A 57671-nucleotide genomic window follows, 5' to 3' on the forward strand; every position below is an offset into this window, starting at 1 on the left:
TCCTGGAACCACACTCACGGCCCCCGTCCCGAGGGATCGACGATCGACTCCGGAACATCCCCTGCGCCGGGCGGAATTTCGGCGTCGGGCACCCCCATCGCCGCCCAGTAAGCGCGCCACGTGGCGTGCCCGGCGGGCGGAGGTTCCGGCACGTATCCCAGTGCCTCGGCCCAGAAGGCCACCATTTTCTGCGGGTCGGAGCAGTCGATCGTCAGCTGAAGCGTCATGTCCATGCCCGGAGCATTCCAGGCAGGTCTGACAAAAAAGGAGCTTCCGCGCCCGCCCCGGCCGCACCGCCGAGGACCGCAATTTTCGAGAAGCCCCCCGGCCCCGGCGGACGCTACGGTCGAGCACAGGGAGCGGGCGAACGACGTCCGCCGGATACAAGGAGTGAGCTGTGATCAAGGGCCTGTCCATCGCCAATGTCTGGGTCCTCGACCATGACCGCGCCAAGGAGTTCTACACGGAAAAGCTGGGCCTGGAAGTCCGCACAGACCTCACGATGGGCGACGGCGGGATGCGCTGGCTGACTGTCGGGGCCAAGGACCAGCCGGATCTCGAGATCACGCTGATGGTCCCGGGCGCGCCCGCACTCGACCCGGAGTCCGCTGAGGCGCTGAAGAAGCTCGTCGCCAAGGGGGTGCTGGGAGCCGGGGTCTTCGCGACCGACGATATTCACGCCGATTACCAGGCGTTGAGGGCGCGCGGGGTGGAGTTCGTGCAGGAACCGCAGGAGCGGCCTTACGGCACCGAGGCCATTTTCCGCGACGATTCCGGGAACTGGTTCTCCTTCACCCAGCGGCGGGAGAACCTCGACCTGGACAAAGACTGGAGTTGCTGATGGCCAGGACGGCGGGACAGGCGGCGGTTCGCCGCCAGGTCGGCACGAGGGCTAAGCAGCGCGGGCCGGAGGATCTCGGCTGAGCCGCGACGATCCCGGCCAGGCAACAGGGAAGCCGAACAGGCCAGAGCGGAAAGAGGCCAGCAGGACCGAGTTCAACGGCGAGCGGGCGGTCGCAGCGATACTGCCGAGGAACGGCCCGAGGACATGCCCGCCGCCGGGTTCGCCCTGCCAGCCGAACTGCAGGACATCGACCCAGCGGCAAGGAGAACACCCACCGGCCGCCTGACAGAACTCGCCGCCGGGCTCATCCCCAGCGGAACTGCATGACACCTGCCCGGCGGCAAAGAGACCAACTTTCCGAAGCCGGTCGCCCAGCAAACTGCCCGCCCGGTTCGCCCCGCCAGCAGAGCTGCACGACACCGGGCCGGGTGGCGGCGAGACCGGCTCCCCGACACCGGCCGCCTGACAGAACTCGCCGCCGGAGGTCAGCGCGCGGCCGGTGGAGGCCTCCTACGACGGGACCGTCCGGCAAAGCGGTCCAGCCCACCACAGAACGTCCACAGTGGACGGCCAAGGCCCGAAACCGGCTCTTCTCAGCAGAGCAATCACAAAGACCGAGCACAACCCACGACATCAGGAGGGCACGCGCTGCGCCCCCACCCGCTCGAACCGCAGCACCCCGTCGTCCATGCGGCTCAGGTGCAGATCCGCTGCGTCCAGCAGGTAGTTCTGCCGCATCAGCCACGGGCGGCGGTCGCCTTGACGGGGCAGGACTGACGCCGCGCGGGTGAGGTAGCCCGACGTCAGGTTCATGATCGGCCGCCGACGCGTGGACGGGATCGCGGGCGGGCGAGGCACACAGGTGTCGAAACCGTTGCGCGACAGGTGGTTCAGCAACCTGCACACATACCGGGAGACGAGATCCGAGCGCAGTGTCCAGGAGGCGTTCACATAACCGATGCACCACGCCAGGTTCGGCACCCCGCCGAGCATCATTCCCTTGTACACCAGCTGTTCCGACGGTTCGATCACCTCGCCGTCCACGCTCAGTTCGATGCCGCCGAACGCGATCACGCGCAGGCCGGTCGCGGTGACGACCACGTCCGCGGGCAGGTGTGCGCCGGATTCCAGCGTGATGCCGTCGGGGGTGAAGCGGTCGATCCGGTCGGTGACGATGTCCGCTCGGCCGCTGCGGAGTGCGCGGAAGAAATCCGCTCCGGGCGTCAGGCAGAGTCGTTGGTCCCAGGGCCGGTACCGGGGCGAGAAATGGGGGTCGACCGGGATCGAGGCGGGCAACTGTTTCGCGGCCGCGTCGCGCAAGAAGGCCGCCGCGCGGTCGGGCTGTCGGCGCGAGAACTGGTACAGCAACGTTGTCACCAGGACGTTCTTCGCGCGCACCACGTGGTACGCGAGCCGCGCGGGCAGGAATCGGCGCAGGCGGCGGGCGAGCGAATCCGTCCACGGGCGCGACAGGACGTAGCTCGGCGAGCGTTGCAGCATCGTCACTGACTCCGCCGTGGAAGCCAGTTCCGGCACCAAGGTCACCGCGGTGGCGCCGCTGCCGATGACGACCACTCGTTTGCCCGTGAAGTCCGACCCCTCCGGCCAGAACTGGGGGTGCACGATCTCGCCGCGGAACGAGTCGCGGCCGGGGAAGTCGACGACGTGGCCGTTCTCGTAGCTGTAGTAGCCGCTGCACAAGTACAGGAAAGAGCAGGTGTGCGTGACGACCTCGCCATTGTGCGAGGCCGCTACGGTCCAGCGGGCCGACGCGGACGACCAGGACGCGCGGACCACCCGGTGCCCGAACCGGATGTGCCGGGAGACCTCGTGCTCGGCGGCGGTCTCGCGGATGTACTCGAGGATCTCGGCGCCGGACGCGATCGCCTGTTCCTTGCGCCACGGCCGGAACGGGTAGCCGAGCGTGAACATGTCCGAGTCGGAGCGGACGCCCGGGTACCGGAAGAGGTCCCACGTTCCGCCGATCGTGTCGCGCGCTTCGAGAATCGCGTACGTCCGGTCCGGGGCTTGCTGCTGCAACCGGCAGGCCGCGCCGATGCCGGAAAGCCCGGCTCCGACCACCAGGACATCGAAATGCGCCACGATTCCTCCCCGCGAGAAGCGACTCCGCCCACTTTACGGCCGGGGGCCGGATCAAGTGGGGCCCCGCCGGGCCAGGCCGGGAACCACCGGCCCGGCGGGGAAAACCGGGTTCACCGCAGGGAAACCACCTTGGTGGCGCCGAAGGTGTCCTTGAGCGGAACTTCCACCGTGCGCCGCCGCACCGTCACACGGACGCTGTCCTGCAGCTGCGTCGGGTCGGAAACAGCGATGCTGTTCCGGCCGAGCGCTACCGAAGCCGGTCCTGAAACGGATACTTCGTCTACCGTACCCGCACTGTAGAAGTTTGCGAGCAGTGTGTTATCCCACAGCCGCAAAGCCTGGACAGCGGGCGTATTGGCCCGCACGCGCCACGCGAGCACCGAAGCGACCGTCCCGACCACCGACGCGCCCGGCAGAACCGCGTATGCGTACTTCGCGGCCACCGGCTTCGCGCCGTGCTCGATCACCAGCTTCTGGTACCGCCGCGTGTTCGGTGTCGTGGTGCCCTTCGTGTTGGCACCGGCGTCGACGTCGCGCCACGCGCCGGTCCGGTCTTCGCGCAGGGCGGTGACCTCGGCGTTGTCGAGCAGGACGTACCCGCCGACCTGGTCGAGGTGCAGCCAGCGCGGCCGGTGCAGCGTGCTCGAATCGCCGACCGCGCGCCCGTCGGCCAGCAGCGTGCCGCGTCCGTTTTCGCCGAGGTTGCGGTTTTCGATCGTCGTCCGGACCGCCTGCCCGGACGTGTCGGTGATCCCCGCGCCGAGGCAGACGACGCCCGCCGGAGTGAAGAACCACGACTTCTTCGCGGTCAGCGAACCGTCCTCGGAGACGAAATCCATCGCGTACGCGCCGTGCCGGGCGTCCCAGCGCACGCCGCCGACGTGCGCTTTCGTCGTCAACGGCGTCGCTGCCAGCGGCCCCGGCGGCCCGGCCTTCGCCGTCGTGCCGGGCAGCAGGGCCGGATCGACGGTCGGCCAATAGGCGTCCGAGTAGTGGCCTTTCGCGTGGGGAAGGAACAGATACAGCACCCCGTCGCCGACGTGCCAGCCGTGCAGGTTCATCCCGTTGATCGACTCGTAGCGCGAGATCCGCGTGGAGCCGACGCCGAGGGACGCGGACCAGCCCTCGGTCACGTGCACCATCCGGTCCTGCTGCCCGAAGATCCGGTGCGTCGCGACGATCGGCGCGGGCCGCACGCGTCCGGCGAGCATCTCCTGGGCGAACTCGATGCCCGGCGTCGCGACGAGGTCCGGGCCGGGCGCGAACCGTTCGGGATCGGGGATTTCCAGGAACGGCGCGTACGTGCCTTCCTTGATCCATTTGGCGGCGAGCCCGGACAGTTCGGACTGTACGGAGCCGGTCGCCGACCGCGCGAGGACCAGAGTCGCGACGGTCAGCTGGTGTCCGATGTCGTGCGCGGTCTCGCCCTGCCGCGACAGCATCCGCCCGCGCACCGGCTCCATCAGCGCGCCCGCGTACACGAACGGCGCGAACGTGTCGCCGACCAGCGCGTACACCTGCTGCTTCAGCTCGTCCGGCAGCGCGTAGTCGGTGCCTTCGGTGACGTGTATCGTCCCGGCGAGCGCGGTCAGCAGGACGATGCCGTAGTGGCCGGGGTACGGGATGGTGTCGTGCTGGATGAACGAGCCGTCGGCGTGGAAACCGTCGCCCGCCGCACGGTCCAGCTTCGCCAGGACGCTGGCCGCTCCCCCGCCGGCGACGTCGGTGATCGCGTCGATGCCGGTGCGGATCCACGCGGTGTCGCCGGTCAGCGCGCCGGAGACGATCGAAATCAGCGCCTTGTCCGCCCGGTTCGCACCGGTTTCGACGATCCTCGGGTTGTTCGCGCGCAGATTCGGGTTCCCGACGAACCGCTTGACCGGGCTGACATACCGCGCCAGCTCGTCGGCGGTCAGCTGGTCGGCGACCGTGACGAGGGTGTGCAGCAGGTAGTACGGCACGCCGATCTCGTAGGTGTACCAGTTGCCGATCTCGCCGACCTGCGGGTTGTACTGGCTGGCGTAGATCAGTTCCAGCGCCTTCTTGATCCCGTCGAGCACCTTCGGATCGCCGGACAGCGTGCTGCCCGGCGTCCCCCAGTCGACGGCGATCGCGCGCAGCCGGGCGTACATCGACGTCGTGTAGTCGCTGCCGGGACCGAGCGGCAGGTCCGTCCACAGTGGACCGTTTCCGGACACCGACATGCCGTCGTAGTACGACTTCGCGACCCGGCCGAGGTTCTTGAGCGCGGCCGTGCGTTCCGGCGACGGGCGGTTGATGCCCGTCTGCAGCTCGCGGTAGCCGGCCACGATCTTCTTCAGCGGATCCGCGGCAGGTGCGGCGAAAGCCGGGCGCGCAGTGGCGACGAGCGCAGCCGACGCGGCGGCGATGGCACCGCCACGCAGTGCGGTTCTGCGGTTCACGGGCATGACGGTGCCTCCCAGTGGGGTTGGTTGCGCGGGGTGATCCCGGCTGGAACCGGGATCGCCGCGCACGAGGGGGTCTGCTCAGCGCGCTCCGTCGACACGGCGCGGCAGCTGCCACGGGTTCGCTTCCTGAAGGGCTTCCGGCAGCAGCGCGTCCGGGAAGCTCTGCCAGGCCACGGGGCGCAGGAAGCGTTCGATCGCGGCGGTGCCGACCGACGTCGTGGTCGGCGCGGTCGTCGCCGGGTACGGGCCGCCGTGCTGCTGGGCCCAGCTGACCGTGACGCCGGTCGGCCAGTCGTTCCACAACAGCCGTCCGGCCAGCCGGGTCAGGGACGGCAGCAGTGGACGCACGAAGTCGGCGTCGCCGTCCTCGCCCTGGACCGTCGCGGTGAGGCCGGGTTCGAGGCTGTCGAGGACCTCGATCAGTTCGGCCTGGTCGGAGTAGGTGACGATCAGCGACGCCGGGCCGAAGTGCTCCTCGCGGACCGCCTCGCCACCCGCCAGGAACTCCTTCGCCGTGGTGGCCAGCAGCGACGGGGTGAACGCGTCGCCCTCCTGCGCGCCTTCCACGACCGACTCGACGCCGGACACCGCACGCAGGTCCGCCAGCTTCTGCGCGAACCCGGCCGCGATGCGGTCGTTCAGCATTTCCTGCTGGGCCACCGCGCTGACCGCCTCGCGGAGAGAGCCGTCCAATCCGTGGCCCTCGGGCAGGAAGAGCAGGCCAGGCTTGGTGCAGAACTGTCCCGCGCCGAGGCTGAACGACCCGGCGTAGCCCTTCGCCACCGCTTCGCCGCGCGCGGCGACCGCACCCGGCGTGACGACGACCGGGTTGACGCTGCCCAGCTCGCCGTAGAACGGAATCGGCGTCGGCCGCGAGACCGCGATGTCGAACAGCGCGCGCCCGCCCGGCACGGAACCGGTGAACGCGGCGGCGGAAATCCGCGGGTCCTTGAGCGCCGTGACGCCCTGTTCGACCCCGTGGATCACCGCGAACGCACCCTCCGGCGCACCGGCGGCGGTCAACGCCTGGGCGACGATCTCGCCGGTCCGCGTCGAGAGTTCTTCGTGGCCCGGGTGCGCTTTGAGCACGACCGGACACCCCGCGGCCAGCGCCGACGCGGTGTCGCCGCCCGCGACGCTGAACGCGAACGGGAAGTTGCTCGCGGCGAACACCAGCACCGGACCGATCGGCACGAGCACCCGGCGCAGGTCCGGCCGGGCGCCCATCGGCCAGGCCGGGTCGGCGTGGTCGACGGTCGCGCCCAGGAATTCGCCGTCCCGCAGCACTTCGCCGAACAGCCGCAGCTGGAACGTGGTGCGCGCGAGCTCGCCCTTCAACCGCGGCGCGGCCGGCAAGCGGGTCTCCTGGTGCGCCAGCGGAATCAGCTCTTCGGCGGCAGCGTCGAGCGCGCCCGCGACGGCGGCCAGCCACTTGGCCCGATCGGCCGGGGTGCTCTCGGCGAACGGCCGGGCGGCAGCGGCCGCGGCGGCCAGCACGCTTTCCAGTTCCGGGGCGGAAGTTTCGCGGCTCAATGGATCTCCTCGTCAAACAGGTTCAGGACGTCAGGCGCGCTGCGGCTCGATCGGCCGGGGCACGATCGCTGAACCGCCGGGCTTCGGCGGCCAACGCGGGTTCCCGCGCCGGGGCGGAAGCTTTGCGGTTCAACGGACCTCCTCGTCAAACAGGTTCAGGACGGCGAGCACAGCCAGGACGTCTTCCAACGCCAAGGCGACTCAACGCATCTCCTCATCAAACAAACCGTCAAGACACCGAGTGCGCAGCACCAGTAGCGGCATGCAGATCCGGCCACCGCGCCGGACCGGCAAGACCCAAGTGGTACAGGTGCAATTCCGCAGCCCCCGCCTTAGCCAACTCGCCCACGTACGCAGCGATGTCCGGCACCGCACTAGCCGCGACCGCCGTGATGTAGCTGCCGATCGCGACTCGGTCCGGCAGCGCTCGCCGTGCGGCCGCGACCGCGTCGACGCTCGCTTGACCCGGTGCCCAGTTCTGCAGCACGACCGTCTCGGCGTCGTCGGCGGCCGTCGGGGTCAGGCCGGGCAGGGCACCGGTGACCCACGGGTCGAGCGCGCCGTGCAGCACGATCCGCGTACCCGGCTCCAGCACCGCCAAGACCGCAGCGCGCAACGCATCGGTCGCCTGCTGCCGACCGGAAAGCAGCTTTTCCTTCAACTCACCCGCAAGTCTATCCTCGACCACCGACAAATCCGCCGTAGCGATCAGCCGCTGCACCTCGGCCCGCAGAGTCTCGCGGACGTCGGACGGGTCGAGGCCGGTCCAGCCCTCCGCACAAGCGTCGCAGCAGCAGACCGACAACAGCCGCGCGGTAGCCGGAGCCCACACGCCGTCGGTCTTCTCGTGCTGATGCTGGTGCACGCCGCCGAGCGGACCACACGCTTCCAGCAGCACCGACGAAAGCTTCAGTCCCGCAACGGATTCCGCAGTCAGCGTCGCGGCGTACTCGCGTACCGCGGGCTGCGCGGGACACAGCGCCCACGGGTACGTCTCGCCGAAGCAGTTGCGCACGGCGTACTGCGGAAACTCCGTGCCCAGCTGCGAGTTGTGCGTGAGCACGATCCACGCGGCGGCCGGGATTCCGGCGTCGTTGAGCCGCCGGACCGCGTCGCCGCCGCTGTCCTCCGACGAGACCCAGTCCGGCGCGGCGGGGACGAGATCCCGGCCCGACCAGGCTTCCGCGCGCACCGGGCGGTAGAGCGCGGCGGTGCGCGCGACCACCGAGGTGCGCTCGCTCGACCACGGCGTCGCGGCGCGCGCGCTGTGGTAGGCCAGGGCCACCGCGACCTCGTCCACGCCGAGGTCCTGCACCCGCTCGGCGAACGCGGTGTCGCCGAGCACGTCCCACGGATACGCGTATCCGGTCACCTTCACCGGTTCACCACCTCGCCGTGTTCGGCTCGAAACCGGGCGTGTACTTGCGCATGTACGTCACATCGTCCCGTTTGGTCAGTCCACATCGGACATAGTCCTCGTGCGCCCTGGCGAGCGCATCCTGGTCCAGCGTGATCCCGAGCCCGGGCCGGTCCGGCACCGCCACCGCTCCGTCGACAAAATTCAGCACGCCCGGTTCGATCACGTCGGCAGTCTTCCACGGCCAGTGCGTGTCGCAGGCGTACGTCAGGTGCGGGGTCGCGGCCGCGACGTGCACCATCGCGGCGAGGCTGATCCCGAGGTGGCTGTTGGAGTGCATGGACAGCCCGACGCCGAAGCTCTCGCAGGCCACCGACAGTGCCTGGGTGTCGCGCATGCCGCCCCAGAAGTGGTGGTCGGACAGCAAAACGCCGATCGCGCGCGCACGGAAGGCAGGCTCCAGGTCTCCGAAGTTCACCACGCACATGTTGGTGGCCAACGGCATGCTCGCCTCGCGCGCGACGCGCGCCATGCCCTCGATACCTGGCGTCGGGTCCTCGAGGTACTCCAGCACGCCGTCGAGTTCGGCGGCCACGCGAATGCTCGTTTCGGGCGTCCACGCCGCGTTCGGGTCGATGCGCAGCGGATGCCCGGGGAACGCTTCGGCGAGCGCGCGAATGCCCTCGATCTCTTGCTCCGGAGCGAAAACCCCGCCCTTGAGCTTGATCGAGCGGAACCCGTACTCGTCGACCATCCGCTTCGCCGAGCCGACCAGCGCTTCCGGCGTCAGGATGTCGCCCCAGCTGTCCTCGTCCGCATCGATGTGCGCACCGTACTTGTAGAACAGGTACGCGGAGAAGTCGACGGCGTCGCGAGCCTTGCCGCCGAGCAGGTCGGCGACCGGACGGCCGAGGAACTGGCCTTGCGCGTCCAGGCAGGCGACCTCGAACAGCGAGTACACGCTGGCGATCGTCTTGCGGATGGAGAACCCGCCGATCAGGCCGTGCTCGTCGGTCAACACGGTTCCGGCCAGCTCGCGCGCGATGATCCGCTTCAGGCCCGGCAGGTCGAAAATGTCGTGTCCGGCCAGTTCCGGCAGCACCTTGCGCACCTCGCCGAGGAACGCCGCGTCGCCGTAAGACTCGCCGAGGCCGACCACGCCGTCGTCGCACACCACCTGGACCACGCTGCGCAACGCGAACGGCTCGTGCACGCCCATCACGTTGAGCAGCGGTGCGTCCGCGAAGGCGACCGGGGTCAGCACTACGTCCCGGATCTTCATCAGAGGCCTTTCAGCACGGCGAAACCGTTCTCGACGACCTTGCCCAGCCGGTCGATCTGCTCCGGCGTCGGCTCGATCAGCGGCGGCCGGACGGTGCCGACCTTGTCGCCGCGCAGCCGGGCGGCGGCCTTGACCAGCGACACCGCGAAGCCGGGCGTCTCGTCGCGCAACGCCACCAGCGGCAGGTAGAACCCGGCGAGCAGCGCGTCCATCGTCGCGTCGTCGTTCTCCGCGAGCGCGCGGTGGAACCGGTGCGCGATTTCCGGCGCGAAGCAGTGCACCGCCGAGGAGTAGCGCGCGACGCCTGCCGCCGCGTACGCCTTCGCGGACACCTCGGCGGTCGGCAACCCGTTGAAGAACAAGAAGTCCGCGGACCGCTGCGTGCCGAGCGCGCGGATCGTGGTGACGATCCGGGTCATCGTTTCGACGTCGCCGTAGCCGTCCTTGATGCCGACCACCGACGGGATGTCCAGCAGCTTCGTCGCGGCCGGCGCGGTGAAGACGCCGGTGCTGCGGTGGTAGACGATCACCGGGACCGACGTGTCGCCGACCGCGTAGCGCACGTAGTCGACCAGCCCGTCCTGCGGCCCGGTGACCAGGTATGGCGGGAGCAGCAGCACCCCGTCGGCGTTCCCCGCCTGCGCCGCCGCGACGCCCGCGCGCGCACCGGCCGCACCGCCGCCCGCGCCGACCCACACCGGCACCCGGCCGTTCGCGACTTCGCGCGCCTTGGCCAGCAGCGCGGCGACCTCGTCGACCGACAGCGAGCTGAACTCCCCGGTGCCGCACGCGACGAACAGCGCGCCCGCACCGGCGGCGATGTGGCTCTCCACGTTCTCCGCGAACCCGTCGAGGTTGATCTCGAGGTCTTCGGTGAAGGGGGTCAGCGGGAACGCCAGCAAGCCGTCCAGCTCGATTGCGGTCTGTGCCATCAGTTTCTGCTCCAATGTTCACATTCTTGAATGGAGTCTGTTATCGTGACTATGTTCACCCACAAGAACGCTGTTCGGGACGCTAATATGGCCGGACTCACAAGTCAACGGCCCGGTTGGAGGACGCGCATGGCGCAGAAGACGGACCCCGCCACCGCTCCCGCGGAGTCCGCGGGCGTGAAGTCGGCGCGGCGCGCCATCGACCTGATCGAGACGTTCGCCGCGAACGACGTGTGGCTGTCGCTGTCGGATCTCCATGCGCGCACCGGGTTCCCCCGCTCCAGTCTGCACGGTTTGCTGCGCACCCTGCTGGACGCGGGCTGGCTGGAGGCCGACGCGAACTCCGCGCGCTACCGGCTCGGCGTGCGCGCGCTGATCTGCGGCACCGCGTACCTCGACCGCGACGCGATCGTCCCCTACGCCACTGAAGCTTTAGAGCGCATCCGCGAGAAGACCGGCTTCACCGCGCATTTCGCGCGCCGCAACGGCACCGAGGTCGTCTATCTGGAGACGCGCGAATCGCAGCACTCCACGCACCTCATCTCGCGCGTCGGGCGCACCCTGCCGACGCACGCCACCGCGCTGGGCAAGGCGCTGCTCGCGGAGCTGACCCACGAAGAGGTCGAGGCGCTCATGCCCGACGAGCTGGTCGCGCTCACCCCGAACACCATCACCACGCTCGACGCGCTGCACGCCGACCTCGCGCGCACCCGGGAACGCGGGTACGCCGCCGAGATCGAAGAGGGCACCCTCGGCGTGCGCTGCGTGGCCGCGGTGATCCCGTACCGCATCCCCGGCACCGACGCGATGAGCTGCTCGATGCCGCTGGGCAAGGTCACCGACGCCGACGTCGAACGCGTCGGCGAACTGCTGGCCGAAACCACCGCCGAGCTCGGCCAGCAGCTGCGCCGCGCCGGAATCCGCTGACCGCCGCCACCCGTGCCCCTCGTGAGTGTTTATGCCGGTTAGAACCGGCATAAACACTCACGAGCTTTGATGGAAGGAACTCCATGCCAGACCAGCGTGTGCTGATCACCGGATCGGCCGGCGTCGTCGGCACCCTGATGCGGCCGCGGCTGCGCCGGGAAGGCCGGGTGCTGCGGCTGCTCGACCTCGCCGCGCAGCCCGCCGCCGAGGACGGCGAAGCGGTCGAGATCGTGACCGGCTCGGTCACCGACCCGGAGGCGATGGCCGCCGCCTGTGCCGGTGCGGACGCGGTGATCCACCTGGGCGGGCTCAGCCGCGAAGCCTCGTGGGACGCCACCCTCGACGTCAACATCAACGGCACGCACACCGTCCTCGAAGCCGCCCGCGAAGCCGGGATCCGCCGGGTCGTGCTCGCGTCGAGCAACCACGCCGTCGGCTTCCGCCGGAACGCCGACGCGGGCGAGAACGGGCTGCCCGCCGACTCCAGCACCCGGCCGGACACCTATTACGGCGTAAGCAAAGCCGCGATCGAAGCGCTGGGCAGCCTGTATGCGTCGCGCTTCGACATGGACGTGATCGTCATCCGCATCGGCTCGTGTTTCGAGACGCCGTTGCCGCTCGGCATCCGGGGCCTGACCAGCTGGTTGTCGCCGGACGACGGGGCGCGGCTGTTCGAGGCGTGCCTGAGCGCGCCGTCGCCGGGCTACCGGATGATCTGGGGCGTCTCGGACAACACCCGCCGCGTCTACTCACTCGCCGAGGCCGAGGCGCTGGGCTACAAGTCCCACGACAACGCCGAGGTCTACGCCGAGCAGATGGCGGACAAGCCCGCGCCGACCGGGGCCGCCGCCGAGTACGTCGGCGGACCGTTTTGCACCGCGCCGCTGGGCGTGTTCAACCCGCTCTGAGAGGTACCCTCGCCCACGGGACCCTCGAGGAGGAGGACGCCGTGGGCGAGCTCGGGCCTGCCGACACGAACGGCATCCTTTCCCTGCCGTGGATCCGCCCGGAACGCACCAGCGCGGGTCTCGGCTGGGACCGGATCTACCTGTCCAAACAGCACGAACGGCCGTATCGCGCGGAGTTCGGGCCCGCGCGGACGCACCAGCTGATCCTGCATCTCGCCGGTCCGGTCACGGTCCGCCGCGGCGTCGGGACGCCCGGCGAACGCAGCAGGCGGATCCCGGCGGGCGGCCTCTTTCTCCAGCCGTCGCACCAGGAACTGTCGGTGGAACTCGGCGGCGAGCTCGACACGCTGCACGTCTACCTGCCGGATTCGGCGGTGCAGGAAGCCGCCGGATCGGACGCTCCGATCCAGCTGGCCGACGAGCTCGGCAGCGTCGACCCCTTGCTCGAACAGCTCGTTCTCGCGCTCGACCGCGTCGTGCGCGAGTGGGAGCCGGGTGCCCGCGCGTACGCGGATCAGCTCAGCACCCTCGTCGCCGCGCAGCTCGCCCGCCAGCACCGGGCCGGCCGGAGCGCGCCCGCGGCGGCGAGGCCGGTCGAGGCGCTGACCGACCGGCAGTTCGCCCAGGTGCGCGAGCTGATGGACGAACGCCTCGCCGAACCCCTCGGCCTCGACGAACTCGCCGCGGCAGCCGGGTTGAGCGTCAGCCGGTTCGCCCGGCGGTTCAAGGCACGCACCGGGCTGCCGCCGCACCGGTACCTGCTGCGACTGCGTGTGGAGCAGGCCGGATTGCTGCTGCGGACCGGCACCGAACCGATCGCGGACATCGCCGTGCGCTGCGGTTTCTCCCACCAGGAACACCTCACGCGGGTGCTGCGCGCCCAGCTGGGCACCACGCCCGCCGCGCTTCGCCGGGACGGCTGACGCGCGTTTCGTGCAGTCCGCTCAGCACGTCTGTGCAGGCGCGGTCTCTCCTCCGCCCGGATACTCGACGTACCCGCGTGGAAGGACCGTCGATGTTCACCTACACCGCCAACCCGGCCCGGGTCGTGTTCGGCAGCGGCACGCTCGCCGTCGTTCCCGACGAGGTGCAGCGGCTCGCGGCTGGCCGGGTGCTGCTGGTGGCCGGGAAGTCCACCGCTGAGGCAGCCGACCGGACGGCCGGGGCGCTCGGCCCGCGGCTCGCCGCCCGCTTCGGCGAGCCCGCCATGCACACCCCGGTCGAAGTCACCGAACGCGCGCTCGCGCTGGTCACCGAGCACTCCGTGGACTGCGTCGTCGCGATCGGCGGCGGATCCGCGACCGGGCTGGCCAAAGCGCTCGCGCTGCGCACCGACCTCCCGCAGATCATCGTGCCGACCACGTACGCCGGGTCGGAGATGACGCCGGTGGTCGGCCAGACCGAGAACGGCCGCAAGATCACTCAGTCGTCGCCGAAGGTGCTGCCCGAGGTGGTCGTGTACGACGTCGACCTCACGCTCGGCCTGCCCGTGCCGACCTCGCTGACCAGCGGGGTCAACGCGATGGCGCACGCGGTCGAAGCGCTCTACTCGGCGCAGGCGAACCCGATCGTCGACCAGTTCGCCTTGGAGGCGATCCGGCTGCTCGCCGCCGCGCTGCCGCGGATCGCCGCCGATCCGTCCGATGTGGACGCCCGGACGGACGCGCTGCGTGCCGCGTGGCTGGCCGGCTCGTGCCTGGGTTCGGTCGGGATGGGCTTGCACCACAAGCTGTGCCACACCCTCGGCGGCAGTTTCGGGCTGCCGCACGCGGAAACGCACACGATCGTCCTCCCGCATGCCATGGCGTACAACGCACCGGACGCCCCGGACGCGATGCGGCGGATCGCCGAAGCGCTCGGTGCGCCGGACGCACCCACTGGGGTGTTCGATCTGATCGCCAGCCTGCCGGTACCGCATTCGCTGGCCGAGATCGGTCTGGCCGAAGGCGATCTCGAGAAGGCCGCCGAGCTGGCCACCGCCGCTCCGTATCCGAATCCGCGCGAACTCACCCGCGACGGCATCGAGGACCTGCTGCGGCGTGCATGGTCCGGCACCCGGCCGACCCCTGCTGAAGGCACGCCGCCGGATCTGCGCGGGCTCACTCAGGAGGTCGTGGACAGTTTCGCCAACACACCGGACCCTCGGTTGCGCGAACTGCTGTCCGAACTGGTCCGCACGCTGCATTCGTACGTCGTGCGCACCGATCTCACCCAGGAGGAGTGGGAGTACGCGATCGGCTTCCTCACTCGCACCGGGCAGATCAGCTCGGACACGCGGCAGGAGTTCATTCTGCTGTCGGACACCCTCGGCGTTTCGAGCGTGGTCGACGTCCTCACGAACTCGCGCACGCCGGACACCACGCCGTCGGCGGTGCTGGGCCCGTTCTATGTCGAAGGCCCGCCGGAAACCGAGCAGGGCGCGGATCTCGCCGAAGGACTTCCGGGCACTCCACTGTGGACGGATATCCAGGTGACCGAGCCGGACGGGACCCCGGTGCCGGACGCGATCGTGGACGTCTGGCAGTCCAATGAGGACGGCTTCTACGACGTCCAGCTCCCCGACCTGGACGGTCCGGTGCTGCGCGCCCGCTTCCGCACCGACGCCGAGGGCAGGCTGCGGTTCTGGACGATCGTTCCGTCGGCGTACCCGATCCCGGACGACGGCCCGGTCGGCGGCATGCTCACGGCGACCGAACGGCATCCGTTCCGCGCGCCGCACGTGCACTTCATGATCGCCAAACCGGGCTACCGCACGCTGGTGACCCAGCTGTTCGTCCGCGGCGGCGACTACCTCGACTCGGACACCGTGTTCGGCGTGAAGGACGGGCTGATCGTCGACTTCGCCGAGCAGACCGGCCCCGCGCCGGACGGGCGCGAACCCTGGCGCCGGCTCGATTTCACCTTCCGCATCTCCCCGGGAACCCACCATGACCAGCTATGACACCGATGTCCTCGTGGTCGGCAGCGGCCCGGCGGGCGGTTCCGCCGCGCTGCTGCTCGCGACCTACGGCGTGCGCACCGTCCTCGCGACCAAGTACGGCTGGATGGCGCACACGCCCCGCGCGCACATCACCAACCAGCGGACGATGGAAGTCCTGCGCGACCTCGGCATCGAAGACCAGGCGCTCGCGCAGGGCACTCCCCCGGAACTGATGGGCGACACCGTGCTGTGCACGTCGCTCGTCGGCGAGGAGATCGGCCGGATCGCCAGCTGGGGCACCGCCGATCGCTCGGCCGCCGAGTACGCGGCGGCGAGCCCGTGCCACATGATCGACCTGCCGCAGACCTACCTGGAACCGATCTTGGCCGCGAATGCCGCCGCGCGCGGGGCGAAACTGCGCCTGGACACGGAATTCCTCGACTTCACCCAAGACGCGGACGGGGTGACCGCGCGCTTGCGGGACCGGGTACGCGGCGACGAGTTCACCCTCCGCGCCCGCTACCTGATCGGCGCGGACGGTGCCCGCAGCCGCGTCGCCGAGCAGGCCGGGCTGCCGATCGACGGCCGGTCCGGCAAGGCTGGGAGCATGAACATCACGTTCACCGCCGATCTTTCCGAGCACGTCGCGCACCGGCCGAGCGTGCTGTACTGGGTCATGCGGCCGGGCGCGCACCTCGGCGGCATCGGGATGGGCCTGGTGCGGATGGTCCGGCCGTGGAACGAATGGCTGCTGACCTGGGGCTACGACATCGCGCAGCCACCGCCCGACGTGACCGCCGAGGAAGCGGCCCGGATCGTCCGCGACCTCGTCGGGGATCCCGGGCTGCCGGTGGAGATCACCTCGACTTCGCTGTGGACGGTCAACCACAGCTACGCCACGCAGTACTCGTCCGGCCGCGTTTTCTGCGCGGGCGACGCGGTGCACCGGCATCCGCCGTCGAACGGGCTCGGGTCCAACACCTCGGTGCAGGACGCGTACAACCTGGCGTGGAAACTCGCGATGGTCGTCCGCGGCGAGGCGGGCGAAGGGCTTCTCGGCAGCTACAGCGCCGAGCGCGCCCCGGTCGGCAAGCAGATCGTGGACCGGGCGAACCTCAGCCGCGACCAGTTCGGGCCGATCTTCGCCGCGCTCGGCATCGACGGCGACTCCGATGCGGACGCCATCACCGCCGGTCTCTCCGCCTGCACCGCCCCGACCGAGGACGGAGCGTTGCGGCGCAAGCAACTGCACGCGGCGATCGAGCTGAAGAACTACGAGTTCAACGCGCACGGCGTGGAAATGGACCAGCGGTACGTCTCGACCGCGGTGCTCCCGGACGGCGTCGAGCCCGCTGCGGACCGGGATCCCGAGCTGTACCACCGTCCGACGACCACGCCGGGCGCGAAACTGCCGCACGTCTGGCTCGTCGGCCCGGACGGCCGCCGAGTGTCCACACTGGACCTTGTCGGCCGCGGCCGGTGGACTGTCCTCACCGGACTCACCGGCGGCGCCTGGCGGGACGCCGCCGCGAAAGCCGGTGCGGACCTCGGGCTGGACCTCCGGGTGGTGACCATCGGTTCGCCCGAGGCCCGCGATTCCTACGGCGACTGGGCGCGGATCAGCGGGATCGAGGAAGACGGCTGTCTCCTGATCCGGCCGGACGGCTACGTCGCCTGGCGGCACGCGGCCGCCGGAACCGGCCTGCCGGAAGCACTTCGCAAGCTCCTGGACCGTTAAGTCACGGCATCCCCCACGGATCGCTCGCCCCGCCTGGCGCGACCGGCCGGACCGTGAAGTCCGGCCGGTCGCCGCGGCGGCAGACATACGCGTCCTGACCGCGTCCGAGATCGACCTGCACGTCTCCGTTCGCCAGCCGCCGCCAGCGCCGCGGACGGCCGTGCGCGTCCGTCACCGTCAACTCGCCGTCGATGCCCGGGCGCAGGACACACGGCGCACCGGCTTCGCTGTGCACCTTCAGCCAGCGCGTTTTCCCGCCGGAACGGGAAGCGCTGAGCAGGAACGCGCCTTCGGTCCGGAAGTCGCGCAGCGCGATGTCGCCCCACGCCTCCGGCACCGCCGGGAACAGTCGGATGACGCCGCCCCAGCTCTGCACCAGCATGTCCTGCATGGATTTCGCCGCGGACAACGGCGTTTCGATGACCGGACCGGATTCCTTGTACATCGTGTTCGGCTGGATATACCGCTTTTGCAGTTCGCCGAGGTAATACGCGGCCTTCTCGCCGCGCAGCATCTGCGCGGAAATCGACGCGGCCCCGGTGAACGTGTAGCCCTGCAACGCACCTTCGAAGCCGACCCAGTGGTTGAGCGACGTTTCGATGATCTTGCGATGCTCCGGCTGTTCCCACGTGATCTCGTAAAGCGGATAGATCTGCAGCAGATGCGAGTAATGCCGGTGCGATTTCGCGAACGGGACGCCCGCGCCGATCATGTAGCCGTTCTCGTCGGCCGGGTAATCGGTGAGCGTGGCGAGCACCTGCTGCCACTTCCCCGCCAGCGGATCGGCGATGCGCAGCTCGCGGGCGGTGTCCAGCAGCGTCTTGCAACCCCAGCGGATCAGGGCGAGGTCGTAATTCGTGTCCGGCGCGTTCACGCCGTACTCCGGGGAGAAGGTCGCCGGGAGATGCAGCCGGCCGTCCGCGCCGGGGGCGAGGAAGTGCAGGTAGTAGTTGATCGCCTTGCGCAGCAACGGGAACAGCGTGCCGCGCAGCAGCTGACGGTCCATAGTGTGCCGATAGGACAGCCAGACGTTGTGCAGTGCCCAGGTGAGGTTGCCGACCTCGGGCGTCGGAGTGTCCTTGCCGGGGATGCCGACCGGGTAACCGCTGGTCGAGTCGGCGAGACCGTTGAGCAGCGTCATGTCGGTGGTGCGCGGGATGCCCGCGGAATCGGCCTGATACGGCTTCGCGACCTGGCTGGTGAGCCGGTCGCGGTACTTGCCGAGCGCGTAGCTGACCGCGTCGAGTTCGAGGTGATTGGACCCCTGGATCAGCCAGTATTCGAGCTGCACGTTGAGGTTCCACCACGTCGCGGGCCACGGCGTGTTTTCGAGCCACGGCCCGGAAGTCGCCATCACCGGCGCTTCCCGGCGCGCGGCCGACGCGACCTTGTACAGCTGGATCCAGTAGAAACTCTGCAGCCGAGTGTCCGGAATGGACAGGAAGCTGCGCCGATAGTAGTCGTGCCACCAGCGACGGTGGTCCCAGGTCAGCACGTCCAGCGTGCTCGCGCGCCGCACCGTGTGCAACGCGCGGACAGCCGAGGTCTTCTCCGGATGCGACCACGCGACCGACGTGTACAGCGTCCGCGCACTGCCCCGGGTGATCTCACGCCAGGCCGTCACGTGCTCGCCGCCCGCCAGCAGCGGCTGGACCGCGAGATGCGCGTCACCAGCTTGCTGCAGCTGGACCGGGGGATTCTCCACGTATCCGTCGGGCGGCGGCTTCTTCCACACCGGGTCAGCGCGCGGGCTGATCGCCTTCGCGGGATGGAACACCCACTGGAAACCGCGTTCTCCCTCGGACGGCCGCACCTCCACCGCGAGCAGCGACTGTCCAGTGTGGACGATCGAACGCAGCTCCAGACTGCCCACCGCGGTGGTGATCGTGCCGGTCAGTTCGGCGTTCCAGACGTCGAGCCGCCAGTCGAGCCCGGTGATCGCACCGACCGGTTCGAGCGTGAAGTACCCGATCGGCAGCCGCGCCAGGCCGAACAGCGACCCGAACTGCGGCCGGTGGTCCTGCACCTGGCTGTGCTGCACGTTGAAGCGGACCGCGTTGCGCCCGGGCTCGGCGTAGATGCCGGAGCCGAGGAAACCGTTGCCCAGGAACGGCCCCTCGTACCAGGTCTTCGGCATCCGCCGCCAGCGCAGGTCCGCGGTCGCCAGGAAATCCGCCCAGTCGACGCCGTCGCGGCCCAGTTCCGCCGCGCTCGCTTGCGGCAGCCCGACCGCTCCGGCGGCGATCCCGGCGAGCGCTCCGCCGAGCACTGTCCGGCGCGAGATGTCCATGTCCGCCAGCCTCCTCGTTTTCTAGTCAGGCAAACCCCAGGCCGGAACAGCACCCAGCGATGGAACGTCACGCGGCCAGAAGTCCGGACGGGCACCGCGCGGGGTAACGGTGACCGTGCGTCCCCGCCGCAGTTCGAGCGTGATCCGCCGCGCCCCAACCGGACGCCACGGCAACCGCCGACCCCATTGATCACGCACGTCGATCTCGCCGTCGATCCCGTGATCCAGCACCAACGGCGCACCTGCTTCGCTGTGCACCCGCACGAACTCCGTCGCACCGCGCCGTCGCGACGCGTCCACCAGGAACGCGCCCTCGGTGCGCAGCCCGGCGATCGACGCGTCCGGCCACTTCGCCGACACCGACGGGAACGCCTTCACCACTCCCCCGGACCCTTGCAGCAACATGTCCACAACGGACTGCGCGGCAGTGATCGGGCTTTCGATGGCGAAGTTCGAGCCCTCGCGGTACATCGTGTTCGCGGTCAGCTCAGTGTCCGCGACGATGTTCCGATCGAGGAAGAACTTCAAGTACCGCAACGCTTCCTCGGGCTGGTCCATCACCGAATTCATCGACGACGCAGCGGCGTAACTGTAGCCGTGCCAGGCAGACTGGTCCGCCGCCCAATGCCGGAAAGTGCGGGTTATGATGTCCCGATCAGCGGGCCGCTCCCAGTTCCGCTCCCGCAACGGGTACAGCCACAGCAAATGCGAGAAGTGCCGATGCGAAGCAGCGAGCCGGACCCCGTCGCCGATCAGCACGCCCTCGGCCGGATCCTCGTGGTACGGAACGAGTTTCGTCGCGATCTCCCGCCACATCGGCACGCGCGGCTCGTTCAATCGCAGGATCCGCGCGGAGTCGACCAACGTCGTCGTTGCCCAGCGGATCAGCGAAAGGTCATACGTGCAATCGGCCGCGTCGGCGTACTCCGGCGACCGGGTGAGCGGCAGGTACAGGCGGCCGTCCGGTCCGGTGAAGAGGAAGTGCCGGTAGAAGTTGAGCGCCTTGGCGAGCGTCGGGTAGAGCACGTCGCGCAGCACTGACTGGTCGAGGTGATGGCGGTACGCGAGCCAGACATTGTGCAAGCCCCACAACAGGTTCCCGGTCTGGTCCGTTTTGGACGTAGTCCCCGGCACGCCGACCGTCCGCACCCCGCCGGGCCGCAGCCGCCAGTCCCCCGGATGCGAAAGCGCGTAAGTGTCGCCGTCCCGATAGGCGGGCGGAACCGACACCTCCAGGTTCGCATGATCGCGGCGGAACGTTTCGGTGACCGCGTCCAGCTCCGGATGGTTGGTACTGTTCACGATCGGATACGTGACCTGGACGTTCAGGTTCCACCAGACCGCCGTCCAGCTGTTGCCGACCTCCGGGAACCACGGCCCCCATTCGGCGGTGACCGGACCGTCCTTGCGGGTCGCCGAGGCGATTTTGTACAGCTGGATCCAGTAGAACCGCTGGACCTGCTTGTCCGGCACGGACACGAAACTGCGCTCGTGGAAGCCGTTCCACCAGCGACGATGCCAGGCGACCAGCAGATCCGGATTCATCGCGAGCGTCCGCCCGACCAACGACACCGCGTCGCGAGTATGCGTAGACCGCGGGAAGGAATACGCGACCGCCGCCGCGAACAACCGCTTCGTGCCGACCCGCTTCTCCCGCCACGCCGTCGTATACCCACCACCAGCGATCAGCGGCTGCGCACAGTACCCACTCGCCTGCTCCGGCTCAGGATTCGCGGTGTACTCCGGCGGCTTGCGCACCGTCCGCGTCGTCGCCGACACGAGCGGCGCGAACCCCCACGTCGCCCCCGATTCGCCCGCACTGGGTTCGAGCGAGACGAGCAAGACGCCAAGATCGTTGTGCACCACAGCAGAAAACGCGACCTGCCCACGCGTCGTAGTGATGGTGCCCCCCAGCTCCGCGTTGTAAAGGTCGAGCGTCCAGTCGACCCCCGTGATCGCTCCGGCGAAGGCAAGCGTGATCGCCCCGATCGGCAACCGCGACAGCCCGATCCCCGCTTCCCACTGAATACGCTGGTCCTGGACCTGGGTGTGACTGAGCATGAACTTCAGCACCTGCGGCGTCTGCCCGGCGTAGACCTGCACCCCGAGATAACCGTTGGCGAGAAAGGGCGCTTCCTGCCAGTTCTTCGGCAACCGCTGCCAGCGCATCCGCGCATCCACCGCAACATCCCGATGCGGATTGCGCTGCGCCGCCACCCCCGGCGGCGCACCCTGCGCCCACAGCCCGCCGAACGCCGCCGCCCCAGCAGCGACCGACACCGATCGAAGCACCGTCCGCCGCGACACCCCGACCATGTCACCCTCCGGATTCATATTACGTTTCGCTCCCGCAGGCGCGGGGTCAGCGGAATATATCCAGACAGAGCAAGCGAAAGCCAGAGTTATTCACCCGGAAAGCCGCACAGACATCCGATGACTGGGATCCGACGGGCGTGCGTTCAGATACCTGAAACCGCCGGATCACCCCATCGCCCAGGACAGCTTCACGCACCGCACTCGCCGAGGCTCCACCCTTCCCACGACGGGCGGCGCACGGTGACAAAGGTTGTGAAGGGCTCCTTGAGGGAACCAGATTCCCTCAAGGAGCCCTTCACGGCCCACCCCGCCAGCCTCGCGCCCACCGGCCTGCTGCCCCAATGCGGCATTGGGTGCGTCCCACGCACCGAACGCCACATTGGGTGCGTCAGATGCACCCAATGCCACATTGGGGCGCTAGCCCCGCCACCACCAAACCGCCGCCGGTGTACCCAACCATCAAGGCATCTAGCCCCCACCGCAGCCGATGCACCCAACCGTCGAGGCACCCAGCCCCACCCGCAGCCGATGCACCTAACCGTCGAGGTACCCAGCCCTCTACCGCAGCCGATGCACCCAACGAGCGAGGCACCCAGCCCTCCCCCGCACCCCGATACGAAGCTCTCCTGCGGTTCGGGGGTGCTTGTCAAGGCATCTTTCCCGCCTTGACAAGCACCCCCGAACCGTCAGCACAATCAAACTTCGGGGTGCCCCACGCAACCAAGGCAGGCAATGTCGCCGCCAGGCGACGAGCCACCCTCACAACGACGGCAACCCCACCCGCCCCAACCAAGCAGCGAAGAACTCCCCCAAAGACCGCCCAGCATAAGACTCGGCCAGCGCCACGAACCCCTCCGTAGTCACCGCCCCGTGCCGGTTCTCCACCGCCCAAGCCTTGACCAGCGCGAAAAACGCCGGATCCCCCATCTCCCCCCGCAGCGCATGCAGCGTCAACCCCCCACGCTTATAAACCCGCTCGTCAAACATCCGAGAAACCCCAGGATCCCCGATAATCACATCCGCAGGCTTGGCCCGCACCCGCGCATACCAACCCCGAGCCAACGCCTCCGCCGACTCCCCACCGGCCCGCTCCGACCACAGCCACTCGGCGTAAGTAGCAAACCCCTCATTGAGCCAAATATGCCGCCAATCAGCGACAGTCAGACTGTTCCCGAACCACTGATGCGCCAGCTCATGCACCACCAGCCGCTCGTGAGTCCGCTTTCCGTCCACATGGTTGGCCCCGAAGATCGCCATCCCCTGCGCCTCGATGGGATCGTCGAGGTCGTCGTCCGTCACGACCACCACGTACTCGCCGAACGGATACGGCCCGAACCACTCCTCGAGCGCGTCCATCATCCGGCCCTGCCGCCCGAAGTCCCGCGCGAACGCCCGCCGCAGCCGGGGCGGCACCGCGGCTCGCTGGACGACGCCGTCCGGCCGGTCGACCGCGGTCCCCGGAACCCAGGCGCCGGAAGACAATTCGAGGTCCTCGTACCGCCCGATCTGGACGCTCACCAGGTACGTCGAAGTCGGCTCCGGCCGCTCGAACACCCACTTGGTCGTGCTCGCCGACTGGTACCGCGACACGAGATTCCCCGTCGCCGCAACGAGATACGGCGACGACGTCGCGACCGCGATCCGGTAGCTCGCCTTGTCCGCCGGATGGTCGTTGCACGGGAACCACGACGGCGCGCCCACCGGCTGGCTCGCCACCAAAGCGCCGTCGGTCAGCTCGTCCCAGCCGATGTCTCCCCACCGGCTGCTGACCGGCCGCGGATTGCCCGCGTAGCGGATCTCCACCTGGAACTCGGCACCGGCCGGAAGCGACCGCGCCGGTTTGACCTGCAGCTTCAGCCCTCGCCGCACGTACTTCGCCGGTTTGCCGTCGACCAGCACGCGCGACACCCGGAACTCGCCGAAGTCGAGCGTCAGCCGGGACAGCGCCTGGGCGGCCTCGCAGGTGAGCACCGCGGTGGCGGACAGCCGGTTCGGCCCGATCCGGTAGTCGAGATCGAGGTCGTAGTGCCGGACCCGGTAGCCGCCGTTCCCGTGCGCGGGGAGGTACCCGTCGCCCGAGGTCTCCGCTCCGGGCGCGGCCGCTTTCCCGTTCACCCGCACCGAAACCCGCCTTCGCCCGCTGCCGTGATCGTTTCCAGGATGAGGCACAGGGGCAGGGGCCGCAACGGCCGTGCCCTCACCGCCGCCAGGCCGAGATCGGATTGCCGAGCCAGCGGCTGTCCGCGGGCACCGCGTCGCCGCGCGTCACGAGCGAACCCGGGCCCACCGTGGTGCGCGCGCCGATGCTCGCGCCCGGCAGCACGATCCCGTGCGGGCCGAGCGTCGCGCCCTCTTCCAGCGTCACCCGCGACATGGTCATGATCCGGTCGTGGAACAGGTGCGTCTGCACCACGCAGCCGCGGTTGATCGTCGCGCCGTCGCCCAGTTCGACCAGGTCGGACTCGGGCAGCCAGTACGTGTCGAGCCAGACGCCGCGGCCGATCTTGACGCCCATCGTGCGCAGCCACGCGGGCAGCAGCGGCGTGCCGCCGAGCGACCCGATCAGCCACGGCACCGCGAGCGCCTCGACGAACGTGTCGGCCAGCTCGTTGCGCCACACGAACGAACTCCACAGCGGATGGTCGATCTCGCGGAACTTCCCGACCAGCAGCCACTTCGCCGCGGTCGCGGTGAGCGCCGCGACGATCCCGGCCGCCAGCAGCACCGGCCCGGCCAGCAGCGCGGCGACCCAGAAGCCGCCCCACTCCGCCAGCGCCACCAGCGCGAACGCGACGCCGACGGTCAACGCCACCGCGCACATCACCGGCAGGATCCGGCACAGCTCGACCAGCGCCCGCGCCGCCTTGAGGTGCAGCGGCGGCGTGTACGTGCGGCTGGTGTCGCTCTCCTCCACCGCGCGGCGCACCGGCAGCGGCGGCATGCCCAGGTACGACGAGCCCTTCTTCGCCTTCGCCGGCGTCGAGGACAGCACCCCGACCAGCCCGCGCTTCGGCACCGAACGGCCCGGCGCGGTCATCCCCGAGTTGCCGAGGAACGCCTGCTTGCCGATCCGCGCCGGGGCGGCGTGCAGCCAGCCGTGGCCCAGTTCGTAGGTGGCGACCATGGTGTCGTCGGCGAGGAACGCGCCACTGTCCACTTTGGTCATCTTCGGCAGCGCGAGGACGGTCGACGCCTCCACGTTGCGGCCGACCTTCGCGCCGAGAAGCCGCAGCCACACCGGCGTGAACAGGCTGGCGTACAACGGGAACAGGCCTTCGCGGGCCATCCCCATCAGCCGCTCGGTCGCCCAGACCTGCCACGCGACGCGGCCGTGCACCGGGTGATAGCCCTCGACCATGCCGACGCCCAGCGCGCGGACCCCGGCCAGCACGAGCAGCGCGTAGGTCAGGAAGTAAGCGACGGTGGCGACCGGCACGAAGATCAACGCCTGGCTCAACGCGGCGCCCAGATGAGAGGTGCCAGCGATCGCGTACCCGATCACCGCGACGCCCGGCAGCGCGGCGATCCCGGGCAGCAGCCCCAGGAACACCGACGTCGCGCCGTACACCGAAGCCCAGAACCGCGACCGCGGCGGACGGCTCGACGGCCATTTCAGCGCGTCCTTGACGTCCGAGCGCACCGCGGGCGAACCGGCCCAGCGCTGGCCCGCCGGGACCGCGCCGCGCACGGTCGACCCGGCCGCGATTTCCGCGCCCTTGCCGACCCGGGCGCCGGGGAACAGCGTGCTGCGCGCGCCGACCCTGGCCTCGGCCCCGATCCGCATCTTGCCGATGTGCACGACGTCGCCGTCGACCCAGTGGCCGGACAGATCGACCTCGGGCTCCACCGCCGCGCCGCGGCCCAGTTTGAGGAAACCGGTGACCGGCGGCGGCGAGTGCAGGTCGACGTCCTTGCCGATGCGCGCGCCGAGCGCCTTCGCGTACGTCGTCATCCACGACGCGCCCGCGACGCTGTCCGCACCGCTGAACTCGGCCAGCTTCTCGGCAGTCCACAGTCGCAAGTGGACACTCCCGCCGCGCGGGTAGGTGCCGGGGCGGACGCCGGACAGCAGCACGCGCGCGCCGCCCGCGGCGATGGCGATCCGGCCCGCCGGGGTGAACAGCACGAGCCAGGCGAGCACCAGCCACGCCCAGTTCAGCGTCGGCGCCCAGGACACGCCCAGCAGCGCCAGCACGTTCGAGCAGGCGGCGGCGAGCGTCGTCCAGCGCAGCCCGACGAGACCCATCAGCGGGACCATCAGCAGCGACTGCACGAGCCCGGCACGGCGCGGCGTCGGCGCGATCTCGCGGCGTTCGGTCTCCTCGCCGCTGAGCGCGTCCAGCTTCGCGGCGAGCGCGCCGAGCTTCGGGTTCTGGTAGATGTCGCTGACCGACACCTCGGGGTGGCGGGTGCGGATGCGCGCGATCAGCTGCGCCGCGGTGAGGCTGCCGCCGCCGTTGGTGAAGAAGTCGGCGCCGGCGGTGCTCACCGACACGCCGAGGATCTCGCTCCAGCCCTCGGCGAGCCACGCCTCGGTGGGCGACAGCCCGGCCGCGCTCGCGTCCACAGTGGACAGCGGCCACGGCAGCGCGGCGCGGTCGACCTTGCCGGATGTGCGGGTCGGCAGGTCGTCGATCGTCGCGAGCAGCGGCACCAGCGCGGCGGGCAGCTGCGCGCGCAGCCGGGTCGCGGCGTCGTCGGTGTCGAGCGTTTCGCCGTCCTCGGGCACGATGTAGCCGACCAGGACCTGGTTGCCCGCCTTGGTGCGGCGGACCGCGGCGGCCGCGCCGCGCACGCCAGGCAGCGCCTGCAGCGCCGCGTCGACCTCGCCCAGCTCGATCCGGCGTCCGCCGAGCTTGATCTGCTCGTCGAGCCTGCCGAGGAACAGCAGGCCTTCCGGCTCCGCGCGGACCATGTCGCCGCTGCGGTAGGCGCGCTCCCAGCCCATCGACGGCAGCGGCGCGAACTTCTGCGCGTCCTTCTCCGCGTCGAGGTACCGAGCCAGCCCGGCCCCGCCGATGACCAGCTCGCCGGTCTCGCCCATGGCGACCGGCTCGCCCTCCTCGTTCACCACGACGAGCTGCCAGCCGACCAGCGGCAGGCCGATCCGCACCGGGCCCTCGCCGGTCATCTGCGCGGCGCAGGCGACGACGGTCGCCTCGGTCGGGCCGTAGGTGTTCCACACTTCGCGGCCTTCGACGGCCACGCGCTCGGCCAGCTCCGGCGGGCAGGCTTCGCCGCCGAAGATGAGCAGGCGCACGTCTTCCAGCGCGTCCGCCGGCCACAGCGCGGCCAGCGTCGGCACCGTCGAGACGACCGTGATGCCCTGCGCGACCAGCCACGGGCCGAGGTCGACGCCGGTGCGCACCAGCGCGCGCGGCGCGGGCACCAGGCAGGCGCCGTGCCGCCAGGCCAGCCACATCTCTTCGCAGGAGGCGTCGAACGCGACGCTCAGCCCGGCCAGCACCCGGTCGCCGGGGCCGATCGGCTCGTCGGTCAGGAAAAGCTGTGCTTCGGCGTCCACGAAAGCCGCCGCCGAGGCGTGCGTGACCGCGACGCCCTTCGGCTTGCCGGTGGAGCCGGAGGTGAAGATGATCCACGCGTCGTCGGCCGGGCCGGGCTGCCCGGTGGCGCCGCTCGGCGTCGCGGCGACGGTGATCTCGCCGTCGGTGGCGATCGCCGCGACGCCTGCCTCGCCGAACACCAGCTCGGCGCGCTCGTCGGGGTCGTCGGCGTCGACCGGCACGTACGCCGCGCCGACCGACAGGGTCGCCAGGATCGCGATATACAGCTCGGCGGTGCCCGAGGAGATCCGGATGCCGACGCGGTCGCCGAGGCCGACGCCGTGCTCGCGCAGCTTGCGGGCGTACGCGTCGATCTCTTCGGTCAGCCTGCGGTAGCTCAGCGGGCCGGTGCCGTCGTCGAGCGCGGCGGCGTTCGGGTGCCGCTCCGCGGTCGCGGTGAGGATGTCCAGGAGGGTGCGCTCGGCGGCGGGCGCGGCGGTCTCGAACAGAGCGGGCGAGAGCGCGGCCTCGACGGCGAGAGTCAGGGCTTCGGTGCTGCCGGAATCGGCGGTCAGCGTCACCGGGCCGCCCCAGCGGCCGGGTGCGCTCCGGTATTCCGGAACGGGGCGGACACGGTCGAACTCTGGGCGCGCAAGCCCATCACTCACCTTTCGCGAGCGTCATTCGGGCCGGCCATCCGAATGAGGCGCCCGTAGCGACCGTCCACCTTACGCGGCGATCAAGCCCAGGTCGCGTCAGGGTAACGGCGGCGTGTCGGACATCACCGACCGCAGGCCAGGCAAGGGAATCCCGGTGCATCGGATACGCCGGGAATTCCCTTGCCGGGAAAGGAATCAGCGGTTGCGAGCCGCTTTTCCGCCCGCCTTCGGCTTCTGCTTCTTTTCGCGGACGCGCACATTCACCCGGACGGGACTGCCCGCGAAGCCGAACTGCTCGCGGAATTTCCGCTCGATGAACCGGCGGTACCCGGCCTCGAGGAACCCGGTGGTGAACAGCACCAGCGTCGGCGGGCGGATGCCCGCCTGCGTCGCGAACAGCACCTTCGGCTGCTTGCCCCCGCGCACCGGCGGCGGCGTGGCCGCGATGAGGTCGGACAGCCAGCCGTTGAGCTGACCGGTCGACACGCGCTGGTCCCACGAGGACAGCGCCGTGCGCAGGGCGGGCGCGAGCTTGCGCACCGCGCGCCCGGTGAGCGCGGAGACGTTGACCTTCTCCGCCCACGGCACCCGCACGAGGCCGCGGTCCAGCTCGCGCACCATCGCGTACCGGCGGTCCTCGTCGACCAGGTCCCACTTGTTGAACACGAGCACGCACGCGCGGCCCGCCTCGACCACCATCGTCAGCACCCGCAGGTCCTGTTCGGTCAGCGGTTCCGAGGCGTCCAGCAGCACGAGCGCGACCTCGGCCGCGTCGATCGCGGTCTTGGTGCGCAGGGAGGCGTAGTACTCCGCGCCGTCGGCGAAGTTCACGCGCTTGCGCAGGCCCGCGGTGTCCACGAACCGCCAGACCTCGCCGTCCAGCTCGACCAGCGAGTCGACCGGGTCGACCGTGGTGCCCGCGACCGAGTCGACCACCGAACGCTGCTCGCCGGAAAGCTTGTTGAGCAGGCTGGACTTGCCGACGTTCGGCTTGCCGACCAGCGCGACGCGGCGCGGCCCGGCGGTCACCGTGCCGGCTTCGCGCGGCGCTTCGGGCAGCGCGGCCATGATCGCGTCGAGCAGGTCGCCCGAGCTGCGCCCGTGCAGCGCGCTGACCGGGTGCGGTTCGCCGAGGCCCAGCGACCACAGCGACGCGGTGTCGGCCAGCAGCCGGTCGTCGTCCACCTTGTTCGCGGCCAGCAGGACCGGCTTCTTGGAACGGCGCAGCACGCGCGCGACGGCCTCGTCGGTGGCGGTGGCCCCGACCGTCGCGTCGATCACCAGCAGCACCGCGTCCGCGGTCTGCATGGCCATCTCGGCCTGCTGCGCGACCGAGGCCTGCAGGCCGGTGGCGTCGGGCTCCCAGCCGCCGGTGTCGACGAGCGTGAACCGGCGCCCGGCCCAGAACGCGTCGTAGGCGACGCGGTCGCGCGTCACGCCCGGCACGTCCTGCACGACCGCTTCCCGGCGGCCGAGGATGCGGTTGACCAGCGTGGACTTGCCCACGTTCGGCCGCCCGACCACGGCGAGCACCGGCTGCGCGGCGGCCGCCCGGCCGTCGGCCTCCTCGGCCTCGATCTTCGCGTCGAGCGCGGCGAACTCGGACTCGTCGGACCAGCTGCCGTCGACCTCGCCGAGACCGTCCACCGCACTGTCAGCGGCGGCGTCAAACCCTGTCATCGTTTCCCAACTTCACCTACGGCGTGGCGAACCCGTGTTCGCCGCGCCAGTCGTCCAAAGACTGCACGAGCGCCGCGAGCTGCGTGCGCAGCTCCTCGGTGCCCTGGTCGAGGCCCTTGCGGCCCGGACCGACCTTCAGCGCGAACGGCTCCCCGAAGAGGAGGTCCACGCGCGGGCGCCAGCGGCGCTTGCCGTCGGCGGGCTTGCGCGTCCCGCGGATCGCGATCGGCAGCACGGTGGCTCCCGAAGCGCGCACCAGCCACGCCGCTCCGCGCTCGGCGGCGCCGACGTCGCCCTCGCCGCGCGTGCCTTCCGGGAAGATCCCGACCGCCCCGCCCGCCTTGAGCACCCCGACCGCCGTGGTCAGCGGCGTCCGGTCGATCTCGCCCCGGCGGACCGGGATCTGGCCGATCGCCCGCAGGAACCGGCCTCCGATCCCTTTGAACAGCTCGGCCTTGGCCAAGAACGCGCTGCGGCGCGGAAGCATTCCGATCACCAGCTGCGGATCGACGTTCGAGCTGTGGTTCGCGATCACCACGAGCGGCCCGTCGGCGGGCACCCGGTCGCGGCCGTGCACCCGGATCCGGAACGCCGGACGCAGATAATACCGGCCCGCGGTCCGCCCGATGTCGAGCAGGAGGCCGTTCGCCCCCTCGGGGAGGGCCCCGCTCACCGGCTGACCCCGGCCTCGGCGGCGGCCGGTTCGGCCGGGCAGTCGCCGAGCAGCCCCCGCCCGCGGGCGAGTTCGGCCAGCGCGACGATCACCTGGTCGATGGTCAGCTCGGAGGTGTCCACCTGGACCGCGTCCCCGGCCGCGCGCAGCGGCGAGGCGGCGCGGGTGGAGTCGATCCGGTCGCGGCGCTCCACCGATTCGCGGGCGGATTCGACGCTCGAGGCCCGTCCCGCCGCGGAGTCCTGGGTGTTCCGCCGCGCGGCGCGGACCTCGGCCGAGGCGGTGAGGTAGATCTTGAGCGGCGCGTCCGGCGCGACGGTGGTGCCGATGTCCCGGCCCTCCACGACGATCCCGCCGTCGTCCTCGACCGCGTCGGCGATGATCCGGCGCTGGCGGGCGACGAGCACCTCGCGCACCTGCGGCACGGCCGACACCGGCGACACCGCGCCGGTCACCTCGGGGCCGCGGATCTCGGCCGCGACGTCCTCGCCGGCCAGCCGGATGTCCGGCCGCTCCGGGTCGGTGCCGAGCGAGAAGTCGACGTCGTGCGCGAGGGCGCCGACCGCGTGCTCGTCGGCGAGGTCGATCCCGGCGCGCAGCACGGCGAGCGTGACGACGCGGTACATCGCTCCGGTGTCGAGGTAGCGGGCGCTCAGCCGTCCGGCGAGCTTGCGCGCCACCGTGGTCTTGCCGGTTCCCGACGGGCCGTCCAGCGCGACCACCCCACGTAGGGCTCCCGTCACCGATGCTCTCCTCACGTTCGTCCCGCACACCCAGTCCGGTTCATTCTGCCCGTAGCCGGTCCCGGCACCTCAGGCGGTGTCCGCGGCGGAAATTCATGCGCCGCTAGACAAGCTAGCGCCGCTAAGTTAGCGTTGCACTTGTTCCTAGCGTTGCTAACTCCCTCGGAGGCTCCCCGTGCTGATCGCCGCTTACGTCCTCGCCGCCGTCCCCGTCCTCGGCATCATCTACGTCGGCTTCGGCTATCTGACCGCCCCGGCGAAAAGCGCCGCGACGTTCGGCCTGCGGGAAATCCCGACCGGATCGACGGCGTTCTTCGAGATCAAAGGGAACCGCGACATCGGCACCGGGCTGATCCTCGGCGTCGCGATGCTGGCGGGCAGCGCTCACCTGGCCGGCTGGCTGCTGCTGGCCGCGACCGTCATGCCGGTGTGCGACATGCTGATCATCCTGCGACACAAGGGGAAGAAGAGCATGGCCTACGGAGTGCACGGCGCGACCGCCGCGTTCATGGCCGCGACCTCGGTCCTGTTCCTGCTGGGCTGAACTCCGCGAATCGGACAATGAGTTACCGTGGCCGAGTGAACGTCGAAGTCACCCCTCTTCCCGGAATCGGTGTCCGCAAGGACTTCGCCACCCGCGCGGGCCGCCGCATCGGCGTCGTCACCCAGCGGGACGGCAAGATCGAGCTGATCGTCTCCAAATCCGACGATCCGGACGCCTGCCTCGCGTCGCTGCCGCTGACCGCGGACGAGGCGGGCGCGCTCTCGAACCTGCTCGGCGCGCCGCAACTGGTGGCGCAGCTGAACGAGGAGCACCGCGAGCTGCCGGGCATCAACACGAAGCAGCTGCCGATCACCGCGGACAGCCCGTTCGACGGCCGTTCGCTCGGCGACACCGCGATGCGCACGCGCACCAGCGTCTCGATCGTCGCGGTGATGCGGGCCGGGCAGGTGCACCCGTCGCCGACGCCGGACTTCCTCTTCACCGCGGGCGATCTGCTCGTCGTGGTCGGCACGTCCGAGGGACTGGAAGCCGCCGCCAAGATCCTCAAGCACGGCTGATGGACCACACCGCACTTTCGCTGATCGAACTCGGCGCGGTCTTCTTCGTGCTCGGCGCGCTGGGCAGGCTCGCCGGCCGGATCGGCCTCTCCCCCATCCCCCTCTATCTGCTCGGCGGCCTGTGCTTCGGCTCGGGCGGCCTGATCCCGCTCGCCGACATCGGCGATTTCGCCCACCTCGCCAGCGAAATCGGCGTGGTGCTGCTGCTTCTCCTGCTCGGCCTGGAGTACTCCGCGGCCGAACTGTTCACCGGCATGCGGCGGTCGTGGACCGCGGGCCTGGTGGACATCGTGCTCAACGCCGCACCCGGCGCGGCGGTCGCGCTGATCCTGGGCTGGGGCCCGATCGGCGCGATCGTCATGGCGGGCGTCACGTACATCTCGTCGTCCGGCATCATCGCGAAGGTCCTCGGCGACCTCGGCCGGCTCGGCAACCGCGAAACGCCGGTGGTGCTCTCGATCCTCGTGTTCGAGGACCTCGTAATGGCGCTGTACCTGCCGATCCTGACCGCGATTCTCGGCGGGGTGAGCCTGCTCGGCGGGCTGGAAGCCGTCGGCATTTCGCTGCTGGTAATCACGGTGGTGCTGGTGATCGCGCTGAAGTTCGGGCGGTATGTGTCGGCGCTGGTGGACAGCGACGACCGGGAAGTGTTCCTGCTCAAGATCCTCGGCGCCGCCCTGCTGGTGGCCGGGATCGCTTCGGCACTGCAGGTGTCGGCGGCGGTCGGGGCGTTCCTGCTGGGGATCGCGGTGTCGGGGTCTACCGCGCACAACGCGACCCGGCTGCTGGAACCGCTGCGGGATCTCTTTGCTGCGATGTTCTTCGTGGTGTTCGGGCTGAACACCAACCCGGCGTCGATCCCGCCGGTGCTCGGGTGGGCTGCGGCGCTTGCTGTGGTGACCACTTTGACGAAGGTGGCCACCGGCTGGTGGGCTGCCCGCAGGCAGAAAATCGGTCGACTCGGCCGCGCCCGTGCTGGAGCGGCTTTGGTTGCGCGGGGCGAGTTCTCGATCGTCATCGCCGGGTTGGCGGTCACCGCGGGAGCTGTCGACGGCGAGCTGGCCGCGCTCGCGACGGCTTACGTGCTGCTGATGGCGATCCTCGGGCCGACCGCGGCTCGGGTGGTCGAGCCGATCGCGAAAGCCTTCCAGCGCAAGGCAGCCGCGAAAGAAACCGTCACCGCCAGCTGAAGTCCGGGTGGGGACTCCGCGTGAACCAGAGTCCCCACCCGGCGTTTGTCAGCGCAGGTCGAACCGCGCCGCGGCCGGGACGTGCGCGAGCGGACCCGCCGGAGCGGATTCCGTCCGCGGACGCGCCGGAACCGTGCCGACCAGCGGGATCCGGGCCGAGGTCTTGGCCAGGTCGATGGTCAGCTTCGGCGGGTTCGCCGGTGCGGTGATGAAGTTGGCGTCCGTCCCGCCGATCACCAGTGCCAACCGGTGCCCGGCCGGGACGATGTGGTCGGTGCTCGCCAGGCGGAACGTCATCGTGTACGCCTTGCCCGGCGTCAGCCGCGCTTCGCGGCTCAGGGACTGGTAGTTCGCCAGGTCCGCCCAGCCTCGGCTGATGATCGTGTAGTCCACGTTCGTCGTGTCCGCGCTGGTCACCTTGTAGCAAGCGCTGTCGCCGTCGGTGCTCGAACCCCAGCACGTGCGGTCCGTGCCGGTCACGATTCCTTCGCCAGAGCCCGAGAAATTGCGGATCTTCGCGGGGCCGTAGTCCACCAGCATCGCCGACAGATGCGCGGTCGGAGTGCTCGGCGTGGCCGTCACGGTGATCGACGAGGTGCCCGAGACCTGCACCGGCGAAGAGAGCGCGCTAGTGCTGTAGAGGACGCGGTTCGGCGACGTGCCCGACGGGTTCGCCGCCCACTCGTTCTCGCCGATCTTCGGGTTGTCGGTGAACGACGCGCTGCCCCGGCCACCCGCGGTGCCGAGCGTGCCGACGCCAGCGGTACGGCCCGGCTGCGGGCGCAGCACCGTCGCCTTGGTGCCCGGCGCGGGGTAGGTCGCTTCGTTGACCCACTGGTCCGGCTGGCGTTCGACGGTCGCCTGCGGTTCCTTCTCGATGCCGTTGTCGATGCCCATCAGGTAGTGGTCGAACCACCGGTGCAGGGTGTCGACCCACTCGGTGCGGCGGTAGTCGAACGGGTCGACGTGGCCGGTCTGGGCGAGCCAGATCTTGCGCTGCACGCCCTTCGCGGCGAGCGCGTCCCACCATTGGCCGTAGTTGATCGGCATGACGTTCAGGTCGTTGACGCCGTGCGAAATGAACACGGAGGCGCGCACGTTCTTCGCATTCGCCACGTAATCGCGCTCCGCCCACAGCGGGCCGTAGTCGCCGTTCTCGGTCGCGCCCTCGGCGAGTTTCCGGTTCTGCGCCGAACAATCCTGGCCGCCGTTGCGCCGCTCGACGGTCTGCGCGAGCCCGTCCGGGTTGAAGCCGAACGACGCGCCGTCCGAGCGGTAATAGTCGTACCAGGAGCTGATCGCGGAGATCGGCACGATGGTCTTGAGTCCTTCGACGCCGGTCGAGGCGACGCCGTTGGCGATGGTGCCGTCGTAGGACTTGCCGATCATCCCGACGCCGCCGTCGCTCCAGCCCGCCGACATCTTCGTGCCGCCGGTTTTCGCGGTGTAGCCGGTCGCGCGGCCGTTCAGCCAGTCGACGACCTTCTTCGCCGACTGGACGTCCGAGTTGCCGCCGACGTCCACGCACCCGGTCGACCGGTTGGTGCCCGCGAGGTCCACGAGCACCACCGCGTACCCGCGCGGCACGAAGTAGTTGTCGTAGAACAGCGGGAAGCCGACCGGGCGGCCCTGCGCGTCGTACGTCTTGAACTGGGTTTCGTTGCCGCGCCCCACCGAGGAGTAGTACGGGCTGGCGTCCATGATCACCGGGATCTTCTTGCCCGCCTCGGCCGGTTCCTTCGGTCGCACGATGTCGGCGGCGACCCGGTCCGGCACGCCGTCCCCGTCGCCGTCCCGGCCGAGGTCGACCCACACCGTTTCGCGGATCGCCCCGGCGTAGTCGTACTGCGGCTCCGTGGCGGTTCTCGCCGGGGCGGCCGTCGCGGCCGCCGGCACCACCACTCCCGCGGCCAGCACCGCGGCGGCGCACAGCCCTGTCAGCACACGCATTCCCGTCGCCCTCCAGAGTCGTCGTCGGGTACCGACAACTCTGGTCGGGGCGCGGGGTCCGGCAGCAGGGCCGAAAGTGGGGAACCGGTCAGAGTCCCACGGTGCGGTACAGCGTGCCGACCTCGCCGCGGTTCAGCCTGCGGATCGTGCCCTGGCGCTGGTTGCCCAGCTGCACGTCGCCGACCGCGGTGCGCACCAGCTTGCGGACCGGGTGCCCGGTGGCCGCCATGAGCCTGCGCACGATGTGCTTGCGGCCCTCGTGGATCACCAGCTCGATCATGCTCCGGCCGGAATGCATGTCCTTGACCCGGAACTGGTCGACCTTCACGATCCCGTCCGGCAGCTCCCAGCCCGCGCGCAGCTCCTTGCCGAGCCCGCGCGGCACCAGCCCCTCGACCTCCGCGAAATACGTCTTGAGCACCCGGTACGACGGGTGCATCAGCCGGTGCCCGAGGTCGCCGTCGTTGGTCAGCAGCAGCAGGCCCTCGGTGTTCTCGTCGAGCCGCCCGACGTGCACGACGCCCGGGGTCTCCTCCCACCGGCCGCGCAGGTAGTCGCCGACGCACGGGCGGCCCCGGTCGTCCGACATCGTCGAGTGCACGCCCTTGGGCTTGTTGAACGCGAGGTACACGAGGTCGTCGCGGAGGTTGACCCGCGTGCCGTCGACGTGGATCACCGCCTCGTCCGGGTGCACGCGGCGGCCCAGTTCGGTGACGACCTCGCCGTCCACCTCCACCCGGCCGGCCGCGATCAGGTCCTCGGCGGCCCGGCGCGACGCCACGCCCGCCTGCGACAGGACCTTCTGCAGGCGGATGCCGTCGGGGTGTTGCTCAGATGTCATCGATGGTGTCCACTTCGGGTAGCAGCGGAGCGATCGGGGGCAGGTCGTTCAGCGACGACAGCCCCAGTCGCTCCAGGAACAGCTCGGTCGTCACGTACAGCGTGCCCGTGGTCTCCGGGTCGGTGCCCATCTCCTCGATGAGCCCCCGCGCCAGCAGGGTCCGGATCACGCCGTCCACGTTCACCCCGCGCACCGCCGCGACCCGGGCCCGGGTGACCGGCTGCCGGTACGCGATCACGGCGAGGCTCTCCAGCGCGGCCCTGGTCAGCTTCGACCGCTGGCCGTCCAGCAGGAGCTTCTCCACGAACGGGGCGTAGGTGTCCCTAGTGTAGAACCGCCACCCTTCGCCGACGCGCCGCAGGTCGATCCCGCTGGCCCGCTCGGTGAACTTCTGCGCCATCGTCCGCAGCGCGACGGTCACCCTGGCGACCGGCTGGTCCAGCGTTTCGGCGAGGGAATCCTCCGCGATCGGCGAGTCCACGACGAGCAGCAGCGCTTCGAGAGCGGCTTCGAGCGCCTCGTCCGACTCGACGCTCGGCAGGCCGCTGTCGACGGCGACCAGGCCTTCGTCGTCGGACGGCTCCGCGGCTTCGGGCTCCGGCTCGGATTCGGCTTCGGCGGATTCCGGCTCGGTTTCGGCAGGCTCCGGCGCTTCGGCTTCCGGCGCGGGTTCCGGCTCGACGGCCTCCACAGACTCCGCCTCGTTTTCCGGCTGCGGCGCGGTTTCCGGCTCAGTCTCGTCCGGCTCGACCGCAGCCTGTTCGGCCTCGACCTGAGCCTCTTCCGCCGGAGCGTCCGGCGCCGCCGGAGTCTCCTCCCGCTCCGGTGCGCGGTCGTCTTCGGTGCTCACCCGTATTCCTCCTCATCGGCCGCCGCGCGGTCGTGCTCGGCGGCGACGGACGCCTCGGCCACGCTGCCGCCGGTCCAGCGGACGTGCAGTTCCGCCAATGCCTCCAGCTGGTCGAACTGCACCGACGACTCGCGGTACAGCTCCAGCAGCGCGAGGAACCGCGCCACGACCTCGACCGTGTGCTCGCAGTCCGAGGTCAGTTCCTTGAACGTCGCCTGCCCGGCCTCGGCGAGCTTCAGCCGCAGCAGCGCGGCGTGCTCGCGCACGGACACCCGGCCCATGTGGATGTGCGCGATCGACACCTGCGGCGGCGGTTTCGGCCGGAACACCGCGACCGCGATCTCCGCGAACCGCTCCGGCGTGACGCCGAGCATCACCTCCGGCAGCAGCCCGAGGTACCGCTCCTCCAGCGCCACCGACCGCGGGTACCGCCGCAGCGCGCCTTCCTCCAGCTCGCCGAACAGCGCGGCCACCTGCTTGTACGCGCGGTACTGCAGCATCCGCGCGAACAGCACGTCGCGGGCTTCCAGCAGCGCGAGGTCGTCCTCGTTCTCGACCTCGGCCGCAGGCAGCAGCCGGGCGGCCTTGAGGTCGAGCAGGGTCGCCGCGATCACCAGGAACTCGGTGGTCTCGTCGAGGTTCCAGTCCGGGCCGAGGGCGCGGGTGTAGGCGATGAAGTCGTCAGTGACGGTGTGCAGCGCGACCTCGGTGACGTCCAGCTGATGCTGCGAGATCAGCTGCAGCAGCAGGTCGAACGGGCCCTCGAAGTTCTGCAGCCGCACCTTGAACTTCGAGGACCCCTCGTCGGCCGCGTATCCCTCGGGGATGGTGCCGCCGTGCACCGTCTCGTGCACGGCCGGAGCCTCGGCGGGCCCGGGGGCTTCCGGAGCGTCGGTCTCCTCCGGAGCCTCCGCGGCCGCCGTGCTTTCCGGAGCCGCGGCGCCGGGTTCCTCCGTGCCGCGCGTGCTTTCGGTGGCTGCCGCTTCCGGCTCCGGCAGCTCGGCCGATGCCGGTTCGTCCATCAGCCCTCGGTTCCGCCGTCCTCGCCGTTCGCCCGCAATCGCTGCACCAGCACGGAGTCCTCGCCGCGCTGGTCGAAGTCGGCGAGCAGCACGGCGACCGCCTCGCGGACCAGCCTGCCGCGGTCGACGACCAGGTCGTGCTTGGCGCGCAGGTTCAGCCGGGCCTGCTCCATCGCGAGCAGTTCCTCGCCGGAGACGTACACGGTGATCTTCGCGTCGTGCTTGGTGCGCCCGGACCCGCTGCGCGCCGCGTTGCGGGCCAGCTGGTCGGCGTCCGCCGGAGCGCTCGGCTTGCGCGGCGGGGCCACCGGTTCCGCCGGAGCGGGCACGGCGGGACGTTCGAGCGCGGGGGTCGCCGGACTGGAGGTGAGGCGGAAGAGCTCCGACGCTCCGGGCAGGGAAGCGCGCCTGCTCACCGAGCGATCACCTCGCGGGCCAGCGCGCGGTAAGCCGCGGCGCCGGCGGACTTGGGGGCCCAGGTCGTGATGGGCTCGCCCGCGACCGTCGTCTCGGGGAACCGCACGGTGCGGTTGATCACCGTGTCGAACACGGTGTCGCCGAATGCCTCGACCACGCGAGCCATGACCTCCTTCGAGTGCAGGGTTCTCGGGTCGTACATCGTGGCGAGAATCCCCGTGATGTCCAGTTTGGGGTTGAGGCGTTCCTGCACCTTCTCGATCGTGTCGATCAGGAGCGCGACGCCTCGCAGACTGAAGAACTCGCACTCCAGGGGGATGATCACACCGTCCGCGGCGGTCAATGCGTTCACCGTCAACAGGCCGAGCGAGGGCTGGCAGTCGACAAGAACATAGTCGTAGTCGTTCATCACCGGACGAAGGACCCGTAACAACGTGTGCTCGCGCCCTACCTCTGCGACGAGCTGGACCTCCGCCGCGGACAGGTCGATGTTGCTCGGCAGCAGGTCAACGCCGTCGACGCGGGTTTTGCGGAGCACGTCCTCGATCTGCACCGAGCGCTCCATGATGACGTTGTAGACCGTCTGGTCCAGTTCGTGCGGCTGGATGCCGAGCCCGACCGACAGCGCGCCTTGCGGGTCGAAGTCGACCAGCAGCACCCGGCGGCCGCATTCGGCGAGCGCGGCGCCGAGGTTGATCGTGGACGTGGTCTTGCCGACCCCGCCCTTCTGGTTGCACATGGCGAGCACCTTCGCCGGGCCGTGCCGCTCGAGCGGCGGCGGCTCGGGGATCTCGCGCAGCGGGCGCCCGGTCGGCCCGATCCCGCTCTCCGCGCGCTCCTTCGCCCGCATCCGGGCGCGTTCGGCGCGGGTCAGCGGCCGTTCCGGCTCGTCGCCCTCGTGGTCCGCCGGCGTGGCGATCCGCGCGTGCTCGAGGTTCGCCGCGGCCGAACCGGAGGACCCGGAAGACACAGCGGGCCCGGACGACGCAGCGGGCCCGGCGGACACTGCCGGCCCAGCTGGCCCGGCGGGCGCTGCCGGGTCCTCCGGCTGGTTCGGAGTCGGTGTCGACATGGCGCGAAAGCTCCTTGTTCGGCGGGGTCTCCGGCAGCCTATGCGGATTTCCGGAGCACCGGCAAAGCGCCGCGCCGGGCCGCACGGGCCGAGTCACCGCAGCGTGGGAAGGCCCTGAGGCGGTTCGGACGTTCAGCCCAGCGCGCGCGGATGCGCGGTGGCGTAGACCTCTCGCAGCGTCGTGACCGTGACGAGCGTGTACACCTGGGTCGTGGTCACCGAGGCGTGGCCGAGCAGTTCCTGCACCACGCGGACGTCCGCGCCGCCCTCGAGCAGGTGGGTCGCGAACGAGTGGCGCAGGGTGTGCGGCGACACCGCGGCGGTGATCCCGGCCCGCTCGGCGGTGTCCTTGAGCACCTGCCACGCGCTTTGCCGGGACAGCCGGCTGCCGCGGGCGTTGAGGAAGATCGCGGACGTGCCCCGGCCGTTCGCGGCGAGCGCGGGACGGGCGCGGACCAGGTACGCGTCGAGTGCTTCCAATGCGGGACGGCCGATCGGCACCAGCCGTTGCTTGCCGCCCTTGCCGTCGAGCAGGACGGTGCGCTCGGTCTCGTCCACATCGTCCACGTCGAGCCCGACGGCCTCGGAGATCCGGGCTCCGGTCGAGTAGAGCAGTTCCAGCAGCGCACGGTCGCGCAAGGCGCGTTCGCCGTCCGGCGGCGGGGTGTCGAGCAGCTTCAGGACGTCCGCGACCGGCAACGCCTTGGGCAGCCGTTTCGCCGCGGCCGGCGGGCGGACGTCGCGGGCCGGGTCGTGTTCGGTGAGCCCGTCGGCGTGCGCGAACTTGTGCAGCCCGCGCACCGCGACGAGCGCCCGCGCGGCCGACGACGCCGCCAGCGGCTGGTGTTCTTCGTCGCCCTCGCGCAGCGCCGCTCCGAATGACGTGACATGCGCGGGCGTGACCTCGGTCAGCCGCACGATCCCCGCCGCTTCCAGATGGGCGGCGTAGCGGCGGAGGTCACGCGAGTAGCTGTCGAGGGTGTTGCGGGCGGTGCCGCGTTCGACGACGAGATGGTCGAGGTACGTGGCGATCGCGCCCCGCACCTCGACTCTCGCGTCATTCACGCCGCCACTCTAGGACGGCACACCGACAGAACCCGGAAATTCAGCCCTCGGCCAGTCGGCGAGCGAACCGCGTCGGCCGGTCCTGCCACGGCGCGTCGGCCGGGCGCGTCTCCGCCGCCCCGGTCAGCACCGCGTGCGCCGACAGCACGCCCGAGACGGTCGCGCCGTTGACCAGCTCGCCCGCCAGCGCCATCCGGACCGCCTCGGCGAGCGGGAACTTCCGCACCACCAGGTCGGCCTCCTCGTCGCCGAGCACCTCGCGGTCCACTTCGGACAGATCGCGCGCGAGGAAGACGCGCACCACCTCGTCGGTGAACCCGGGCGAGGCCGCGACGTCGACCAGGGTGTCCCAGCGGGCCGCCGCCAGCCCGGATTCCTCGGCCAGCTCGCGCTTCGCCGCCTCGACCGGCTCCTCCCCCGGCTTGTCGATCAGCCCGGCGGGCAGCTCCCACAGCCTGCGCCCGAGCGGATGCCGGTACTGGTGCACGAGCGTGACGTTGTCCTCGCTGTCCAGCGCCGCGATCACCACCGCGCCGAGGTGTTCGACCACCTCGCGCTTGGCGGTTTCCCCGCCGGGCATCACGACGTCGTCGACCCGGAGGCCGACGACGCGTCCCACGTGGACGACCGTGCTGCCGGCGACGGAGAACTCGTGCGTGCCGGGCGCGCTCACCGAGCCGCCACGGGCGTTTCGGGGAGTTCGACCGGGAGCCGCTCGGCGACCTTGCGGTCCACGACGGCCTTCACGAACGCGCTGAACAGCGGGTGCGGCCGGGTCGGGCGGCTCTTCAGCTCGGGGTGCGCCTGGGTGCCCACGAAGAACGGGTGCTTGTCCGCGGGCAGTTCGACGAACTCGACGAGCCGGTCGTCCGGCGAGGTGCCGGAGAACACCAGTCCCGCGTCGCCGATCTGCTTGCGGTAGGCGTTGTTCACCTCGTAGCGGTGGCGGTGGCGCTCGGACACCTCGGTGGTGCCGTACGCCTTGGCGACCTGCGAACCCGCCTTGAGCTTCGCCGGGTACGCGCCGAGCCGCATCGTGCCGCCCATGTCGCGCTCGCCCGCGACGACGTCGCGCTGGTCGGCCATGGTCGAGATCACCGCGTGCTGGGTGTCCTCGTCGAACTCGGCCGAGTTCGCGCCCTCGATGCCCGCGAGGTTCCGCGCGCTCTCGATGACCATGCACTGCAGGCCGAGGCACAGCCCGAGCAGCGGGACGCCGTGCGTGCGCGCGTAGTGGATCGCGCCGACCTTGCCCTCGATGCCGCGGATGCCGAACCCGCCGGGGATCAGCACACCGTCCACATCGGACAGCACGGACGCCGCGCCGGATTCGGTCTGCGCGTCGTCCGAGGCGACCCAGACGATCTCGACCTTGGCGCGGTGCGCGAACCCGCCCGCGCGCAGCGCCTCGGTGACCGAGAGGTACGCGTCCGGCAGGTCGATGTACTTGCCCACCACCGCGACCCGGACGATCTCGCTCGGGTTGTGCACGCGGTCGAGCAGGTCGCCCCACACCGTCCAGTCGACGTCCCGGAACGGCAGGCCCAGCCGGCGCACCACGTACGCGTCGAGCGCCTCGCCGTGCAGCACCTTCGGGATGTCGTAGATCGAGCGCGCGTCCGGGCAGGCGATGACCGCCTCGGTGTCGACGTCGCACATCAGGCCGATCTTGCGCTTGAGGTCGTCCGGGATCTCCCGGTCCGCGCGGCACACCAGCGCGTCCGGCTGGATGCCGATGTTGCGCAGCGCGGCGACCGAGTGCTGGGTCGGCTTGGTCTTGAGCTCGCCCGAGGGGGCGAGGTACGGCACCAGCGACACGTGCAGGAAGAAGCACTGGTCGCGGCCGACGTCGTGGCGCACCTGGCGGCACGCCTCGAGGAACGGCAGCGACTCGATGTCGCCGACCGTGCCGCCGACCTCGGTGATCACCACGTCCGGCGCGACGCCGTTCTCGTCCGGCCCGGCCGCGGCGGTGATCCGCGCCTTGATCTCGTCGGTGATGTGCGGGATCACCTGGACGGTGTCGCCGAGGTACTCGCCGCGGCGTTCCTTGGCGATCACCTCCGAGTACACCTGTCCGGTGGTGACGTTCGCCTTGCCGTCGAGAGAGCGGTCGAGGAAGCGCTCGTAGTGCCCGATGTCGAGATCGGTCTCGGCGCCGTCGTCGGTGACGAACACCTCGCCGTGCTGGAACGGGTTCATCGTCCCGGGGTCGACATTGAGGTACGGGTCGAGCTTCTGCATCGTGACGCGAAGTCCGCGCGAAGTGAGCAGCTGTCCGAGGCTGGACGCCGTCAGACCCTTACCCAGAGAGGAGGCAACGCCTCCGGTGACAAAGACATACTTGGTAGCCCGCGACTGAAGTCCCACGGGCCGCCAGCATATCCCACTCCCGGCAGATCGCTCGCCGACGCCTCTTCCCGGCGCGGCGGAATCGGTTCACCCGCGCCGCGCTAGGCTGCGCGCGTGCCGAACATCCGCGATGACCACTGGACCGCCCCCGTCGCGGGCGCCTCGCTGGACGCCGCGGTGCGCGTCCCCGGATCGAAGTCCATCACCAACCGGGCCTACGTGCTCGCCGCGCTCGCGAGCGCCCCCACGCGGGTGCGCCATCCGCTCGATTCGCGCGACACCCGGCTGATGCTGGCCGCGCTCGCCTCGCTGGGCGCGCTTTCCGAAGAGACCATCGACGGCTTCCTCGTCCACCCGCTGGGCACTATCAGCGGCCGCGGCGACGAAGCGACCGTCACCCTCGGCAACGCCGGGACTGTCGCCCGCTTCACGCCCGCGCTCGCCACGCTCGGCGACGCCTCGGTGCAGTTCGACGGCGACGACGCGATCCGCCGCCGCCCGATCGACCCGCTGCTGGCCGCGTTGCGCAAGCTCGGCGCGCGGATCGACGACGGCGGACGCGGCGCGCCGCCGTTCACCGTGCACGGCACCGGCGGGCTGCGCGGCGGCCGGGTGGACCTCGATTCGTCGGCCTCCAGCCAGTTCCTGTCCGCGCTGCTGCTCGCCGGTCCGGCGTTCGAGCGGGGCGTGACGGTGCGGCTGGTCGGCGGTGCCCCGCCGAGCGAACCGCACATCGCGATGACGCTGGACATGCTGCGCCGGTTCGGGGCCACAGTGGAGCGTTCCGGCACGGAATTCCACGTGGAGCCGGCGATACTGTCGTGCCCGGAGTACGTCGTGGAGCCGGATCTCTCCACCGCGGCCCCGTTCGTGGCCGCCGCGGTGGTCGGCGGCGGGACGGTCCGGGTGCACGGCTGGCCGAAGCAGACCACGCAGCCGGGCGACTGGCTGCGCGGCCTGGTGACCGAACTGGGCGCGAAAGCGACGCTGGACGACGACGGCCTGGTCGTCACCGGCGGCGGCGCGTTCCCCGGCATCGACCTCGACCTGCACGAGGTCGGCGAGCTGACCCCGGTCATCGCGGCGATGCTGTGCTTCGCCGAGAGCCCGTCGAGCATCACCGGCGTCGCGCACCTGCGCGGCCACGAGACCGACCGGCTCACCGCGCTGGCGACCGAACTGTCCGGCCTGGGCGCGGGCGTCACCGAACTCGAGGACGGCCTGGAAATCACTCCCGCCCCGATGCACGGCGGCGTTTTCCACACCTACGAAGACCACCGGCTGGTGATGGCGGCGGCGGTGCTGGGGCTGCGCGTGCCCGGCGTGCTGGTCGAGAACCCGGACACGGTCGGCAAGACGTTCCCGAAGTTCGTCGAGACATGGAGCGACGCCGTCAGCTGAGCAACCGGCGGATCTCCTCCACCACCGCCTCGGGTTCAGTGACCGGCACCAGATGCCCGGACTTCTCCGCGATCCGATGCCGTCCCCGCGGCGACGCCCGTTGCGCGTGCGCGGCATTCGCCTCCGCGCGCATCGCCGCGTTCATCCCGTCCCCGGCCCGGCCGCCGGACACGACCGTCACCGGACAACCGCTCGACGCGGGCGGATTCGTCCGCCAGGCTTCCAGTTCGTCGAGGAAGGTCCGCGCCTGCTCGGCTTGGGTGCGCAACACCTGCGGCGTAAAGCCTTCCCGCACCAGATCGCGCCGGACGTCTTCGGGCGCGGCCCGCAGCATGGGGCGGTACAAGAACTTCAGCAATCCGGTCGCCGCGAGGACCCGGCCGGTGCGCAGCAGCTTCCGTTCGAGGCTGCGGAATCGCGGCGAGAACAGCACTTCCGCCGCCTCGTCGGTCGGGTCGACCAGGACCAGCCCCGACACCTGAGCGGAAGTCCGGGACGCGGCGAGCCGCACGATCGGTCCCCCGGCGCTGTGCCCGACGAGCACGTACGGCCCCGGCCCGAAGTGGCTCAGGACGTCCACGAGATCGTCGGCCATCCGGTCCAGCGTGCGCCCGGCCGGATCCGGCGCGCTGCGGCCGAGCCCGGACCGGTCGTACACCACTGCCCGCGCGAACTCGCCGACCAGCGGCTGCACGAGCCCCCACGACGACCGGCTCGCCGCCGCGCCCGCCTCGAACACCACCGTCGGCGCGTTCTCCGGGCCGCGCAGCACCATCGCGTACAGCCGTCGGCCGTCCTTGGCGGACACCCACTCCGGCTCGCCCTGCACGTGCGCCACCAGCGACCCCCTCGCTTCAAATTAGGGTCACCTTACTAGCCCGCGGGACGCTCGTCCCGCTCGTCGTCCCCGAAGAGGTCGCGCAACGTCACCGCGCGGTTGACCCGGACGTGCTCGGCGGCGTACTCGCGCGCCCGCTCCACGTCGCCGGACCCGATGGCGTCCACCAGGCGGCGGTGCTCGTCCAGCAGTTCGCCCCAGTGCTCGTTCTGGCTGGTCAGCCACCGCAGCTGGCCTTCGAGCGGATGCAGCATCGTGGTGAGCAGCCGGTTGCCCGCGATGGCGATGATCTCGTCGTGCAGCCTGCTGTTGACCTCCGAAATCCGCGCGCCGTCGCCGCCCTGGGTGACCCGCGCGGACTCGGCGAGCAGCCGCTCCAGCCGGCGCATCTCCGGCTTCCCGGCCCGTTCCGCGGCACGCGCGGCGGCGAGGCTCTCCAGCGCCTCCCGGACGTCGAACAGCTCCTCGACGTCCACGCGCGCCAGCTGCCGCACCACCACCCGCCGGGGCGAGGGCACGACCACGAACCCCTCGGATTCCAGGCTGCGGATCGCCTCGCGCACCGGCACCCGCGAGACCCCGAGATCGTCGGCCAGTTCGCGCTCGACCAGCCGGTCCCCCGGCTTCAGCCGCCCGGTCAGGATCCGCTCCCGCAGCTCGTCGAGCACCCGGGCACGCGTCGCCGCGAGCGGCTGCCGCTCCTCCGTGGCGCCCACCTGACCCCCTCTCGCCGACACCGGCCATTCGCGAGTTTATCGGGCAGAGGGTTGACTCAGCAGACCTGCGGCGCGATATTTGGGATCCCAAGTTTGGGATCCCAAAGCTGCCGGCACGTCGACCGGAGGTCTGCAATGACGCACGCCCCGTCCACCGAAACCAGCGCGGACGTCCAGCCGAAACCCGACCCGCGGCTGTGGAACGAGGACCTGGCGCCCGCCGAGGAGCGGCGCTGGAAGGTCTACGACATCTTCGCGCTCTGGATGTCGGACGTGCACAACCTCGGCAACTACACCTTCGCGGCCGGCCTGTTCGTGCTCGGCCTGTCCGCCTGGCAGGTGTTCACCGCGCTGCTGTTCGGGTTCGTGATCATCTTCTTCGGGATGAACCTGATGGGCCGGATCGGGCAGCGCACCGGCGTCCCGTTCCCGGTGGTCGCGCGGATCAGCTTCGGCACGTTCGGCGCGAACCTGCCCGCGCTGATCCGCGCCGTGATCGCGATCTTCTGGTACGGCATCCAGACCTACCTCGCGAGCGTCGCGATCACCCTGCTCGTGCTGGCGATCGATCCCGGCCTGAAACCGCTGACCGAGCATAGTTTCCTCGGCCTGCACGCGCTCGGCTGGATGTGCTTCGTGGCGCTGTGGCTGGTGCAGGCGTTCGTGCTGACCCGCGGCATGGAGGCGGTGCGCAAGTTCCAGGACTGGTGCGGCCCGCTGATCTGGATCGTGATGATCGCGCTCGCGGTGTGGATCCTCGCCGCGAGCCACTGGCACATCTCGTTCACCAGCAGCCCGCGGCGGCTGTCCGGCGGCGAGCAGGTGCGGCAGTGGTTCGGCGCGGCCGGGCTGATCCTGTCCACCTACGGCACGCTGATGCTCAACTTCTGCGACTTCTCCCGCAACGCCCCGGACCAGAAAACGGTGCGGCGCGGCAACTTCTGGGGCCTCCCGGTGAACTCGACGGCGTTCGCGCTGCTGTCGGTGATCGTCACCGCGGGCAGCCTCCAGGTGTTCGGCGAGGCGATCACCGACCCGGCCGAACTGCTCGCCCGCGTGCACAACACCCCGGTGCTGATCATCGGCGCGCTCACCTTCGCCATCGCCACCATGGGCGTCAACATCGTCGCGAACTTCGTCTCCCCCGCCTACGACCTGGCCAACATCTGGCCCAAGCGGATCTCGTTCACCGTCGGCGGGATGATCAGCGCCGTCGCCGCGCTGTGCGTGCTGCCGTGGAAGCTGTACTCGTCGCCGGTGGTGGTCAACTACTTCCTCGGCGGGCTCGGCGCGTTCCTCGGGCCGCTGTTCGGGATCATGATCGTCGACTACTACCTGATCCGCCGCGGCAAGGTGGACGTCGAGCAATTGTTCGTGCGCGACGGCAAGTACCCCAAGGTGAATCCGCGCGCGATGGCGGCCTTCTTCCCGTGCGCGGTGCTGTCCGCGGTGATCGCGCTGGTGCCGTTCTTCGCGCCAGCCGCGCCGTACTCGTGGTTCCTCGGCACCGCCAGCGCCGGACTGCTCTACTACGCCGTTTCGTACCGCCAGCGGAGGGCTTGATGCGGATCCTCGTCACCAACTGCAACACCACCGAGGCCATGACGAAGGAGATCGAGACCGGGGCGCGGGCGGCGGCCAGCCCCGGCACCGAGATCGTCGCCCTGACGCCGAAGTGGGGCCCGGAATCGGCGGAGGGCTGGCTGGACAGCTTCCTGTCCGCCGCCGCGGTGCTGGACCTGTTGCGCACCACCGGGGAAACGTTCGACGCGGTCGTCCTCGCCGGTTTCGGCGAGCACGGCCGCGAGGGCGCGCGGGAACTGCTGGACGTGCCGGTGGTCGACATCACCGAGGCCGCGGCGCATCTCGCCGGGCTGCTCGGCCGCCGGTACGGCGTGGTGACGACGCTGGACCGCACGTGCGGGCTGATCGAGGACAGCCTGCACTCGGCCGGAGTGGCCGCCAACTGCGTCGCAGTCGTCGGCACAGGCTTGAGCGTGCTGGAGCTGCGCGACGAGGAACGCACGGAATCCGCGCTGCTCACCGCGGGGTTGCGGGCGCGCGACGCGGGCGCCGAAGTGCTCGTGCTCGGCTGCGCCGGGATGACCGGGCTGGACCGCAAGATGTCGGCGATGCTCGACGTCCCGGTGGTCGACGGCGTCGCCGCCGCGGTCCGGCTCGCGGAATCCCTGGTGGCACTGGGATTGCGCACCAGCCGGGCCGGTTCCTACGCGCGGCCGCTCGACAAGCACCGCACCTGGCCGGGCTGACCGCTCAGCCGCGCACCGGCACCCGGGCGCGCCCGGTCAGCGCCTTGCTCCACGGCAGCCGCCGGAGCACCTCGACGATCGCGAAGGTCAGCGCGACCGTCGCCGGGTACGCCACCAGCGTCGTCCACGGCGCGCCGTAGCGGTCGCCGACGAAGACGAACAGCGGGTCCAGCACCGCGATCGCGATCGGGTGGGTCAGGAACACCGCGAACGACCGGTTCACCGCCCAGGACACGAACCTCCCGCCGCGCTGCCTGCTCTCCGCCCAGCGCGCGCCCGCGAGGTAGATGCCGGCGATCACCGCGACGAACCACGGGATCAGGTATGGGCGGAAAGCGTCCGACGCCATCTCCGGCCACTCTCCGAAGTGGACACTCACGAAGTATCCGGTCTCCGCGATCGCGAGCCCGCCCGCCATCGCCAGCAGGACCCAGCGCGTGTGCGTGCGCAGCCAGGCGTGCACCGCCTCGAAATGCAGCGCCGCCGCGGCACCGAGCAGCATGTAGAACTGGTAGACGAGGAAGGTCGCGAAGAACTTGCTGACGAACACGTAGCCCAGCGCGGCGGGCGGGTAGCTCATGAAGATCGCGACCGCGACCTGGATCGCGCCGGAGACCGCCAGCACGGTCCACGGACGGCGGCGGATCAGGTCGAACATCTTGGCCAGCAGCGGGAACAGCAGGTACACCTGCAGCGTCACCAGCATGAAATACATGTGGTACCAGGCGTTCCCGGTGAGCAGGTCCAGCCCGAGCGTGCGCAGCTGCGCGCCGACCGACCCGAACGGCTGGCCCGAGGTGATCAGCGTGTAGACCCGGTAGATGACCGTCCAGGTCACGTAGGGAATGGCGACCAGCGGAAACCGCCTGCGCCAGAACTTCCCGGTCTGCACCGGCCGGTCCCGGTAGCCGAACACGAGCACGAACGCGGTCAGCGCGAAGAACGCCTCGCGGGTCAGGTGCAGCGGGGTCTGGATCGCGTCGGCGACGACGTCCTGCGGAAAGGTCGTGGAGCCGACCACGTGGATGAGGATGACCAAGGCGAACGTGACGACCCGGTACAAATCGAGCTGACGCAGGTGCGGCGATCTGGCGGGCGCCGGCTCGTCGGAACGGACGAGCGGGATCTCGGTAGTGGTCATCGTTCGGCCGTGCTCCCGGGGTCGTTGGCGCTCATGGTGCCAGGCTCTCGTGCGCAGCTGTGAACCACCCATGATCTTCCTGAGACCCGCCTGATGCCGGACGGGACGGGTGTCGGATCAGCCACACCCGTACGGGTGAACCGGAACCCCGCGGTGGTCCGGACCACTCGCCCCGCTTGGAACAGGCCGTTCGTCGGGCCTTTCCGGACACTTCACCACAAAACGCCCAGGCGCGGAAATTGGTCTAGTCCACAGTATTGACTCCGGCTGTGCCCTGGTTCACATTCGACTACGGGCCGGCCCCCGCTCCTGCAGTGATCACCCGACGTCCGACGCTTGCCGCGCATTCCGGTGCGGCGGGCGGACTTCGCTTGTGCGAGGGAGAACCCTTATGCCCCACCGGACCTTGAGACCGCTGGCCGTGGCCTGCGCCGCCCTGGCCGCCGTGGTCGTGGCCGGTCTCGCCATCCTGGCCCGGCCCGCCCCGGCCACCGCGACGCCCGCGCCCTCCTCGGGAGGCCTGCGCATCGCCTACTTCGACCAATGGAGCATCTACCAGAACGCCTACTACCTCAAGAACGTCGACAAGATCGCCGACAACATCGACTACCTGCTCTACGACTTCGAGAACATCGACCCGAACAACCTCACCTGCTTCGAGACGACCAAGGCGACCACCCCCGACCCGGGCGGCGAGGACGACCCGAACGCGGGCGACGGCGCGGGCGACCAGTTCGCCGACTACCAGAAGTCGTTCGGCTCGGACATCAGCGTCGACGGCACCGCCGACACCTACAACATGCCGATCGTCGGCAACTTCCACCAGCTGCAGGAACTCAAGGCCCGGCACCCGAAGCTGAAGGTGCTGCTGTCGCTCGGCGGCTGGACCTACTCGAAGTACTTCTCCGACGCCGCGGCCACGGACGCCTCCCGCAAGAAGTTCGTGAGCTCCTGCATCGACATGTTCATCAAGGGCAACATCCCGAACGCGGGCGGCTTCGGCGGCCCCGGCACCGCCGCGAACATCTTCGACGGGTTCGACATCGACTGGGAGTACCCGGCGCACCCCGGCGGCCACACGGGCAACCACTACAGCCCCAACGACACCCAGAACTTCACCTCGCTGCTCGCCGAGTTCCGCGGCCAGCTGGACGCGCTGGGCAAGCACTACGCGCTCTCGGCCGCCCTGCCCGGCGGCCAGGACAAGATCGCGAAGATCCAGACCGACAAGATCCACCAGTACATGGACTTCGCGGACCCGATGACGTACGACATGCACGGCGCGTGGGACAAGACCGGTCCGACGAACTTCCAGGACCCGCTCTACCCCTCGCCGAACGACCCGTCGACGCCCATTCCTCCGGGCACCGAGAAATACACCATCGACCAGGTGATGAAGGCGTACACGCAAGGAGATCCGGCGTACGGCATCCCCGGCGGGTTCCCGGCCTCGAAGCTGACCCTGGGCATCCCGTTCTACTACCGCGGCTGGACCGGCGTCCCGGCCGGCTCGAACCACGGGCTCTACCAGACGGCGACCGGTCCGTCCGCTCCGCATCCGTTGAGCGGCAACGTGCCCGGCGTCGCGATGTACAAGGAACTCACCGGCGTGGTCGACAACCCGGCGACCACGTTCTGGGACCCGACAACGCAATCCGCGTGGTTCTACGACGGGACGAGCTTCTACGGCGGTTCGTCCAAGCAGTCGATCAAGGCGCGCACCGATTACATCCATTGCAACGGCCTCGGCGGCGCGATGATGTTCTCGCTCTACGACCTCGACCCCGATTCGACGCTGTTCCACGCCGTGGTGGACGGGCTCGCCGCGCCGACGGAGGGCTGCTCCGGCCCGCCGCCGACCACCTCCACGACGCCCACCACTCCCACTACGCCGACCACCCCCACGACCCCGACCACGCCCACCACTCCCACTACTCCGCCGGGCGGCCAGTGCACCGCGGCCGCCTGGGATTCGGGCAAGGTCTACAACGGCGGCGCGGTCGTGTCGTACAACAACCACACCTGGACGGCGAAGTGGTGGACGCAGGGCGAGCAGCCCGGCACCTCGGACGTCTGGTCGGACAACGGAGCCTGCTCCGGCAGCGGCGGTCCCACGACCGCGTGCCCGGCGGCGTGGAACACCTCCCAGTCCTACAACGCCGGCGCGGTCGTGTCCTACAACGGCCATCGCTGGTCCGCCAAGTGGTGGACGCGAGGCGAAACGCCCGGCAGCGCAGCGGTCTGGGCCGACAACGGCACCTGCTGACCCCGCAGCAGGCGCGTGAATGACGGCGGCGCCGGGTTCTCCACCCCGACAGGAGACCCGGCGCCGCCGCCTTGCCTGTGCTGGTTTTCCCGCCCCGAAGGGAAACCGCCGCGTTGTCCGCGAACACAGTCGGCGGCGGTACCGGATTTCCTCGCCCACGAAGGGAATCCGGTGCCGCCGCCGACTGGTGTGCGGGAGGCGAAAAGTCTCAGTTCCCCGAAGCGGTCACGCCCGGCGCGATCGCCTGCGCGTTGCCCGCGATGCCGTACCGTCCCGAACCGCCGTTGAGCTGTTCCTGCAACGCCAGGATCGTCGCGACCCGGCCCGCGGCCGAATCCGCGTTGTCCACAGTGGACAGAATCGACGTGGCCGAGGTGTCCGCGCGCACCACCCCGATCGGGCCGGAGCCGCCCGCCGAACCCGGGTCCCCGGCGAGCACCGTGCCCGCGCCGGAACGGTCCATCTGCGCGGCGAACCGCGCGATCGTCGCGGCCCGGTCCCCCGCGCCGTCGCCGGTCTGCTGGGCTCCGGTCAGCACGATCGCCAGCTGCGCGGGCTGCACGCCCTGGCTCGGCTTCACGAAACCGCCGTCGGTCAGGCCGCCGAGCGCGGCGGCGAGTTCGTCGCCGCTCGACTGCGGTTTCGCGCTCGCCTTGTCCAGCAGCAGCGTCGAACCGAGCAGCGCGCCGGCGAGCGTGCCGGAGTCGCCCGCGGTCGGGAACTTCGCCCCGGCCGGCTGCAGCCGCGTGACGACGTCGCGCAACTGGTCGGCCTTCGCCGGGTCGGTGAACGCATCGGTGAGCTGAAGTTCGCCGGTGACCGAGGCACCGGCCTGGCCGACGAGCTTCTTGAGCGCGTCGCGGTCGGCCGGGCGCGCGTCCTGCGTGGTGACGAGGACGACGCTGCGCTTGTCGAGCGCCCCCGCGACGACCTTCGGGCCCATCGTCCCGGCGAACGCGTCGGCGTCGGACAGCCGCGCGTTGAGCGCATTGCGCTGCGCTTCGAGATCGGCGACCTGCGTGCCGAGGTCTTTCTTCTGGTCCGCGAGCCCCGACAGCAGCGAACCGTTGAGCGCGGTCGAGCCCAGCACCACGCCGACGGCCAGCGCCAGGAAGCACGCGGTGATGGAAACGATGTGGTACCGCAGGGAAATCACGTGAAGAGACCCTTCACCCAGGCGACGAACGTGGACCAGGTGTGCTGGATCCACTCGAGATAGACGGAGCCGACGTCGGAGACCAGCAGCGCGGCGATGACGACGACGATGGCGGCGAGCACGAGCAGCGCGACCGCGCCGAGCGACACCCTGGCCCGGTGCAGCGTCGCGACGGCCTTGCCGTCGACCAGCTTCGTGCCGAGCTTGAGCCGCGTGAGGAAGGTGGACGGGTTCGACCCGGACCGGCCGTGGTCGAGGAATTCCCGCAGCGTGGCCTGGAATCCGACGGTGACCACCAGGCTCGCGCCGTGCGCGTCGGCCAGCAGCAGGGCGAGGTCCTCGGCGTTGCCGGACGCGGGGAAGGTGACCGCGCCGATGCCGAGGTCCTGGATCCGCTCGACGCCCGGCGCGTGCCCGTCCGGCTGCGCGGGGACGACGACCTCGCCGCCGCTGCGCAGCGTCGCGGTGCCGATCCCGGTCGGGTCGCCGACCATGACGTCCGGCTGGTAGCCCTGTGCGCGCAGGGTGTCCGCGCCCGCGTCGACGCCGATCAGCACCGGACGGTGCTCGCCGATGTACTTCTTGAGCTTCTTGAGGTCCTCGGCGTGCCCGTTCCCCGCGGCGACGACCAGCACGTGCCGGTCGCGCACCGGGACCTTCAGCTCCGGCACGCCGACGCCGTCGAGGATCAGCGTCCGCTCGCGGCGCAGGAACTCGATCGTGTTGGCGGAGAAGGCTTCCAGCTGGGTCGACATCCCGGCCTTGGCCTCGATCATCTGGTCGGCGACGCTTTCCGGGGTCTGCTCGACCCCGGTCGCCAGCTGCCGCTCCCCCAGGTAGACCGCGCCTTCGTGGACGCGCAGCTTCGTGCCGTCCTTGACGCTGCGCAGCAGGTCCCCGCCGACCGAGTCGACCAGCGGGATGCCCGCCGCCACGAGGATTTCCGGGCCGAGGTTGGGGAACCGGCCGGAAATCGACGGGGACGCGTTGACCACCGCGGCGACCTCGGCGGCGACCAGCGCGTCGGCCGTGGCCCGGTCGAGGTCGAGTTGGTCCAGCACGACGATGTCGCCCGCGCTGACCCGGCGCAGCAGTTCCCTCGTGCGCCGGTCGACCCGCGCGACACCGATGACGCCGGGGAGGGCTTCTTGGTTCCGCGCGAGTAGACCAGTGAGCTTCATGTGGCTGATGGTGACAAATTTGTGCCGGGGTGCGGAGCCGACGCGCCGATACGGACGTGACTCGTTGTGGTGAGCCATGTCGCGCGGTAGGCGGAGCCGGGGTTAACTGTGCGGTCCGCCCGCCTCGAAATCGAGGTTGGACCAGGGGCTCGCGGGATCGTTCAGCAGCCGGTGGCGCACCCGGGCGGCCGAAACGTATTCCGGCCCGAATTCCTCGCCGTCGAGCGCGAGCAGCCTGCCCAGCACGTATCCGGTGGACAGTTCCGCCCAGGAACCGTGGTAGCGCCGGGCGATCGCGCCGGCTTCCAGCACCATCAATTCCGCGGTGAGCGCGTCGCAGTACCCGACCGCCAAACCCCAGCGCGCCAATTCGACCGCGCGGCCGACGTCCCAGCCGATGATGCTGTCCACCACGCCGTCCGGCTCGAGCAGGCCGTCGGCGCGGAACCGCTGTTCGTACCGGACGATCCGGCGCACCGCCTCGAGGAGCGGACCGGCCTGGTCCTCGGCGTCGTTGTCGGCGCACCACTGCCGGACCAGCTCGACCCAGCCGTAGACGTCCAGCGCCAGCCCGCTGCGGGCGCGCAGCACGAGCACGAGGTTCCCGGTGGTGAGCTGGTAGGAATCGCCGAGCAGCCGGTCCATCGCGGCCCGCCAGTCCGTCGCGTCCGCGACGCCCCACCAGTCGCGCAGGCCGCGGACCTCGGCGACGTAATCGTGGTAGCGCGCGTCGAGGACGTTCCACGGTTCGGCCGACAGCACCGCCTGGTGCGCGCCGCAGGCGAGCGCGTGCGCGACCGGACCGTCGAGAAGTCCGTACCGGGCCGTGTAAAGCCGCTCGACCTGCTGCTCCACCGCGGTGACCCGGTGCGGGTTCGCGTCGACCCAGGGCAGCACGGCCGCGGCGCTCACCCGCCATTCGCCGAGCGTGCCGCGGTTGAACACGACCTGTTCCTCGTGCCCGAGACCGTGCGTGGCCCAGTCGAGGTCGCCGCTGAGGAACACCACGTCCGCGCCGAAATCCGGCAGCGCGCCGCGGGTGAACACCTGCAGCGACGGTTCGCCGCCGTGCGCGCAGCAGACTTTCGCGGGCGACCAGGTCCGGTCCTGCGCGAGCCGTTGCGCCTCGTCCCGGTGGATCGGCACGAACAGCTCCTCGTCGCCGAGGAGCCCGAGGAAGCGGTCGAGATCGTCCTCCCGCCGCGCGCGGGCGAGTTCGGCTTCGACGTCGGCCAGCGTGGCCCAGGTCATGGAATCCGGTCAGCCCTTCTTCGCGCGCTTGCGCTTCGCGCCGGTGTTCTTCGCCTTGTCTTTCTCCGCCGTGGCAAGGAGTTCCTCGGCGTGCGCGCGGCCGGTCTCGGTGCCGTCCATGCCGGCGAGCATCCGGGCCAGCTCGCGCACCCGGTCGTCCTGGTCGAGCGTTTTCACGCCGCTGCGCGTGACGCCGCCGCTGGTTCCCTTGTCCACCACCAGATGCTGGTCGGCGAACGCGGCGACCTGCGGCAGGTGCGTGACCACGAGGACCTGGTGAGTGCGCGCGAGCCGCGCCAGCCGCCGTCCGATCTCGACCGCGGCCCGGCCGCCGACCCCGGCATCGACCTCGTCGAACACCAGCGTCTGCACGGTGTCCGCGTGCGCCAGCACGACCTCGATCGCCAGCATCACCCGCGAAAGCTCACCGCCCGAAGCGGCCTTGTGCACCGGCAGCGGCGGCGCGCCGTTGTGCGCCCGCAGCAGCAGTTCCACTTCGTCGACGCCGTCCGGACCCGCGTGCACCGCGTGTCCGTCGATCGCGAGCGCCTGCCGGTCGCCGTGCTCGGCCGGACGCTGCTCGACGGTGATCTCCAGCTCCGCCTGCCCCATCGCGAGACCGGACAGCTCCTTGGTGATCGCCGTCGCCAGTTCCGCGGCCGCCTTGCCGCGCGCGGCGGAAACCTCGGTGGCGTGCGCGACCAGCTGCACGGCCAGCTCGTCCCGGCGCAACGCCAGCGCGGACAGGGCTTCTTCGGACGTGTCCATCGATTCGAGCCGACGGCGCGCGTCTTCGGCCCACGCCAGCACGCCGTCGACGTCCGCGGCGTACTTGCGGGTGAGCCGCTTGAGATCGGCCTGCCGCGCGAGCACCTTCTCCAGCAGCGCCGGGTCGGCGTCCAGGTTCTCGACGTAGCTGCCCAGCTCCGCGCCGACGTCGCTCAACAGCGTGGAAGCTTCTTCCAGCCGCGGCACGAGGTCGCTCAGCGCGGAATCCTCCGCCGACACCAGCCGCCGCACCGCCTCGCCGACCAGGCCGAGCGCGCCCGGCGCGTCCGGATCGCCGTCCTGCGCGCCGGACACCGCCGCGTGCGCCTCGGTGGCCGTCGCACGCAGTTCGTCGACCGCGGCGAGCCGTTTGATCTGCTCGGTGAGCTCGACGTCCTCGCCCGGTTCGGGGGCGACCGCGTCGATCTCGTTCAGCCCGTGCTTCAGCAGGTCCGCCTGCTGCGCCATCTCGCGGGAGCGGTTGGAGCGCTCGCTCAGCTCGGTGATGACGGCCAGCCATTCCTCGCGGACCTGGCGGTAGGCGGCGAGCGGCCGCCCGACGTCCTCGCCGGCGAACCGGTCGATCACCGCGCGCTGCTCGGCCGGGCGCAGCAGCCGCAGCTGGTCGTTCTGCCCGTGCACGGCGATCACCTGCTCGGACAGGTCGGACAGCACCCCGACCGGCACCGACCGGCCGCCGAGGTGCGCCCGCGAGCGCCCGTCGGCCGCGACCGTGCGCAGCGCGATGACGCTGCCGTCCTCGTCGACGTCGGCCCCCGCGTCGGTGACGATGCGGGCGGCCGCGTCGTCCTTGCCGACGGTGAACCGGCCCTCGACGAATGCCTTCAGCATCCCGTTCCGGACCTTCGACGCCTCGGCCCGTCCGCCCGAGAGCAGATGCAGCCCGGTGACGACCATGGTTTTGCCCGCACCCGTCTCACCGGTGACCACGGTGAAGCCCGCGTGCAGTTCCAGCAGGGCTTCCTCGATGACTCCGAGGCCCTGGATGCGCATCTCGGCCAGCACGACGCATACGGTAGCGGCCCGCACCGACCTTCTGTGCGTCCGAGGTCCGCTAACTCTTCTTTTCGCTGGTCGAACACTTGTGCGGGCGCGTCGCGGATCAGCCGCCCTGGCGCTCCCCGCCGCGCCGGTCGCGCCAGCTGCGCACCGGCAGGCCGAACTTGTACACCAGCCGGTCGGTGAACACGCCGTCCCACAGCCGCACCAGCCGCACCGGCTGCTTGCCGCACACCACGCGCACCAGCGCGCCCGGCGGCAGGTCGAACGACCGCAGCCCGTCGCAGGTCAGCGCCGCCTTCGGACCCTTCGGGTCGATGCCGACGGTGATCACCGACTCGGGTGACACGACGAGCGGACGGGAGAACATCGCGTGCGCGTTGCTCGGCACCACGAGCAGCGCCTCGACATCCGGCCACAGCACCGGGCCGCCCGCGGAGAAGGCGTACGCGGTGGAACCGGTCGGCGTCGCGCACAGCACGCCGTCGCAGCCGAAGGACGAAACCGGGCGGCCGTCGACCTCGATCAGCGCGTCGAGCACCCGCTCGCGGCTGAACTTCTCGACGCTGGCCTCGTTGAGCGCCCAGGTCCGGTAGATCTCCGCGCCGTCGGCGGTGACCGTGACGTCGACCGTCATCCGGTCCTCGACGTGGTACTCGCGGTCGACGACGCGCTGCACGGCGTCGGCGAGCGCGTCCGAATCGGCCTCGGCGAGGAACCCGACGCGGCCGAGGTTCACGCCGAGCACCGGCACCTCGGCCGGACGGGCGAGCTCCGCCGCGCGCAGCAGGGTCCCGTCGCCGCCGAGCACGAACACGAGTTCGGCGCCCTCGGCCGGGTTGTGCTCGGGCGCGACCACGGTGCACGGCTTCGCCATGCAGCCGTCCGGGTCGATCAGCTGGAGAACGTCCTCGTCGAGCACGCGCAGCCGGATCCCGGCCTTGGCGAACCGCTGGGACACCTCGCGGGCGGCCTCCCGGGTGGTGTCCCGGTCGGGGTGCACC

At 70.5% G+C, this 57671-nt stretch carries 44 protein-coding genes (1 of these 44 only partly in view); 13 read left to right on the top strand and 31 right to left on the bottom strand.

The annotated features are described in order from the left end of the window. Nucleotides 1-14: 14 nt before the first annotated feature. Nucleotides 15-233 (bottom strand): VOC family protein, encoded by a 219-nt coding sequence (locus tag EIZ45_RS47085; RefSeq protein ID WP_240690882.1) that lies wholly within the window; start codon nucleotides 231-233, stop codon nucleotides 15-17. Between the two features lie 164 nt (nucleotides 234-397). Between EIZ45_RS47085 and EIZ45_RS36330 the strand changes: the two genes are divergently transcribed. Next, nucleotides 398-841 carry a VOC family protein gene (locus tag EIZ45_RS36330; RefSeq protein ID WP_134668122.1) on the top strand — a complete coding sequence of 148 codons (444 nt, stop codon included), beginning with the start codon at nucleotides 398-400 and terminating at the stop codon, nucleotides 839-841. A 636-nt stretch (nucleotides 842-1477) separates the two neighbouring features. Here the strand turns inward: EIZ45_RS36330 and EIZ45_RS36335 are convergent. The 6 genes from EIZ45_RS36335 to EIZ45_RS36360 all read right to left on the bottom strand — a co-directional run bounded on the left by EIZ45_RS36335 (nucleotide 1478) and on the right by EIZ45_RS36360 (nucleotide 10480). Further along, the gene (locus tag EIZ45_RS36335) at nucleotides 1478-2950 is read right to left on the bottom strand and encodes an NAD(P)/FAD-dependent oxidoreductase (protein ID WP_134668123.1); all 1473 of its coding nucleotides are present in this window, start codon (nucleotides 2948-2950) and stop codon (nucleotides 1478-1480) included. A 107-nt stretch (nucleotides 2951-3057) separates the two neighbouring features. Further along, nucleotides 3058-5376: a polysaccharide lyase 8 family protein gene (locus EIZ45_RS36340; protein ID WP_134668124.1), complete on the bottom strand. Its 2319-nt coding sequence runs from the start codon at nucleotides 5374-5376 to the stop codon at nucleotides 3058-3060. Nucleotides 5377-5454: 78 nt separating this feature from the next. Continuing rightward, nucleotides 5455-6909: an aldehyde dehydrogenase (NADP(+)) gene (locus EIZ45_RS36345; RefSeq protein WP_134668125.1), complete on the bottom strand. Its 1455-nt coding sequence runs from the start codon at nucleotides 6907-6909 to the stop codon at nucleotides 5455-5457. 229 nt (nucleotides 6910-7138) lie between these two features. Beyond that, entirely contained in the window at nucleotides 7139-8287 is a 1149-nt protein-coding gene (locus EIZ45_RS36350; protein WP_134668126.1) for a hypothetical protein, read from the bottom strand. A 4-nt stretch (nucleotides 8288-8291) separates the two neighbouring features. Continuing rightward, a complete protein-coding gene (locus tag EIZ45_RS36355; protein WP_134668127.1) occupies nucleotides 8292-9548 on the bottom strand; it encodes a glucarate dehydratase family protein in 1257 nt (418 codons plus the stop codon). Next, nucleotides 9548-10480, bottom strand: a complete 933-nt coding sequence (locus tag EIZ45_RS36360) for a 5-dehydro-4-deoxyglucarate dehydratase (RefSeq protein WP_134668128.1) — start codon at nucleotides 10478-10480, stop codon at nucleotides 9548-9550. The genes EIZ45_RS36355 and EIZ45_RS36360 overlap by 1 nt, the downstream gene beginning before the upstream one ends. Before the next feature lie 129 nt (nucleotides 10481-10609). On the opposite strand from EIZ45_RS36360, the gene EIZ45_RS36365 reads away from it, so the two are divergent. The 5 genes from EIZ45_RS36365 to EIZ45_RS36385 all read left to right on the top strand — a co-directional run bounded on the left by EIZ45_RS36365 (nucleotide 10610) and on the right by EIZ45_RS36385 (nucleotide 16973). Then, complete coding sequence (locus EIZ45_RS36365) at nucleotides 10610-11407, top strand: IclR family transcriptional regulator (protein WP_037815491.1); 798 nt, start codon at nucleotides 10610-10612, stop codon at nucleotides 11405-11407. 83 nt (nucleotides 11408-11490) lie between these two features. After that, nucleotides 11491-12315, top strand: coding sequence for an NAD(P)-dependent oxidoreductase (locus EIZ45_RS36370; RefSeq protein WP_134668129.1), 825 nt, complete (start codon nucleotides 11491-11493; stop codon nucleotides 12313-12315). A 41-nt stretch (nucleotides 12316-12356) separates the two neighbouring features. Next, entirely contained in the window at nucleotides 12357-13238 is an 882-nt protein-coding gene (locus EIZ45_RS36375; protein WP_134668130.1) for a helix-turn-helix domain-containing protein, read from the top strand. A 92-nt stretch (nucleotides 13239-13330) separates the two neighbouring features. Continuing rightward, a complete protein-coding gene (locus tag EIZ45_RS36380) occupies nucleotides 13331-15256 on the top strand; it encodes a maleylacetate reductase and hydroxyquinol 1,2-dioxygenase domain-containing protein (RefSeq protein ID WP_134668131.1) in 1926 nt (641 codons plus the stop codon). Further along, complete coding sequence (locus tag EIZ45_RS36385; protein WP_134668132.1) at nucleotides 15243-16973, top strand: FAD-dependent monooxygenase; 1731 nt, start codon at nucleotides 15243-15245, stop codon at nucleotides 16971-16973. Before EIZ45_RS36380 ends, EIZ45_RS36385 begins: the two co-directional genes overlap by 14 nt. 1 nt (nucleotide 16974) lies before the next feature. Here EIZ45_RS36385 and EIZ45_RS36390 read toward each other — a convergent pair whose 3' ends face one another. From EIZ45_RS36390 to cmk, 7 genes are all read right to left on the bottom strand, one after another. Next, the gene (locus EIZ45_RS36390; RefSeq protein WP_134668133.1) at nucleotides 16975-19263 is read right to left on the bottom strand and encodes a Tat pathway signal sequence domain protein; all 2289 of its coding nucleotides are present in this window, start codon (nucleotides 19261-19263) and stop codon (nucleotides 16975-16977) included. Nucleotides 19264-19284: 21 nt separating this feature from the next. Beyond that, complete coding sequence (locus EIZ45_RS36395) at nucleotides 19285-21579, bottom strand: hypothetical protein (RefSeq protein ID WP_134668154.1); 2295 nt, start codon at nucleotides 21577-21579, stop codon at nucleotides 19285-19287. Nucleotides 21580-22338: 759 nt separating this feature from the next. After that, the gene (locus EIZ45_RS36400; protein WP_134668155.1) at nucleotides 22339-23694 is read right to left on the bottom strand and encodes a M1 family metallopeptidase; all 1356 of its coding nucleotides are present in this window, start codon (nucleotides 23692-23694) and stop codon (nucleotides 22339-22341) included. A gap of 82 nt (nucleotides 23695-23776) precedes the next feature. Beyond that, on the bottom strand, nucleotides 23777-27664 hold the full coding sequence (locus EIZ45_RS36405) for a Pls/PosA family non-ribosomal peptide synthetase (protein ID WP_134668156.1): 3888 nt from the start codon (nucleotides 27662-27664) through the stop codon (nucleotides 23777-23779). 273 nt (nucleotides 27665-27937) lie between these two features. Beyond that, nucleotides 27938-29422 (bottom strand): ribosome biogenesis GTPase Der, encoded by a 1485-nt coding sequence (der, locus tag EIZ45_RS36410; protein WP_134668134.1) that lies wholly within the window; start codon nucleotides 29420-29422, stop codon nucleotides 27938-27940. A 16-nt stretch (nucleotides 29423-29438) separates the two neighbouring features. Further along, nucleotides 29439-30095, bottom strand: coding sequence for a 1-acyl-sn-glycerol-3-phosphate acyltransferase (locus EIZ45_RS36415; protein ID WP_205670239.1), 657 nt, complete (start codon nucleotides 30093-30095; stop codon nucleotides 29439-29441). Then, on the bottom strand, nucleotides 30092-30817 hold the full coding sequence (cmk, locus tag EIZ45_RS36420; protein ID WP_037815473.1) for a (d)CMP kinase: 726 nt from the start codon (nucleotides 30815-30817) through the stop codon (nucleotides 30092-30094). Before cmk ends, EIZ45_RS36415 begins: the two co-directional genes overlap by 4 nt. Nucleotides 30818-31013: 196 nt before the next feature. Here cmk and EIZ45_RS36425 point away from each other — a divergent pair, with 196 nt between their 5' ends. From EIZ45_RS36425 to EIZ45_RS36435, 3 genes are read left to right on the top strand one after another with little or no spacing between them, the layout of a single operon-like run. Further along, nucleotides 31014-31382, top strand: a complete 369-nt coding sequence (locus EIZ45_RS36425) for a DUF4267 domain-containing protein (RefSeq protein WP_134668135.1) — start codon at nucleotides 31014-31016, stop codon at nucleotides 31380-31382. Nucleotides 31383-31417: 35 nt separating this feature from the next. Next, nucleotides 31418-31900, top strand: a complete 483-nt coding sequence (locus tag EIZ45_RS36430; protein ID WP_009079551.1) for a cation:proton antiporter regulatory subunit — start codon at nucleotides 31418-31420, stop codon at nucleotides 31898-31900. Continuing rightward, a complete protein-coding gene (locus tag EIZ45_RS36435) occupies nucleotides 31900-33090 on the top strand; it encodes a cation:proton antiporter (RefSeq protein ID WP_043830232.1) in 1191 nt (396 codons plus the stop codon). The genes EIZ45_RS36430 and EIZ45_RS36435 overlap by 1 nt, the downstream gene beginning before the upstream one ends. 48 nt (nucleotides 33091-33138) lie before the next feature. Here EIZ45_RS36435 and EIZ45_RS36440 read toward each other — a convergent pair whose 3' ends face one another. From EIZ45_RS36440 to EIZ45_RS36480, 9 genes are all read right to left on the bottom strand, one after another. After that, a complete protein-coding gene (locus tag EIZ45_RS36440; protein WP_107051091.1) occupies nucleotides 33139-35040 on the bottom strand; it encodes a Xaa-Pro dipeptidyl-peptidase in 1902 nt (633 codons plus the stop codon). 88 nt (nucleotides 35041-35128) lie between these two features. Beyond that, entirely contained in the window at nucleotides 35129-35881 is a 753-nt protein-coding gene (locus EIZ45_RS36445) for a pseudouridine synthase (RefSeq protein ID WP_037815466.1), read from the bottom strand. Next, on the bottom strand, nucleotides 35871-36731 hold the full coding sequence (gene scpB, locus EIZ45_RS36450; protein ID WP_167756665.1) for an SMC-Scp complex subunit ScpB: 861 nt from the start codon (nucleotides 36729-36731) through the stop codon (nucleotides 35871-35873). Before scpB ends, EIZ45_RS36445 begins: the two co-directional genes overlap by 11 nt. Then, on the bottom strand, nucleotides 36728-37753 hold the full coding sequence (locus EIZ45_RS36455) for a ScpA family protein (protein WP_240692044.1): 1026 nt from the start codon (nucleotides 37751-37753) through the stop codon (nucleotides 36728-36730). Before EIZ45_RS36455 ends, scpB begins: the two co-directional genes overlap by 4 nt. Continuing rightward, the gene (locus EIZ45_RS36460) at nucleotides 37753-38169 is read right to left on the bottom strand and encodes a cobyrinic acid a,c-diamide synthase (RefSeq protein WP_134668136.1); all 417 of its coding nucleotides are present in this window, start codon (nucleotides 38167-38169) and stop codon (nucleotides 37753-37755) included. Before EIZ45_RS36460 ends, EIZ45_RS36455 begins: the two co-directional genes overlap by 1 nt. Further along, nucleotides 38166-39242 carry a ParA family protein gene (locus EIZ45_RS36465; RefSeq protein WP_235146667.1) on the bottom strand — a complete coding sequence of 359 codons (1077 nt, stop codon included), beginning with the start codon at nucleotides 39240-39242 and terminating at the stop codon, nucleotides 38166-38168. Before EIZ45_RS36465 ends, EIZ45_RS36460 begins: the two co-directional genes overlap by 4 nt. Nucleotides 39243-39374: 132 nt before the next feature. Continuing rightward, on the bottom strand, nucleotides 39375-40307 hold the full coding sequence (gene xerD, locus EIZ45_RS36470; RefSeq protein ID WP_134668137.1) for a site-specific tyrosine recombinase XerD: 933 nt from the start codon (nucleotides 40305-40307) through the stop codon (nucleotides 39375-39377). Between the two features lie 40 nt (nucleotides 40308-40347). Beyond that, entirely contained in the window at nucleotides 40348-40980 is a 633-nt protein-coding gene (locus EIZ45_RS36475) for an NUDIX hydrolase (RefSeq protein ID WP_134668138.1), read from the bottom strand. Then, complete coding sequence (locus EIZ45_RS36480) at nucleotides 40977-42677, bottom strand: CTP synthase (RefSeq protein WP_081684781.1); 1701 nt, start codon at nucleotides 42675-42677, stop codon at nucleotides 40977-40979. Before EIZ45_RS36480 ends, EIZ45_RS36475 begins: the two co-directional genes overlap by 4 nt. A 96-nt stretch (nucleotides 42678-42773) precedes the next feature. On the opposite strand from EIZ45_RS36480, the gene aroA reads away from it, so the two are divergent. After that, nucleotides 42774-44060 carry a 3-phosphoshikimate 1-carboxyvinyltransferase gene (aroA, locus tag EIZ45_RS36485; RefSeq protein WP_134668139.1) on the top strand — a complete coding sequence of 429 codons (1287 nt, stop codon included), beginning with the start codon at nucleotides 42774-42776 and terminating at the stop codon, nucleotides 44058-44060. Here the strand turns inward: aroA and EIZ45_RS36490 are convergent. After that, a complete protein-coding gene (locus EIZ45_RS36490; RefSeq protein WP_134668140.1) occupies nucleotides 44053-44898 on the bottom strand; it encodes an alpha/beta fold hydrolase in 846 nt (281 codons plus the stop codon). The genes aroA and EIZ45_RS36490 overlap by 8 nt on opposite strands. A 35-nt stretch (nucleotides 44899-44933) precedes the next feature. Further along, nucleotides 44934-45614: a GntR family transcriptional regulator gene (locus EIZ45_RS36495; protein WP_134668141.1), complete on the bottom strand. Its 681-nt coding sequence runs from the start codon at nucleotides 45612-45614 to the stop codon at nucleotides 44934-44936. A gap of 135 nt (nucleotides 45615-45749) precedes the next feature. Between EIZ45_RS36495 and EIZ45_RS36500 the strand changes: the two genes are divergently transcribed. Both EIZ45_RS36500 and EIZ45_RS36505 read left to right on the top strand, forming a co-directional pair. Then, nucleotides 45750-47177, top strand: coding sequence for an NCS1 family nucleobase:cation symporter-1 (locus EIZ45_RS36500; RefSeq protein ID WP_037815454.1), 1428 nt, complete (start codon nucleotides 45750-45752; stop codon nucleotides 47175-47177). Continuing rightward, the gene (locus EIZ45_RS36505) at nucleotides 47177-47884 is read left to right on the top strand and encodes an aspartate/glutamate racemase family protein (RefSeq protein WP_037815451.1); all 708 of its coding nucleotides are present in this window, start codon (nucleotides 47177-47179) and stop codon (nucleotides 47882-47884) included. Before EIZ45_RS36500 ends, EIZ45_RS36505 begins: the two co-directional genes overlap by 1 nt. Before the next feature lie 4 nt (nucleotides 47885-47888). On the opposite strand, the gene EIZ45_RS36510 is transcribed toward EIZ45_RS36505, so the two are convergent. Continuing rightward, nucleotides 47889-49025, bottom strand: a complete 1137-nt coding sequence (locus EIZ45_RS36510; protein ID WP_167756666.1) for an acyltransferase — start codon at nucleotides 49023-49025, stop codon at nucleotides 47889-47891. A 391-nt stretch (nucleotides 49026-49416) separates the two neighbouring features. Between EIZ45_RS36510 and EIZ45_RS36515 the strand changes: the two genes are divergently transcribed. Next, the gene (locus EIZ45_RS36515; RefSeq protein WP_134668143.1) at nucleotides 49417-51291 is read left to right on the top strand and encodes a glycosyl hydrolase family 18 protein; all 1875 of its coding nucleotides are present in this window, start codon (nucleotides 49417-49419) and stop codon (nucleotides 51289-51291) included. Nucleotides 51292-51499: 208 nt separating this feature from the next. Here EIZ45_RS36515 and EIZ45_RS36520 read toward each other — a convergent pair whose 3' ends face one another. The 5 genes from EIZ45_RS36520 to EIZ45_RS36540 all read right to left on the bottom strand — a co-directional run. After that, nucleotides 51500-52447 (bottom strand): copper transporter, encoded by a 948-nt coding sequence (locus EIZ45_RS36520; protein WP_134668144.1) that lies wholly within the window; start codon nucleotides 52445-52447, stop codon nucleotides 51500-51502. Then, nucleotides 52444-53628, bottom strand: coding sequence for a putative cytokinetic ring protein SteA (steA, locus tag EIZ45_RS36525; protein ID WP_037815443.1), 1185 nt, complete (start codon nucleotides 53626-53628; stop codon nucleotides 52444-52446). Before steA ends, EIZ45_RS36520 begins: the two co-directional genes overlap by 4 nt. A 102-nt stretch (nucleotides 53629-53730) precedes the next feature. Next, on the bottom strand, nucleotides 53731-54879 hold the full coding sequence (locus EIZ45_RS36530; protein WP_037815442.1) for a DUF1266 domain-containing protein: 1149 nt from the start codon (nucleotides 54877-54879) through the stop codon (nucleotides 53731-53733). 9 nt (nucleotides 54880-54888) lie between these two features. After that, nucleotides 54889-56673, bottom strand: a complete 1785-nt coding sequence (gene recN / locus EIZ45_RS36535; protein ID WP_037815441.1) for a DNA repair protein RecN — start codon at nucleotides 56671-56673, stop codon at nucleotides 54889-54891. Nucleotides 56674-56770: 97 nt separating this feature from the next. After that, nucleotides 56771-57671, bottom strand: the 3' portion of a protein-coding gene (locus tag EIZ45_RS36540; protein WP_037815439.1) for an NAD kinase. It continues 29 nt past the right edge of the window; the window shows 901 of its 930 coding nt (coding positions 30-930); its start codon lies off the right edge, out of view; the stop codon is at nucleotides 56771-56773.

Source organism: Amycolatopsis sp. CFH S0740 (genome assembly GCF_004522315.1).
In the GTDB taxonomy this organism is placed as follows: domain Bacteria; phylum Actinomycetota; class Actinomycetes; order Mycobacteriales; family Pseudonocardiaceae; genus Amycolatopsis; species Amycolatopsis nivea.

Excerpts from the sequence above, each read along its gene's own strand:
- EIZ45_RS47085 (WP_240690882.1), bottom strand. The coding sequence starts at position 233 with ATGGACATGACGCTTCAGCTGACGATCGACTGCTCCGACCCGCAGAAA.
- EIZ45_RS36340 (WP_134668124.1), bottom strand. The coding sequence starts at position 5,376 with ATGCCCGTGAACCGCAGAACCGCACTGCGTGGCGGTGCCATCGCCGCC.
- EIZ45_RS36355 (WP_134668127.1), bottom strand. The coding sequence starts at position 9,548 with ATGAAGATCCGGGACGTAGTGCTGACCCCGGTCGCCTTCGCGGACGCA.
- EIZ45_RS36360 (WP_134668128.1), bottom strand. The coding sequence starts at position 10,480 with ATGGCACAGACCGCAATCGAGCTGGACGGCTTGCTGGCGTTCCCGCTG.
- EIZ45_RS36365 (WP_037815491.1), top strand. The coding sequence starts at position 10,610 with ATGGCGCAGAAGACGGACCCCGCCACCGCTCCCGCGGAGTCCGCGGGC.
- EIZ45_RS36370 (WP_134668129.1), top strand. The coding sequence starts at position 11,491 with ATGCCAGACCAGCGTGTGCTGATCACCGGATCGGCCGGCGTCGTCGGC.
- EIZ45_RS36380 (WP_134668131.1), top strand. The coding sequence starts at position 13,331 with ATGTTCACCTACACCGCCAACCCGGCCCGGGTCGTGTTCGGCAGCGGC.
- EIZ45_RS36385 (WP_134668132.1), top strand. The coding sequence starts at position 15,243 with ATGACCAGCTATGACACCGATGTCCTCGTGGTCGGCAGCGGCCCGGCG.
- EIZ45_RS36390 (WP_134668133.1), bottom strand. The coding sequence starts at position 19,263 with ATGGACATCTCGCGCCGGACAGTGCTCGGCGGAGCGCTCGCCGGGATC.
- EIZ45_RS36395 (WP_134668154.1), bottom strand. The coding sequence starts at position 21,579 with ATGGTCGGGGTGTCGCGGCGGACGGTGCTTCGATCGGTGTCGGTCGCT.
- der (WP_134668134.1), bottom strand. The coding sequence starts at position 29,422 with ATGACAGGGTTTGACGCCGCCGCTGACAGTGCGGTGGACGGTCTCGGC.
- EIZ45_RS36435 (WP_043830232.1), top strand. The coding sequence starts at position 31,900 with ATGGACCACACCGCACTTTCGCTGATCGAACTCGGCGCGGTCTTCTTC.
- EIZ45_RS36440 (WP_107051091.1), bottom strand. The coding sequence starts at position 35,040 with ATGCGTGTGCTGACAGGGCTGTGCGCCGCCGCGGTGCTGGCCGCGGGA.
- EIZ45_RS36445 (WP_037815466.1), bottom strand. The coding sequence starts at position 35,881 with ATGACATCTGAGCAACACCCCGACGGCATCCGCCTGCAGAAGGTCCTG.
- EIZ45_RS36455 (WP_240692044.1), bottom strand. The coding sequence starts at position 37,753 with ATGGACGAACCGGCATCGGCCGAGCTGCCGGAGCCGGAAGCGGCAGCC.
- EIZ45_RS36465 (WP_235146667.1), bottom strand. The coding sequence starts at position 39,242 with ATGTCGACACCGACTCCGAACCAGCCGGAGGACCCGGCAGCGCCCGCC.
- EIZ45_RS36500 (WP_037815454.1), top strand. The coding sequence starts at position 45,750 with ATGACGCACGCCCCGTCCACCGAAACCAGCGCGGACGTCCAGCCGAAA.
- EIZ45_RS36505 (WP_037815451.1), top strand. The coding sequence starts at position 47,177 with ATGCGGATCCTCGTCACCAACTGCAACACCACCGAGGCCATGACGAAG.
- EIZ45_RS36510 (WP_167756666.1), bottom strand. The coding sequence starts at position 49,025 with ATGACCACTACCGAGATCCCGCTCGTCCGTTCCGACGAGCCGGCGCCC.
- EIZ45_RS36515 (WP_134668143.1), top strand. The coding sequence starts at position 49,417 with ATGCCCCACCGGACCTTGAGACCGCTGGCCGTGGCCTGCGCCGCCCTG.
- steA (WP_037815443.1), bottom strand. The coding sequence starts at position 53,628 with ATGAAGCTCACTGGTCTACTCGCGCGGAACCAAGAAGCCCTCCCCGGC.
- EIZ45_RS36530 (WP_037815442.1), bottom strand. The coding sequence starts at position 54,879 with ATGACCTGGGCCACGCTGGCCGACGTCGAAGCCGAACTCGCCCGCGCG.